General features: G+C 58.6%; 50 protein-coding genes, 5 tRNA genes and 1 pseudogene (2 of these 56 only partly in view). 30 read left to right on the top strand and 26 right to left on the bottom strand.

Features of this window, described 5'->3' with window-relative positions; all coding sequences use genetic code 11:
- Window positions 1-1,669 carry the 5' portion of a PepSY domain-containing protein gene (locus AC1RPZ_RS22725; RefSeq protein WP_493139593.1) on the bottom strand. The gene continues 557 nt to the left of window position 1, outside the view, so only the first 1,669 of its 2,226 coding nucleotides appear in the window; the start codon lies at window positions 1,667-1,669; its stop codon lies off the left edge, out of view.
- A 25-nt stretch (window positions 1,670-1,694) separates the two neighbouring features.
- The gene (locus AC1RPZ_RS22730; protein ID WP_493139595.1) at window positions 1,695-2,165 is read right to left on the bottom strand and encodes a DUF2271 domain-containing protein; all 471 of its coding nucleotides are present in this window, start codon (window positions 2,163-2,165) and stop codon (window positions 1,695-1,697) included.
- A gap of 133 nt (window positions 2,166-2,298) precedes the next feature.
- On the opposite strand from AC1RPZ_RS22730, the gene AC1RPZ_RS22735 reads away from it, so the two are divergent.
- The 4 genes from AC1RPZ_RS22735 (at window position 2,299) to AC1RPZ_RS22750 (ending at window position 6,368) form a co-directional block, all read left to right on the top strand.
- The gene (locus AC1RPZ_RS22735) at window positions 2,299-2,958 is read left to right on the top strand and encodes a response regulator (protein ID WP_493139597.1); all 660 of its coding nucleotides are present in this window, start codon (window positions 2,299-2,301) and stop codon (window positions 2,956-2,958) included.
- Window positions 2,955-4,286 (top strand): sensor histidine kinase, encoded by a 1,332-nt coding sequence (locus AC1RPZ_RS22740; protein WP_493139599.1) that lies wholly within the window; start codon window positions 2,955-2,957, stop codon window positions 4,284-4,286. Before AC1RPZ_RS22735 ends, AC1RPZ_RS22740 begins: the two co-directional genes overlap by 4 nt.
- A gap of 155 nt (window positions 4,287-4,441) precedes the next feature.
- Window positions 4,442-4,951, top strand: coding sequence for a DUF1993 domain-containing protein (locus tag AC1RPZ_RS22745; RefSeq protein ID WP_493139601.1), 510 nt, complete (start codon window positions 4,442-4,444; stop codon window positions 4,949-4,951).
- Between the two features lie 262 nt (window positions 4,952-5,213).
- A complete protein-coding gene (locus AC1RPZ_RS22750; RefSeq protein ID WP_493139603.1) occupies window positions 5,214-6,368 on the top strand; it encodes an MFS transporter in 1,155 nt (384 codons plus the stop codon).
- Between the two features lie 4 nt (window positions 6,369-6,372).
- Here AC1RPZ_RS22750 and nhaR read toward each other — a convergent pair whose 3' ends face one another.
- Complete coding sequence (gene nhaR / locus AC1RPZ_RS22755) at window positions 6,373-7,272, bottom strand: transcriptional activator NhaR (RefSeq protein WP_493139605.1); 900 nt, start codon at window positions 7,270-7,272, stop codon at window positions 6,373-6,375.
- A 132-nt stretch (window positions 7,273-7,404) separates the two neighbouring features.
- Here nhaR and AC1RPZ_RS22760 point away from each other — a divergent pair, with 132 nt between their 5' ends.
- Both AC1RPZ_RS22760 and AC1RPZ_RS22765 read left to right on the top strand, forming a co-directional pair.
- On the top strand, window positions 7,405-7,659 hold the full coding sequence (locus tag AC1RPZ_RS22760; protein WP_493139607.1) for a hypothetical protein: 255 nt from the start codon (window positions 7,405-7,407) through the stop codon (window positions 7,657-7,659).
- Window positions 7,660-7,688: 29 nt separating this feature from the next.
- Window positions 7,689-8,444 (top strand): TerC family protein, encoded by a 756-nt coding sequence (locus tag AC1RPZ_RS22765; protein ID WP_493139609.1) that lies wholly within the window; start codon window positions 7,689-7,691, stop codon window positions 8,442-8,444.
- 86 nt (window positions 8,445-8,530) lie between these two features.
- Here the strand turns inward: AC1RPZ_RS22765 and AC1RPZ_RS22770 are convergent, their stop codons facing one another.
- Window positions 8,531-8,701 (bottom strand): hypothetical protein, encoded by a 171-nt coding sequence (locus tag AC1RPZ_RS22770; protein ID WP_493139611.1) that lies wholly within the window; start codon window positions 8,699-8,701, stop codon window positions 8,531-8,533.
- A 212-nt stretch (window positions 8,702-8,913) separates the two neighbouring features.
- Here AC1RPZ_RS22770 and AC1RPZ_RS22775 point away from each other — a divergent pair, with 212 nt between their 5' ends.
- Window positions 8,914-9,588 (top strand): PA2778 family cysteine peptidase, encoded by a 675-nt coding sequence (locus AC1RPZ_RS22775; RefSeq protein WP_493139612.1) that lies wholly within the window; start codon window positions 8,914-8,916, stop codon window positions 9,586-9,588.
- 81 nt (window positions 9,589-9,669) lie between these two features.
- On the opposite strand, the gene pbpG is transcribed toward AC1RPZ_RS22775, so the two are convergent.
- Both pbpG and folD read right to left on the bottom strand, forming a co-directional pair.
- Window positions 9,670-10,611: a D-alanyl-D-alanine endopeptidase gene (pbpG, locus tag AC1RPZ_RS22780; protein WP_493139614.1), complete on the bottom strand. Its 942-nt coding sequence runs from the start codon at window positions 10,609-10,611 to the stop codon at window positions 9,670-9,672.
- Window positions 10,612-10,871: 260 nt separating this feature from the next.
- Complete coding sequence (folD, locus tag AC1RPZ_RS22785; RefSeq protein WP_493139616.1) at window positions 10,872-11,726, bottom strand: bifunctional methylenetetrahydrofolate dehydrogenase/methenyltetrahydrofolate cyclohydrolase FolD; 855 nt, start codon at window positions 11,724-11,726, stop codon at window positions 10,872-10,874.
- 275 nt (window positions 11,727-12,001) lie between these two features.
- On the opposite strand from folD, the gene AC1RPZ_RS22790 reads away from it, so the two are divergent.
- From AC1RPZ_RS22790 to AC1RPZ_RS22855, 14 genes and pseudogenes are all read left to right on the top strand, one after another.
- Window positions 12,002-12,078: transfer RNA gene (locus AC1RPZ_RS22790), tRNA-Arg, on the top strand.
- 32 nt (window positions 12,079-12,110) lie between these two features.
- A tRNA-His gene (locus AC1RPZ_RS22795) sits at window positions 12,111-12,186 on the top strand.
- Window positions 12,187-12,242: 56 nt separating this feature from the next.
- A tRNA-Leu gene (locus AC1RPZ_RS22800) sits at window positions 12,243-12,327 on the top strand.
- 77 nt (window positions 12,328-12,404) lie between these two features.
- Window positions 12,405-12,480, top strand: a tRNA-His gene (locus tag AC1RPZ_RS22805).
- Window positions 12,481-12,881: 401 nt separating this feature from the next.
- Complete coding sequence (gene tig / locus AC1RPZ_RS22810) at window positions 12,882-14,192, top strand: trigger factor (RefSeq protein ID WP_103316154.1); 1,311 nt, start codon at window positions 12,882-12,884, stop codon at window positions 14,190-14,192.
- A 92-nt stretch (window positions 14,193-14,284) separates the two neighbouring features.
- The gene (clpP, locus tag AC1RPZ_RS22815) at window positions 14,285-14,926 is read left to right on the top strand and encodes an ATP-dependent Clp endopeptidase proteolytic subunit ClpP (protein WP_019692758.1); all 642 of its coding nucleotides are present in this window, start codon (window positions 14,285-14,287) and stop codon (window positions 14,924-14,926) included.
- 106 nt (window positions 14,927-15,032) lie between these two features.
- Window positions 15,033-16,316 carry an ATP-dependent Clp protease ATP-binding subunit ClpX gene (gene clpX, locus AC1RPZ_RS22820; RefSeq protein WP_054596541.1) on the top strand — a complete coding sequence of 428 codons (1,284 nt, stop codon included), beginning with the start codon at window positions 15,033-15,035 and terminating at the stop codon, window positions 16,314-16,316.
- Between the two features lie 197 nt (window positions 16,317-16,513).
- A complete protein-coding gene (lon, locus tag AC1RPZ_RS22825; RefSeq protein WP_493139618.1) occupies window positions 16,514-18,910 on the top strand; it encodes an endopeptidase La in 2,397 nt (798 codons plus the stop codon).
- 147 nt (window positions 18,911-19,057) lie between these two features.
- Window positions 19,058-19,330, top strand: a complete 273-nt coding sequence (locus AC1RPZ_RS22830) for an HU family DNA-binding protein (RefSeq protein ID WP_002552737.1) — start codon at window positions 19,058-19,060, stop codon at window positions 19,328-19,330.
- A 53-nt stretch (window positions 19,331-19,383) separates the two neighbouring features.
- Window positions 19,384-19,460, top strand: a tRNA-Asp gene (locus AC1RPZ_RS22835).
- A gap of 101 nt (window positions 19,461-19,561) precedes the next feature.
- Window positions 19,562-21,421, top strand: a complete 1,860-nt coding sequence (locus AC1RPZ_RS22840; protein WP_493139619.1) for a SurA N-terminal domain-containing protein — start codon at window positions 19,562-19,564, stop codon at window positions 21,419-21,421.
- A 98-nt stretch (window positions 21,422-21,519) separates the two neighbouring features.
- Window positions 21,520-21,618 (top strand): annotated as a pseudogene (locus tag AC1RPZ_RS22845) (LysR family transcriptional regulator); the annotation flags it as partial.
- A gap of 91 nt (window positions 21,619-21,709) precedes the next feature.
- Window positions 21,710-22,585, top strand: coding sequence for a DUF2242 domain-containing protein (locus AC1RPZ_RS22850; RefSeq protein WP_493139621.1), 876 nt, complete (start codon window positions 21,710-21,712; stop codon window positions 22,583-22,585).
- Window positions 22,586-22,734: 149 nt separating this feature from the next.
- Window positions 22,735-22,971 (top strand): hypothetical protein, encoded by a 237-nt coding sequence (locus AC1RPZ_RS22855; protein WP_493139623.1) that lies wholly within the window; start codon window positions 22,735-22,737, stop codon window positions 22,969-22,971.
- A 24-nt stretch (window positions 22,972-22,995) separates the two neighbouring features.
- On the opposite strand, the gene AC1RPZ_RS22860 is transcribed toward AC1RPZ_RS22855, so the two are convergent.
- Together AC1RPZ_RS22860 and AC1RPZ_RS22865 are read right to left on the bottom strand one after the other, a co-directional pair.
- Complete coding sequence (locus AC1RPZ_RS22860) at window positions 22,996-24,036, bottom strand: AraC family transcriptional regulator (RefSeq protein WP_493139713.1); 1,041 nt, start codon at window positions 24,034-24,036, stop codon at window positions 22,996-22,998.
- A gap of 3 nt (window positions 24,037-24,039) precedes the next feature.
- Complete coding sequence (locus AC1RPZ_RS22865) at window positions 24,040-25,170, bottom strand: nitrilase-related carbon-nitrogen hydrolase (protein WP_493139625.1); 1,131 nt, start codon at window positions 25,168-25,170, stop codon at window positions 24,040-24,042.
- A 208-nt stretch (window positions 25,171-25,378) separates the two neighbouring features.
- Between AC1RPZ_RS22865 and AC1RPZ_RS22870 the strand changes: the two genes are divergently transcribed.
- Both AC1RPZ_RS22870 and AC1RPZ_RS22875 read left to right on the top strand, forming a co-directional pair.
- Window positions 25,379-27,418: an oxidoreductase gene (locus AC1RPZ_RS22870; RefSeq protein WP_493139627.1), complete on the top strand. Its 2,040-nt coding sequence runs from the start codon at window positions 25,379-25,381 to the stop codon at window positions 27,416-27,418.
- 174 nt (window positions 27,419-27,592) lie between these two features.
- Window positions 27,593-28,525 (top strand): 1-aminocyclopropane-1-carboxylate deaminase/D-cysteine desulfhydrase, encoded by a 933-nt coding sequence (locus tag AC1RPZ_RS22875; RefSeq protein ID WP_493139628.1) that lies wholly within the window; start codon window positions 27,593-27,595, stop codon window positions 28,523-28,525.
- On the opposite strand, the gene AC1RPZ_RS22880 is transcribed toward AC1RPZ_RS22875, so the two are convergent.
- The 3 genes from AC1RPZ_RS22880 to AC1RPZ_RS22890 all read right to left on the bottom strand — a co-directional run bounded on the left by AC1RPZ_RS22880 (window position 28,512) and on the right by AC1RPZ_RS22890 (window position 31,354).
- Window positions 28,512-29,069 (bottom strand): cytochrome b, encoded by a 558-nt coding sequence (locus tag AC1RPZ_RS22880; RefSeq protein WP_493139630.1) that lies wholly within the window; start codon window positions 29,067-29,069, stop codon window positions 28,512-28,514. The genes AC1RPZ_RS22875 and AC1RPZ_RS22880 overlap by 14 nt on opposite strands.
- Before the next feature lie 198 nt (window positions 29,070-29,267).
- On the bottom strand, window positions 29,268-30,095 hold the full coding sequence (gene phnX, locus AC1RPZ_RS22885) for a phosphonoacetaldehyde hydrolase (RefSeq protein WP_493139633.1): 828 nt from the start codon (window positions 30,093-30,095) through the stop codon (window positions 29,268-29,270).
- A gap of 149 nt (window positions 30,096-30,244) precedes the next feature.
- Complete coding sequence (locus tag AC1RPZ_RS22890) at window positions 30,245-31,354, bottom strand: 2-aminoethylphosphonate--pyruvate transaminase (protein ID WP_493139635.1); 1,110 nt, start codon at window positions 31,352-31,354, stop codon at window positions 30,245-30,247.
- Between the two features lie 111 nt (window positions 31,355-31,465).
- Here AC1RPZ_RS22890 and AC1RPZ_RS22895 point away from each other — a divergent pair, with 111 nt between their 5' ends.
- Complete coding sequence (locus AC1RPZ_RS22895; protein WP_493139637.1) at window positions 31,466-32,332, top strand: LysR substrate-binding domain-containing protein; 867 nt, start codon at window positions 31,466-31,468, stop codon at window positions 32,330-32,332.
- Between the two features lie 124 nt (window positions 32,333-32,456).
- On the opposite strand, the gene AC1RPZ_RS22900 is transcribed toward AC1RPZ_RS22895, so the two are convergent.
- Together AC1RPZ_RS22900 and AC1RPZ_RS22905 are read right to left on the bottom strand one after the other, a co-directional pair.
- Window positions 32,457-32,828 (bottom strand): DUF6124 family protein, encoded by a 372-nt coding sequence (locus AC1RPZ_RS22900; RefSeq protein ID WP_493139640.1) that lies wholly within the window; start codon window positions 32,826-32,828, stop codon window positions 32,457-32,459.
- 522 nt (window positions 32,829-33,350) lie between these two features.
- Window positions 33,351-35,234 (bottom strand): type VI secretion system Vgr family protein, encoded by a 1,884-nt coding sequence (locus AC1RPZ_RS22905; protein WP_493139642.1) that lies wholly within the window; start codon window positions 35,232-35,234, stop codon window positions 33,351-33,353.
- Between the two features lie 219 nt (window positions 35,235-35,453).
- On the opposite strand from AC1RPZ_RS22905, the gene AC1RPZ_RS22910 reads away from it, so the two are divergent.
- The gene (locus AC1RPZ_RS22910) at window positions 35,454-36,158 is read left to right on the top strand and encodes a YebC/PmpR family DNA-binding transcriptional regulator (RefSeq protein ID WP_493139644.1); all 705 of its coding nucleotides are present in this window, start codon (window positions 35,454-35,456) and stop codon (window positions 36,156-36,158) included.
- 64 nt (window positions 36,159-36,222) lie between these two features.
- On the opposite strand, the gene AC1RPZ_RS22915 is transcribed toward AC1RPZ_RS22910, so the two are convergent.
- From AC1RPZ_RS22915 to AC1RPZ_RS22930, 4 genes are all read right to left on the bottom strand, one after another.
- Window positions 36,223-37,536 (bottom strand): leucine-rich repeat-containing protein kinase family protein, encoded by a 1,314-nt coding sequence (locus tag AC1RPZ_RS22915; protein WP_493139646.1) that lies wholly within the window; start codon window positions 37,534-37,536, stop codon window positions 36,223-36,225.
- Between the two features lie 88 nt (window positions 37,537-37,624).
- The gene (gene zapE / locus AC1RPZ_RS22920) at window positions 37,625-38,761 is read right to left on the bottom strand and encodes a cell division protein ZapE (RefSeq protein WP_493139648.1); all 1,137 of its coding nucleotides are present in this window, start codon (window positions 38,759-38,761) and stop codon (window positions 37,625-37,627) included.
- Between the two features lie 185 nt (window positions 38,762-38,946).
- The gene (locus AC1RPZ_RS22925) at window positions 38,947-39,699 is read right to left on the bottom strand and encodes an anti-sigma factor family protein (RefSeq protein WP_493139650.1); all 753 of its coding nucleotides are present in this window, start codon (window positions 39,697-39,699) and stop codon (window positions 38,947-38,949) included.
- The gene (locus tag AC1RPZ_RS22930; protein ID WP_493139652.1) at window positions 39,696-40,202 is read right to left on the bottom strand and encodes an RNA polymerase sigma factor; all 507 of its coding nucleotides are present in this window, start codon (window positions 40,200-40,202) and stop codon (window positions 39,696-39,698) included. Before AC1RPZ_RS22930 ends, AC1RPZ_RS22925 begins: the two co-directional genes overlap by 4 nt.
- Before the next feature lie 157 nt (window positions 40,203-40,359).
- Here AC1RPZ_RS22930 and AC1RPZ_RS22935 point away from each other — a divergent pair, with 157 nt between their 5' ends.
- Together AC1RPZ_RS22935 and AC1RPZ_RS22940 are read left to right on the top strand one after the other, a co-directional pair.
- On the top strand, window positions 40,360-41,454 hold the full coding sequence (locus AC1RPZ_RS22935) for a catalase family peroxidase (protein ID WP_493139654.1): 1,095 nt from the start codon (window positions 40,360-40,362) through the stop codon (window positions 41,452-41,454).
- Entirely contained in the window at window positions 41,451-41,993 is a 543-nt protein-coding gene (locus AC1RPZ_RS22940; protein ID WP_493139656.1) for a cytochrome b, read from the top strand. The genes AC1RPZ_RS22935 and AC1RPZ_RS22940 overlap by 4 nt, the downstream gene beginning before the upstream one ends.
- A gap of 49 nt (window positions 41,994-42,042) precedes the next feature.
- On the opposite strand, the gene AC1RPZ_RS22945 is transcribed toward AC1RPZ_RS22940, so the two are convergent.
- Window positions 42,043-43,194, bottom strand: a complete 1,152-nt coding sequence (locus AC1RPZ_RS22945) for a M14 family metallopeptidase (protein ID WP_493139658.1) — start codon at window positions 43,192-43,194, stop codon at window positions 42,043-42,045.
- A 520-nt stretch (window positions 43,195-43,714) separates the two neighbouring features.
- A complete protein-coding gene (locus AC1RPZ_RS22950; protein WP_123426372.1) occupies window positions 43,715-44,056 on the bottom strand; it encodes a DUF6124 family protein in 342 nt (113 codons plus the stop codon).
- 129 nt (window positions 44,057-44,185) lie between these two features.
- Between AC1RPZ_RS22950 and AC1RPZ_RS22955 the strand changes: the two genes are divergently transcribed.
- The gene (locus tag AC1RPZ_RS22955) at window positions 44,186-44,851 is read left to right on the top strand and encodes a LexA family protein (RefSeq protein WP_493139660.1); all 666 of its coding nucleotides are present in this window, start codon (window positions 44,186-44,188) and stop codon (window positions 44,849-44,851) included.
- 42 nt (window positions 44,852-44,893) lie between these two features.
- Here AC1RPZ_RS22955 and AC1RPZ_RS22960 read toward each other — a convergent pair whose 3' ends face one another.
- Genes AC1RPZ_RS22960 through AC1RPZ_RS22975 form a run of 4 tightly spaced genes read right to left on the bottom strand, consistent with a single transcriptional unit; the run spans window position 44,894 to window position 50,454 of the window.
- Window positions 44,894-46,843, bottom strand: coding sequence for an acetyl/propionyl/methylcrotonyl-CoA carboxylase subunit alpha (locus AC1RPZ_RS22960; RefSeq protein ID WP_493139662.1), 1,950 nt, complete (start codon window positions 46,841-46,843; stop codon window positions 44,894-44,896).
- The gene (locus tag AC1RPZ_RS22965) at window positions 46,843-47,658 is read right to left on the bottom strand and encodes a gamma-carboxygeranoyl-CoA hydratase (RefSeq protein WP_493139664.1); all 816 of its coding nucleotides are present in this window, start codon (window positions 47,656-47,658) and stop codon (window positions 46,843-46,845) included. Before AC1RPZ_RS22965 ends, AC1RPZ_RS22960 begins: the two co-directional genes overlap by 1 nt.
- A gap of 13 nt (window positions 47,659-47,671) precedes the next feature.
- A complete protein-coding gene (locus AC1RPZ_RS22970; protein WP_493139666.1) occupies window positions 47,672-49,279 on the bottom strand; it encodes a carboxyl transferase domain-containing protein in 1,608 nt (535 codons plus the stop codon).
- A gap of 11 nt (window positions 49,280-49,290) precedes the next feature.
- Window positions 49,291-50,454: an isovaleryl-CoA dehydrogenase gene (locus tag AC1RPZ_RS22975; RefSeq protein WP_493139668.1), complete on the bottom strand. Its 1,164-nt coding sequence runs from the start codon at window positions 50,452-50,454 to the stop codon at window positions 49,291-49,293.
- 250 nt (window positions 50,455-50,704) lie between these two features.
- Between AC1RPZ_RS22975 and AC1RPZ_RS22980 the strand changes: the two genes are divergently transcribed.
- The gene (locus tag AC1RPZ_RS22980) at window positions 50,705-52,402 is read left to right on the top strand and encodes an AMP-binding protein (RefSeq protein ID WP_493139670.1); all 1,698 of its coding nucleotides are present in this window, start codon (window positions 50,705-50,707) and stop codon (window positions 52,400-52,402) included.
- A 668-nt stretch (window positions 52,403-53,070) separates the two neighbouring features.
- Here AC1RPZ_RS22980 and AC1RPZ_RS22985 read toward each other — a convergent pair.
- From AC1RPZ_RS22985 to AC1RPZ_RS22995, 3 genes are all read right to left on the bottom strand, one after another.
- Window positions 53,071-53,970, bottom strand: coding sequence for a hydroxymethylglutaryl-CoA lyase (locus AC1RPZ_RS22985; RefSeq protein WP_493139672.1), 900 nt, complete (start codon window positions 53,968-53,970; stop codon window positions 53,071-53,073).
- 31 nt (window positions 53,971-54,001) lie between these two features.
- Entirely contained in the window at window positions 54,002-54,400 is a 399-nt protein-coding gene (locus AC1RPZ_RS22990) for a MerR family transcriptional regulator (protein WP_429540243.1), read from the bottom strand.
- A gap of 223 nt (window positions 54,401-54,623) precedes the next feature.
- Window positions 54,624-55,553 carry a LysR family transcriptional regulator gene (locus AC1RPZ_RS22995; RefSeq protein ID WP_493139675.1) on the bottom strand — a complete coding sequence of 310 codons (930 nt, stop codon included), beginning with the start codon at window positions 55,551-55,553 and terminating at the stop codon, window positions 54,624-54,626.
- Window positions 55,554-55,730: 177 nt separating this feature from the next.
- Between AC1RPZ_RS22995 and AC1RPZ_RS23000 the strand changes: the two genes are divergently transcribed.
- Window positions 55,731-55,889: the 5' end (the start) of an acyl-CoA dehydrogenase gene (locus AC1RPZ_RS23000; RefSeq protein WP_493139677.1), read on the top strand. It continues 1,071 nt past the right edge of the window; 159 of the gene's 1,230 nt are visible here — the first part of the coding sequence; the start codon lies at window positions 55,731-55,733; its stop codon lies beyond the right edge, outside the window.

Consider the following 55,889-nt stretch of genomic DNA (forward strand, 5'->3'; position numbering starts at 1 on the left):
GTGAGTAGTAGCGTGGCACCCTGGACCCGGGCGGCAGCACCCCAACCAAATCTCCGGCGTGGAACCGGGGCAGGCCGTTGCCTTTGAGTCTGCGTTTGAGCCCGCCCGGCGAGTGGGGCGCTGCGACTGCGTTGAAACGTAGAATCTGGGTGGGCGCGTTCACGTGCTCGCCGTATTTTGTGCGATCGATCAACGCCATGGTCGTGGTGTCCGGCAGCCGCGGGGTGTGTACCAACGTCAGTTCATGGCCCAGCAACCGGCCAACGGCGGTACCCCAACGGGTGAACGCCTGAGGGGATTGGCGATTGATGGTTTCAAGTTCCAGCAGCTGCGACCAGCCTGAAGCAAGCAGAGCCGCCTGAGTGTCCTTGGCAAACTGACAAAATTTCGGGAACTGCCGATCACCAAATCCCAGTACAGCGAAAACCAGGTCAGGCCGGACGCGGGCGTTAGCCAGTCGTTTCAAGAACTGTGAGGCCGAGGCAGGCGCGTCACCGTCGCCGGTCGTGGCGGTCAGGATGAACAGCCGTTGGGCGCTGCGATACTCCGCCGCGAGCTGGTTCATGGTCGTGGTATGGACTCGGTGGCCGGTCTGGTGCAGAGCCTCATGCAAGGTGTTGGCAAACCCCCACGTGCTGTTGCTTTCGCTCCCGATCAGAATCACCGTGTCGGCGTTTTGCGCGCCACTGTTGTGACTGATTTTCGGCAGTGACTGGCGACGGCGCCACCACAGCAGTGCCCCGGTGACGCTCATCAACGGCACGCCGAGTGCGCAAACGCCGAGGAACAGGCCCAGCCACCAGAGGTTTTCGCCGGTATGTAGCTGGTAGATGAACTCGTAGGCATTACGCATGCGGTCGTGGGGCACGTAAGACAACAGCGCCCCACTGGCAGGATCGACATAACCGTCGCCCTGCGCGGTACGCAGCGAAAAGAAATCCTCAGGATGACCGACGCTGGGGTAGACCAGCTCGCGCAGGTCGTTCAGGTCAGTCGCCAGGAGCGCTGGCAAGGTTGCGATCGGTGCTGCGGGGCTGCCGCTGAGGGCGCTCGGAAATACCGGCTCGTGTTGCATCCCGTCCGAGATCAGGCTGAAGGTGGTAGCCGACATGTACATCCCGGTCAACGCCGACAACAGCAAGCCGAGAATCGCAAAACGACCGACTTCAGCGTGCCAGCGCTGATTGAAACTGCCGCGCAGTGGCCGCATCACGTGCCGCCAGCCGCCCAGGCGCTTTGCCAACAGCGCAGCCCCGGAAATCGACAGTATCAAGATGAACAGGGCGCCGATGCCTGATACCGCATGCCCCGGCATGCCTGCCAGCAATGACCTGTGCAGGTCTTTTACCCAGCGGGAGAACGCGGAGGGCGTATAGCTCGCTACACCTGCTCCAGTCAGCGGGTCGATGCGCTCGGCGCCGGCCTGACCGTCCTGGGTGAAATACACGATGACTGAACCCGAGGGGGTACGGCGGATTTTTTCGACTTCAGGGTAGTGGTTCGCCACTCGACCGGCCAACTCGGCAACGTTCACCTGACCGGATGCAGGTACTGTCGCGTTCAGCCTTTCCAGGGCCGGATTGATCGACAGGATCGCGCCGCTGATCGCCAGCAGCATGACCAGCAGGGCCGCGACAAGGCCGGGCAGTGAGTGAAACTGGCGTAGCATGATCAGCCTCCAAGGGGTGCTGGTGTCACATGTCGTAGGTAAAGGACTCGATGTAACCGCTGCCGGTCGAAGGTTTTCCCGCGCCTTGGCTGGTCAATGGCACGGCAATATCGGCGCGGGCTTCACGTTGGTTCTCGACAGCACTGTCGACGCGGATCTGATAGCCGGCATCCATCAGCGTGTCTGCCAGTTCAACGCTCACTTTCAGGGTGCGTCCGCTACCGACGCTGGCGCCGCTGACCCCGTCAAACTCGCTGGGATTCAAGCCACTGCCGCGCGCCCAGTCGGACAAATGTCTGTAGTACTTGGCCTTCTTGCCGGCCACCCACAGGGTTTTCTGGTACTTGCCGTTGGCGTCGGTCACGTAAAACGCCAGATAGGCATCATTGCCGTCGTAATTTTTCAGTTGGGTGGTCAGGGTGACTTCCCGCGCCTGGGCCAAACCCGGCAGCGCAATGGCGGTGGCGAGACAAACGGCAGCAGTCAGCTTTTTCATGGTGGATTTCCCGTTCAAGCGTTGTGGCTGGATCCTGCGCCTGTAAGCTGACAACAACCTGAAGGGGAATTCAGGCCTTTGTCAGGTTCGCCAGCCAATGTGTCGTACAGCGAACCATCACAGGAGGGTTGCAATGCGGGTTTTATTGGTTGAGGACGCTGTGGGGCTCGGCGAGGCAGTGCGTGAACAGCTCGCGGATGACGGCCACGCGGTGGACTGGGTGCAGCGCCTCGATCACGCTCAGACCAGTGTGCGAACGACGCGTTATGACCTGATCTTGCTCGACCTGATGCTGCCGGACGGACGAGGGCTGGATTTTTTGCGCAAGCAACGCGGGGCAGGGGACATCACGCCGGTGATTATTCTCACGGCTCGCGACCAGATATCCGATCGTATCGATGGCTTGAATGCAGGGGCTGACGACTATCTGGTCAAACCCTTTGATCTCTTCGAGTTGTCCGCCCGAGTCGCGGCTGTGGCGCGGCGATACAGTGGAAATCCCAATCCGCACATCAAAGTTGGCGAGTTGCAGATCGACATGACCGCTCGCACGGTTCTGCACGCCGGCATGACAGTGGACCTGACCGCTCGCGAGTGGGCATTGTTTGAAGCCTTCATCCAGCGCCCTGGCGCTTTGCTGTCCAAATCCCAGCTGGAAGATCGCCTGTATGCATTTGGGGCCGAAATTGAAAGCAACACCATCGAGGTCTATATCAGCCGTCTGCGCAAGAAGCTGGGTCGCGAGATGATTGAGACTGTCCGTGGGATGGGTTACCGGTTGATGCCGGTATGAAGCCGGCCTCGAGTCTGCAAAAGCGCCTGGGCCTGGGACTGACGCTGGGCATGACCCTGCTCTGGCTGGGGGCGACCGTAGGCGCCTGGGTTGTGGTGCAACACGAATTGAACGAGGCCTTCGACAGTGCACTGGAGGAGACGGCACAGCGAATTCTTCCGTTGGCCGTGCTCGAAATCAGCAACCGTGATGAGCCTCGCCAGGCACGCCATATTGCGCCGCTCAAAGTGCGCAAGGAATACCTGACGTACCTGGTCCGGGATGCCAGGGGCGAGATACTGATGCAATCTCATGATGCCGACCCTGACATTTTCAATCCGCTGCCGGTGGAGGGCTTCACGACCACTTCCAGGTACCGCTTGTACGGGACCAGCGCTCCGCCCGAAGGCGTTTTTATCGAGATGGCCGAGCCCTTGGCCCATCGACGCGAAGCCGCTCAGGAGGCCTTGCTCGCGTTGCTCCTGCCGTTGCTCGCACTGATTCCGATCAGCTTGTTGGGCACCTGGTTGTTCGTGCATGTCAGCCTACGCAGCGTTCGGGCGTACCGCCGGGCAATCGAGACGCGCGGGGTCGGTGATTTGTCTCCCATCAAGGTGGATCGATTGCCTGCCGAGATCGACCCGTTGGCCGAGGCGGTCAACCATCTGATGGAGCGACTGCGCAAGGCGTTGGAGGCGGAGCGCAGCTTTACGGCCAACAGTGCCCATGAGTTGCGCACCCCGTTGGCGGCGACGTTGGCACACATCCAGCGGTTACGCCGCGAGGCACCTGAGGGCCCGCTTCAAGTGCGTGCAGCCAAGATCGAGGCCTCTCTTCAAGCGCTGACACGACTCTCGGAAAAGCTGATGCAACTGGCCAAGGCGGAAGGTGGGGGGTTACTGTCCGAAGTGCCGCAAGACCTCATCCCCGTACTGGCGCATGTTGTGGATGAGTGCAATCACGCGGCCGGTCAGCGGGTTCATTTGGTCCTGCCCGCAGTGCGAAGCGTGCTGTCGGCAATTGATCCTGACGCTTTTGCCATTCTTGTGCGCAACCTGATCGAGAACGCGATGAAGCATGGCGCGCCGGATCAGCCTATCGAAGTGAGCCTTTCGAGTCAGGCACTTCTACGGGTGGTCAATGCCGGATCGGTGGTGCCTGAGCCGATATTGAAACGCCTGACCGAGCGCTTCGTGCGAGGTGAAAGCGGCGCTGATGGTTCGGGGCTTGGCTTGGCCATCGCGCTGACGATTGCCCAAGGCGTCAACGCGACGATGACGCTCGTGTCTCCCTCGACGGGCAAACAAGACGGCTTTGAAGTCATCGTGCAGTTTGTTCATGGGCGGTAATGAAACGTCCCTGGGGGGGACGAGGCCGTTACCGGGGGCGTACCGGATGCGCTTGCCGTGCGGGATCAAAGACACGCCGCACGGCGCTTCAAGCAGGGCTATAATCGCGCCACGTTTTACTCCGTTCACAGCCCCTGCCACTCAACGAGACTGCCATGACTATTTCTCTGTACGCTGCTTCCGTTCCGGTCTTCAAGCAAATGCTCAACGCGTTGAGCGATGTTCTGAACAAGGCCGAAGCCCACGCCACCGCAAAAAACATCGACCCGAATGCTTTCCTGCAAGCACGTCTGTACCCGGATATGTTCCCGTTGGTGCGCCAGGTGCAGATCGCCGTTGATTTCGCCAAAGGCGTTTCTGCCCGTCTGGCCGAAGTCGAACTGCCGAAGTACGACGATACCGAAGTGACCTTCGCCGAGCTGCAAGCACTGCTCACCAAGGTGCTGTCCTTCATCGACGGCATCCAGCCTGAACAAATCAACGGCAAGGAAGGTATCGAGATCGTTACCCGTCCAGGTACCCCGAAAGAAAAACGCTTCAGTGGCCAGGCTTACCTGCTGACCTACGGCCTGCCGCAGTTCTTCTTCCACGTCACCACCACCTACGCGATCCTGCGTCACAACGGTGTTGAAGTCGGCAAGCGCGATTTCATGGGCGCGTTCTAAACCCGCCGGACACGAAAAAGCCCGCCACGGTGTGAACCTTGGCGGGCTTTTGTTTTTGCATTGCTCTGTCTATTGCCAGGATCGCAGCCTGCGGCAGCTCCTTCAGGCCTGTAACGATCTGCCGCACGAGTGTTCAAGCGGATAGGTCAGGTTTGCGCCAGCGCTGTCGGACACACTCTGTTAAGCTTCGCCATCTTCTTTTTCATCTCCCCTCAGTGAGCCCTTGGGCTGTCGCTGGCGTTGTCGTTTTCTGGAGTTTCCCATGCTGTTGCCCATCCTGTTGTTGTCAGCCGCCGGTTTCACCGTGCTGACCACAGAATTCATCATTGTCGGTCTGTTGCCGTCGATTGCCTGTGACCTCGATGTCAGCGTTTCCCAGGCGGGATTGCTGGTGACGTTGTTCGCATTTACCGTCGCCGCCTTCGGACCGTTCCTGACCGCGTACTTCGCACGCTTTGAGCGTCGGCGTCTGTTTATCAGCGTGCTGATCATGTTCGGGTTGGCGAACACCTTGGCGGCCATGGCACCGAACATCGGTGTGATGGCAGTCGCGCGGTTGATACCGGCGCTGGGCTTGCCGGTGTTCTGGGCGCTGGCCAGTGAAACGGCGGTGGACATCGTCGGGCCGGACTACGCCGGGCGAGCGATTGCCAAAATCGGTTTCGGAATTGTCTGCGCGACCGTGTTCGGGATCCCCGTCGGTACGTTGATTTCCGATGCGTTCGGCTGGCGCACAGCTTTTGGCATTCTCGCGGTGATTGCCTTTGCCAAGGCATTGCTGCTGTTTATCTACTTGCCGAAAACCAACCTGCACAACCAGCAGGTGAGCTTCCGTTCGCAGTTCAAGATGCTGCGCAGCCCGCTGATGCAAGGGCATGTGTTGTTGTCGATTCTGGTCTTCAGCGGAATGTTTACCGCTTACACCTACCTGGCCGACATCCTTGAGCGACTGGCCGGCTTCAACGGCACTGTGGTCGGCTGGTGCCTGATGGGCTTTGGCGCGGTCGGGTTGATCGGCAACTCGCTGGGCGGGCGCATGGTCGACCGCCATCCGTTGATCGCGTCGATGGTGTTTTGTGGCTTTATGATCGGCGGCATGGTGGCGTTGGTACCGAGTATCCATTCGACGCTGGGATTGGCGGCGGCAATGGGCATCTGGGGCGTGACTCAGGCCGCGTTGTTCCTGGTCAGCCATGTGCGCCTGATGAAGGCCGCCCCGCAGGCGCCAGCCTTTGCGGCATCGCTGAACATCGCCGGGGCCAATCTGGGGATTGGCTTGGGGGCGATGGTCGGAGGGCACGTGATCGACACCCTGGGCCTTGGTAGCCTGGGGTTTGCGGCGGCCGGTTTTATCCTGGTGTCGATTGTGCTGGCGCTGTTGCTGATGAAGGTCAAAGCCCCGGCCGTTTGCGCCTGAGGCATTAAAGCGCGGTAAACAGCTCGCGTCGGGCACCTTCGGTAATCGCGACAATGCCGGGGTGCTTGACCTTGCGCTCCACCGAGATCGCGTAAAACGACTCGGTCACCGCATCGGTTTGCCCGATCAACTCGACGCCGCACTGGCGTCTCACCTCATCGGCAATCACGCTCGGGCCGATGAAAATCCCGCTGCCGGATTGGCCGAACGCCTGCATCAGGGCACTGTCATCAAACTCGCCGATGATGCGCGGCTGAATCTGCTGTTCGGCGAACCAGCGCTGCAAGCGGCTGCGCACCACGGTTTCCTGTCCTGGAATCAACAGGGGAGCACCGTGCAGGCTGCGTGGGAAGTCTTCGCCATAGCGTTGTGCCAATTCAGTCGTGGCAAAAAAACTGATGCCGCATTCACCGAGCTTCTGGCTGTAGACCTTGATGTCCAGGTGCGAAGGCATCGGGCTGTCGGAGATCACCAGGTCCAGCCGCTGAATGGCCAGGTCGGCCAGCAAGCGCTCCAGTTTGTCCTCGCGACAGGTAATGCGCAGCGGTTCACTCAACTCCATGGTCGGCGCGATCAGGCGATAGACGATGGATTTGGGCACCACGTCGGCGACGCCCACCCGAAACAGAATCTGCTGTTCATTGGGTTGTGCCCGGAGCATGGCCTCCAGTTCGCCGCCCAGCTGAAACATCTGCTCGGCGTAGGGCAGCGTCTGACGCCCGGCCTCGGTCAGTTCAAGTTGCCGACCGACCCGCTGAAACAACTCTATCCCGTAGGTTTGCTCCAGCAGGCTGATCTGCCCACTGATGGTCTGTGGGGTCAGGTTCAGTTGCTCGCAGGCGCGCACGATGCTGCCGGTTTTGGCCACGACCCAGAAGTAATGCAATTGCCGATAATTGAGCATGTGCGCTGACGATTCGTAAAAACCGAAGTATAGCCGCTAAAAATACGAATTTTCCTGAAGTGTTCGTCTCCTTAGAATGCCTCGCTATCGACGGGCCACTACCTTGGCCAAGTCTGTTCTATCGAGGAAAGCATGATGAAACTCAACGCCCTGACCGCCGCTTCGTTGCTGGCCCTCTCTGCGCTGGTGCTGAGCGGTTGTGACCAGGCCGAGAAAAGCGCTCGGCAATTGATGGGTAAAGCGGCGGAAACCGCCAGGCAAGCGATCGACGATACCCATAAGGCGGCGGAGCAAGCGCTGAGCGATGCCACCGGGAACCTCATCAATAAAAAGGAAAAACCAGCCGACGACAGCGACAAGAAAGAAATCTCGTCGCAGGAAATCTAATCCGTCTTACACCGAGTCAGGACTGACCCATGGACTATCTTTTACAACTTGCTGCAAGCCCCACCGCCTGGGTCGCCCTGGCTACCTTGATCGTGATGGAAATCGTGCTGGGCATCGATAACCTGATCTTCATCTCGATCCTGACCAACAAGCTGCCCGTGCAACACCGTGCCAAAGCACGTCGCATCGGTATCAGCATGGCCTTGGTGCTGCGTCTGGGCTTACTGAGCACCATTGCGTTCATCGTGCAACTGACTGAGCCGGTGATCGAACTGTTCGATCATGCGTTCTCGTGGAAAGACATGATCCTGATCGCGGGCGGTCTGTTCCTGTTGTGGAAGGCGACGACTGAAATCCATCACAGCATGGACCCGTCGCCGGAAGACCCGATGTCGCAAACGTCTGGCGTGACATTGGGTTTTGCTGCGGCAATCGGTCAGATCCTGATGCTCGATATGGTGTTTTCCATCGACAGCATCATTACTGCTGTCGGCATGACCGAGCATTTGCCGATCATGATCATCGCGGTGCTGGTGTCGGTGCTGGTGATGTTGTTGGCGGCTGAGCCTTTGGCCAGGTTCATCAACGACAACCCGACGGTGGTGATGCTGGCTCTGGGCTTCCTGATCATGATCGGCATGACCCTGATTGCCGAAGGTTTCGGCGCCCACGTACCGAAAGGCTACGTCTATGCGGCCATGGCGTTCTCGGCAACGATTGAAGGTCTGAACATGCTGTCGCGTCGGGCCCGGGAGAAGAGGGCCGCTGCGCAAGCTGAAGCGTAAGCGGTAAGGTAGAAACGCAACGGTCGTCTGCGCTCGAAGGTGTGCAGGCGGCCGTTTGGTTGTGTGGGGGATTTAAACCGAATCGATCAGTGCGCCGTCGCGTGGCGTTGCTCAGAGTTCTCGGTTTTGGTGGGGGCCGCAGGTTGAACAGGCGCATGATAGTGTCTGCGGGTAATACGCAATACCCCCCACAGCATGGCGGCGGCAACGGCCAGCCAGCCACCGATCAGCATCAGGATTATCATCGTCAGGCTCATCCGTGCCTCCTCTTTGCCCTGCTTCGAGCACACACTCTTTGTAAGGGGCAGTCTAGTCGTTGATGTGTTGCAGGCAATTGACCAATAGTCATGAGCCACCAACCCGTTCGCTCTATCAGCTGCACGCGACTGCCGTTAAAGGCTATACCGCTGCTATGATCATGGGCGAAGCCGGGAGACCGATTGCCTGGCGCCTGAACAAGTGAGTGATGATGTTGCCGGTATTTCCCCGATTCCGCTTCGCCTTGCTGGCCGCGGCCTGCGTCCTGAGCCTGGCCGGTTGTGCCGGCAGCGTGCAACCTGAAATCCAGCGTCTGCCAGAGCGCGTCGAGCTCAACGGCGTGCCGTTCTATCGTGGCGAAGCTTACCAAAGCGGGCCGCAAACCCTGGCGAGCATGCTTTCCCAGCAAGGCATCGTGATGACTCCGGGATTACTCGACAAGCCGCTGCACCTGCCGGGCGCCGAGGCGCAGTTGCAGCAGAACATGCAGAGCCTGGCGCGTGAATACGGGATGGTCGTGTATCCGCTGGACAGCAATCTGCCGGCGTTGTTGACTCAGGTCGCGGCGGGTTACCCGGTGTTACTGCGCTTCAGTGAGGGCTCGGCGTTCTGGAAAGAGCCGAGGTACGCGATTCTTGCCGGCTACAACCGTCACAAGCAGACGGTGCTGCTGCGTTCCGGAATGGACCGCCGCTTGCTGATGAACTTCAGTTCGTTTGAATCCGCCTTCCAAAACGCTGGCGGTTGGGCGGTGCTGATTCAGGGGCCGACCCAGATTCCGGCCAAGGTTGACCAGCAGCGTTGGCTCAAAGCCGCTGACGATCTGGCCCGGGCTGGACAGGAGCAGGCAGCAGCCAAGGCGACCAAAGCACTGGCTGCCCATTAATCGAGCCGAAAAAAAACGGCGCCCTGAGGCGCCGTCATCGATAAAGGCCCCGACTCACGTCGCGGGCCTTTTTTAGTGCGCTTATTTGCCGGTCTGCGCCATGCCATTGCCTTGATGGTGTTTCAGGTTTTTCTCGGCTTTGTATTGCAGGGCGACATTCGGCACAGAAGTGCTCCTGCCGGTTTCAACCCATTGGCGAATCCGTCCGGCGTCCGCGAAGTGGGTGTACTTGCCGAAGGCATCGAGAATCACCAGCGACACTGGACGATTGCCCATGGTGGTGACCAATACCAGGCAGTGGCCAGCCTGGTTGGTAAAGCCGGTCTTGGTCAGCTTGATGTCCCAGTTGGATTTGTTGATCAGGTGGTCAGTGTTGTGAAAACCCAAGGAGTAGCTGGGCCGGCGGAACGTCACGGTTTTTTCCTTGGTAGTGCTCAGTTGGCTCAGCATCGGGTACTTGCGTGCCGCCTGGAGCAATTTGCTCAGGTCGCGGGCCGTGGAAACGTTGTGGACTGACAGGCCGGTCGGCTCGACGTAATGGGTGCTGGTCATGCCCAGCGCCTTGGCCTTGGCGTTCATTGCGGCGATAAAGGCCGCGTAACCGCCTGGGTAGTGGTGAGCCAGGCTCGCGGCGGCTCGATTTTCCGAGGACATCAGCGCAATCTGCAGCATTTCCCTGCGCGACAGTTCGCTATTGAGTTTGACTCGGGAGAACACACCTTTCATTTCCGGGGTGTCGCTGATCGATACGGAAATGTACTCGTCCATATTCTGTTTGGCGTCCAGCACGATCAGCCCGGTCATCAATTTGGTCACCGAGGCGATTGGCACGATCACGTCCGGGTTGCTGGCGTAGATGACTTTGTCGGTTTGCAGATCGATCAGCATCGCGCTGCCGGAAGCGATGCGCAGATGTGAGGTGTCTCGGGGCGCTGCGGTGGTTTCACGAGCATCGACGCTCGACGTGATGACACTGCCTGAAATTGCAAACAATAGACTCAGGATAGAAAGACGGATTTTCACGCGAGTAGACTCGATAAATGTGGGTGTGCCGTTCTGCAACGGGCTTTTTCCAGAAAAGCGTTACATTTTATGAGCGTAGTTGAGGAACTGTCGAATGTTCTTCGAGGGGCAGATGAAACCCCTTGTTTTTTTCTAAAAACCGGGGGTTTACGACGAGCTGACGTCGTATAGCAGTTTGGGTGATGTTCGATGTGACGCCTTAAACAAGGAACCCCGCCAATGGGCGGGGTTCCTTGTTTGAGCTCAGGGGAAATCTGCACTTAGCTGTGCAGGGTTTCCGCTGCGTACAACGTGTTTTCCAGCAGGCAGGCGCGAGTCATCGGGCCTACACCGCCGGGTACTGGAGTAATCCAGCCGGCGCGGGGCAGGGCGGTCTCATAGATCACATCGCCCACCAGTTTGCCGTCTTCCTGGCGGTTGATACCGACGTCGATGACGATGGCGCCTTCCTTGATCCACTCACCCTTTACCAGGCCAGGTTTGCCGGCGGCGACTACGACCAGATCGGCGCGGCCGACGTGGCCGGCCAGATCCTTGGTGAAGCGGTGGGCGACAGTCACGGTGCAGCCGGCCAGCAGCAGTTCCATCGCCATTGGACGACCGACGATATTGGAAGCGCCGACGATCACTGCATCCATCCCGTAAAGATCGGCACCGGTGCTTTCCAGCAAGGTCATGATGCCTTTGGGGGTGCATGGGCGCAGCAAGGGGATGCGTTGTGCCAGACGGCCGACGTTATAAGGATGGAAACCATCGACGTCTTTATCCGGACGAATGCGCTCCAGCAGTTTGGAGGCGTCCAGGTGTTCGGGCAGAGGAAGCTGCAGCAGTACGCCATCGATGTTCGGGTCGTCATTAAGACGATCGATCAGCTCGGTCAGTGCTTGCTGGGTGGTATCGGAGGGCAGGTCATAGGCTTGGGAGAGGAAGCCGACCTCTTCACAGTCTTTACGCTTGTGCGAGACATAAACCTGAGAGGCGGGATCGCTGCCGACCAGGATCACCGCGAGGCCTGGCGTGCGCAGACCTTGCTGGCGACGCTCGGCAACACGTTTGGCGATCTGCTGGCGCAGGCTGGCGGCGATCGATTTGCCGTCGATTAGTTGTGCAGTCATTGCGCGTGATTAACCATCGAGAGGGGGAAGAAAAGAGAACGCATTCTCGCATGTCAGAGCGTGAGGGCAAAGGCGCTTGGTCTGCAAATTCCCCTAAGCCCTTTAATTAAATGAATTTTTCTCAAAAAGGATTTGACGGTCTCCGGGGGGCTCTATACTATTCGTCGCACTTGTCGGGCACAGCCTAGCACTGGTTAGGAAGGTCAAGCGGAATTACGGTTCTGCAAGGCTGGAAAGCACTTAGTTTGTAGTCCTTCAAGGGTACAGCTAACAAGGCGCCCGTAGCTCAGCTGGATAGAGCATCCGCCTTCTAAGCGGATGGTCGCAGGTTCGAGTCCTGCCGGGTGCGCCATTAGGCAGCTTTGGCACAAGTAACGCGATATGGTGGGCGTAGCTCAGTTGGTAGAGCACGGGATTGTGACTCCCGTTGTCGAGGGTTCGATCCCCTTCGTCCACCCCATATTTAGAAAGGCGCCAGATTAATAATCTGGCGCCTTTGCTTTAAAAGCTTGATACGCGGATGTGGTGGAATTGGTAGACACACTGGATTTAGGTTCCAGCGCCGCGAGGCGTAAGAGTTCGAGTCTCTTCATCCGCACCAATTAAAGCTTCAGTCAGGCCGTCGGCTAGGTTGGAGTTCGGCAAAGAAGTTGTTTGGCTTCTTTGTTGCGCAATATGGTGGGCGTAGCTCAGTTGGTAGAGCACGGGATTGTGACTCCCGTTGTCGTGGGTTCGATCCCCATCGTCCACCCCATATTTCGAAAGGCGCCAGATTTAACAGTCTGGCGCCTTTTTTATTTCAGCGGTTTGTGTGTTCAGTGACTGCAAGTTCCGGGTCGCAAGGGTAGGGCGTTTCGTCGTATTCATGTTGCTCGATGATGCCGCATTGCCCGCCGACCTTGCTCGCAAGATCGGCTGCCAGGGATGTGATGGGCACTCCTTCTATATATAGAAGGGTTGGCGCAGAGCCCTGGCGTGATTGACTGTATTAGCCTCCGGGGCGAGGTGCATTCGTGCATTCGCACCTATAAATTGCCTGCTGCGTTTTTACCCGTTTTCAGTAGGGTGACTTCTTGAGTTTGACCCACTAGAATGCATGCCCTTGATTCTGGGGTCGGAAACGGCCGGCTAACGTCTGTGCAACGAGGAATATCCATGCAAGTTTCTGTTGAAAATACTTCTGCTCTTGAGCGCCGCATGAGCATCACCGTGCCAGCTGAGCGCATTGAGACTCAAGTCAACAAGCGTCTGCAGCAGACTGCCCAAAAGGCCAAAATTGCAGGCTTCCGTCCTGGCAAAGTGCCAATGAGCGTGATCCGTCAGCGTTATGAAGCTGATGCGCGTCAGGAAGCTGTAGGCGATGTGATCCAGGCTTCTTTCTACGAAGCTATTGTCGAGCAAAAACTGAACCCGGCTGGCGCTCCTTCGGTAGAGCCTAAAGTCCTGGAGAAGGGCAAGGATCTGGAATTCGTTGCAACGTTCGAAGTGTTCCCTGAGTTCACCGTTGCCGGTTTCGAATCCATCGCTGTCGAGCGCCTGAGCGCTGACGTGGCGGACGCCGATCTGGACAAAATGCTGGAAATCCTGCGCAAGCAGAACGTTCGTTTTGAAATTGCCGATCGTGCTGCTCAGAACGAAGACCAACTGAACATCGATTTCGTTGGCAAGGTTGACGGTGAAGTGTTCGCCGGTGGTTCCGCCAAGGGCACTCAGCTGGTTCTGGGTTCTGGTCGCATGATCCCTGGCTTCGAAGAAGGCCTGGTTGGCGCTAAAGCGGGCGAAGAGCGCGTTCTGAACCTGACCTTCCCTGAGAACTATCAGAACCTGGACCTGGCTAACAAAGCCGCCGAGTTCACCGTGACGGTAAACACCGTTTCCGAGCCGAAATTGCCTGAATTGACCGAAGAATTCTTCGCTCAGTTCGGTATCAAAGAGTCTGGCATCGACGGTTTCCGCACCGAAGTTCGTAAGAACATGGAGCGCGAACTGCGTCAGGCGATCAAATCCAAGGTCAAGAATCAGGTAATGGACGGTCTGCTGGCCGCCAACCCGATCGAAGTGCCAAAGGCTCTGCTGTCCAACGAGGTTGATCGTCTGCGCGTTCAGGCGGTTCAGCAGTTCGGTGGCAATATCAAGCCTGATCAACTGCCTGCCGAGCTGTTCGAAGAACAAGCCAAGCGTCGCGTTGTGCTGGGTCTGGTGGTTGCTGAAGTGGTCAAGCAATACGACCTCAAGCCTGACGAAACCCGCGTTCGCGAGCTGATTCAGGAAATGGCTTCGGCTTATCAGGAGCCTGAGCAAGTCGTGTCCTGGTACTACAAGAACGACCAGCAACTGAACGAAGTCCGTTCGGTTGTGCTGGAAGAGCAAGTTGTGGATACTGTTCTGCAGAAAGCTAGCGTGACCGACAAATCGGTCTCTTACGAAGAAGCGGTCAAGCCGGTAGAAGCTCCACAAGCCGACTGATTGTTTTTGCGTTAGAAGCACACACCATAAGCCAGCTTTCGAGCTGGCTTATGCGTATTCAAGACATAACTATTTGGGAGTGACTGCGAGACATGTCCCGCAATTCTTATTATCAGCAGAGCTCTGACATCCAGGCCGCAGGTGGTCTGGTCCCGATGGTTATCGAGCAGTCCGCCCGTGGCGAACGTGCCTATGACATCTACTCGCGCCTCCTCAAAGAGCGAGTGATCTTCCTTGTCGGCCCGGTAGAAGACTACATGGCCAACCTGGTCGCCGCACAACTGCTGTTCCTTGAAGCGGAAAATCCGGACAAGGACATCCATCTTTACATCAACTCACCAGGCGGTTCGGTGACTGCGGGCATGTCGATCTACGACACCATGCAGTTCATCAAACCTGACGTTTCCACCACCTGTATCGGTCAGGCCTGCAGCATGGGTGCTTTCCTGCTTGCCGGTGGTGCTGCTGGCAAGCGTTACTGCCTGCCGAACTCGCGCATGATGATTCACCAGCCATTGGGCGGCTTCCAGGGTCAGGCGTCGGACATCGACATCCATGCCAAGGAAATCCTCCATATCCGTTCGCGTCTGAACTCGCTGTTGGCTCATCACACCGGTCAAAGCCTCGAAACCATTGAGCGCGACACCGAGCGTGACAACTTCATGAGCGCAGAGCGTGCGGCCGAATATGGCCTGATCGACTCCGTGATCGACAAGCGTAAAATGCCTGCCTAAGCAGCTCAAATGCAGGTGGTTGGTTTAACTGGCCACCAGCGGGCTTGAAAAAGCCCGCAATTGCCTTCATCTTGTGTTGCAAGCCTATCGGATTTGGATCGATCGAATGACTGACACCCGCAACGGCGAGGACAACGGCAAGCTGCTCTATTGCTCCTTCTGTGGCAAAAGCCAGCATGAAGTGCGCAAATTGATTGCCGGCCCCTCGGTCTTTATCTGCGACGAGTGCGTCGACCTGTGCAACGACATCATCCGCGAGGAGGTGCAGGAAGCACAGGCCGAAAGCAGCGCGCATAAATTGCCTTCGCCTAAAGAAATCAGCGGCATACTTGATCAGTACGTGATTGGTCAGGAGCGTGCGAAAAAGGTTTTGGCCGTAGCGGTGTATAACCACTACAAACGCCTTAACCAGCGTGACAAAAAGAATGACGATGTCGAACTCGGCAAAAGCAACATCTTGCTGATCGGCCCTACAGGCTCGGGTAAAACCCTGCTTGCTGAAACGCTGGCCCGTTTGCTGAATGTGCCTTTCACCATCGCTGACGCAACCACCCTCACCGAGGCGGGTTACGTAGGTGAAGACGTTGAAAACATCATTCAGAAACTGTTGCAGAAGTGCGATTACGATGTAGAAAAAGCTCAAATGGGCATCGTCTACATCGATGAAATCGACAAGATTTCGCGCAAGTCTGACAATCCGTCGATCACCCGGGACGTTTCCGGTGAAGGCGTGCAGCAGGCCCTGCTCAAGTTGATCGAAGGTACGGTCGCTTCCGTTCCACCTCAAGGTGGTCGCAAGCATCCGCAGCAGGAATTTCTTCAGGTCGACACCCGTAACATCCTGTTCATCTGCGGCGGTGCGTTCTCGGGTCTGGAAAAGGTTATTCAAAACCGTTCCACCCGTGGCGGCATTGGCTTCAACGCAGAAGTTCGCAGCAAGGAAGAAGGCAAGAAGGTGGGTGAGTCCCTGCGTGAAGTCGAGCCTGACGATCTGGTCAAGTTCGGTCTGATCCCGGAATTCGTCGGTCGTCTGCCGGTGCTTGCGACGCTGGACGAGCTCGATGAGGCTGCGCTGATGCAGATCCTCACCGAGCCGAAAAATGCTCTGACCAAACAGTATGCCAAGCTGTTCGAGATGGAAGGTGTTGACCTGGAGTTCCGGGCTGATGCACTCAAATCGGTCGCCAAGCGTGCACTGGAACGTAAAACCGGCGCTCGTGGATTGCGGTCGATCCTCGAAGGTGTACTGCTCGACACTATGTATGAAATCCCCTCGCAGTCCGAGGTGAGTAAAGTAGTGATCGATGAAAGCGTTATAGAAGGCAAGTCCAAGCCACTGTATATCTACGAAAACAGTGAGCCGGCTGCCAAGGCAGCGCCAGACGCGTAAGCGTCGCACTGCTGGATTAAAGAAGGGGCCTTTGGGCCCCTTTGCTTTTCTAGGAGCTGCCGCAGGTTCGGGCTGCGTTCGGACGATCTTTACCGCGGTCTTTTAATCAGCTTGTTTTTTTCGAAAGCAGCCCCCATCTTGGTTTCAAGCTTACTTCCATCTGTTTCCGGCCTTATGGCCGCCGTAGAGGCGAAATCATGAAGACAACCATCGAATTGCCTCTCCTGCCATTGCGTGATGTTGTGGTTTATCCGCACATGGTTATCCCGCTGTTCGTGGGGCGCGAGAAATCTATCGAAGCCCTCGAGGCCGCGATGATGGGCGACAAGCAGATCCTTCTGCTGGCTCAGAGAAACCCTGCTGACGACGATCCCGGTGAAGACGCACTTTATCGCGTAGGCACTATCGCGACGGTTCTGCAGCTGCTCAAGCTGCCTGATGGCACGGTCAAAGTGCTGGTTGAAGGCGAGCAGCGTGGCACGGTCGAGCGTTTCAGTGAAGTCGATGGCCATTGCCGTGCCGAGGTATCACTGATTGACGAAGTCGACGCTCCCGAACGCGAGTCGGAAGTGTTTGTCCGCAGTTTGCTGTCACAATTTGAACAGTACGTTCAGCTGGGCAAGAAGGTTCCGGCTGAAGTCCTGTCGTCGCTCAACAGCATCGATGAGCCAAGTCGCCTGGTCGATACCATGGCTGCGCACATGGCGCTGAAGATCGAGCAGAAGCAGGAAATCCTCGAAATCATCGATTTGTCGGCCCGGGTCGAGCACGTTCTGGCATTGCTGGACGCCGAAATCGATCTGCTGCAAGTCGAAAAACGCATTCGTGGCCGCGTCAAAAAGCAAATGGAGCGCAGCCAGCGCGAGTACTACCTGAATGAGCAGATGAAGGCCATTCAGAAAGAGTTGGGCGATAGCGAAGAAGGCCATAACGAAGTCGAAGAGCTGAAAAAGCGCATCGATGCCGCAGGCTTGCCAAAAGACGCGCTGATCAAGGCCCAGGCCGAGCTGAACAAGCTCAAGCAAATGTCGCCGATGTCTGCCGAAGCGACGGTTGTGCGCTCCTACCTCGACTGGCTGGTTCAGGTGCCGTGGAAGGCGCAAAGCAAGGTTCGTCTGGATCTTGCGCGCGCAGAAGACATTCTCGACGCCGACCACTATGGTCTGGAAGAAGTCAAAGAACGGATTCTCGAATACCTTGCCGTGCAAAAACGCGTGAAGAAAATTCGCGGCCCGGTGTTGTGCCTGGTCGGTCCTCCAGGGGTGGGTAAAACCTCCCTGGCGGAGTCGATTGCCCACGCCACAAACCGAAAATTCGTACGCATGGCCCTCGGCGGTGTACGCGATGAGGCGGAAATTCGTGGTCATCGCCGGACTTATATCGGTTCGATGCCAGGAAGATTGATTCAAAAGATGACAAAGGTTGGCGTGCGCAACCCACTTTTCTTGCTCGACGAAATCGACAAGATGGGCAGCGACATGCGTGGCGATCCGGCGTCGGCTTTGCTGGAAGTGCTCGATCCTGAGCAAAACCACAATTTCAACGATCACTATCTGGAAGTCGACTACGACCTGTCCGATGTGATGTTCCTTTGCACCTCGAACTCGATGAACATTCCGCCGGCGCTGCTCGACCGGATGGAAGTGATTCGTCTGCCGGGTTACACCGAAGACGAGAAGATCAACATTGCCGTCAAATACCTTTCGCCCAAGCAGATTCAGGCCAACGGCTTGAAAAAAGGCGAGCTGGAATTCGACGCCGAGGCGATCCGTGACATCATTCGTTACTACACCCGTGAAGCCGGTGTGCGTGGGCTTGAGCGCCAGATTGCCAAGGTTTGCCGCAAGACGGTCAAAGAGCATGCGATGGAAAAACGCTTCTCGGTGAAGGTGACTGCCGAGATGCTCGAGCACTTCCTTGGTGTGCGCAAATTCCGCTACGGCCTGGCCGAACAGCAGGATCAGGTAGGTCAAGTGACCGGTCTGGCCTGGACTCAGGTGGGCGGCGAGTTGCTGACCATCGAAGCCGCGGTGGTGCCGGGTAAAGGCCAACTGATCAAGACCGGTTCGCTGGGCGATGTCATGGTCGAATCGATCACGGCTGCGCTGACGGTTGTTCGCAGCCGCGCGAAAAGCCTGGGGATCCCGCTGGACTTCCACGAAAAGCGCGACACCCACATTCACATGCCGGAAGGGGCAACGCCTAAAGACGGTCCTAGTGCGGGTGTAGGGATGTGCACGGCACTGGTGTCAGCGTTGACCGGGATTCCTGTGCGCGCCGATGTTGCCATGACCGGCGAAATCACCTTGCGCGGGCAGGTTCTGGCGATTGGTGGTCTTAAGGAAAAACTGCTGGCGGCACACCGTGGCGGAATCAAGACGGTGATCATTCCCGAAGAGAACGTTCGCGACTTGAAGGAAATTCCTGACAATATCAAGCAAGATCTTCAGATTAAACCGGTTAAATGGATTGACGAAGTCCTGCAAATTGCGCTGCAATACGCGCCGGAGCCCTTGCCGGATGTGGCTCCCGAGATAGTTGCAAAGGATGAGAAACGCGAGTCTGACTCTAAGGAAAGAATTAGCACGCACTAGTACGTATTAGCCTGGGGGGCTTCCTTGACAGCTTTTTAGAGCCCTTGTTATAAAGCGGCTCTTAAGTGTCTGTAGGCCATTCAGCACTCGTTTTTGCTTTCACCAAAAAACTTAGAATCATCTCAAATAGATATAAGGGGACTTAGAGTGAACAAGTCGGAACTGATTGATGCTATCGCTGCATCCGCTGATATCCCGAAAGCCGCTGCTGGCCGCGCGCTGGACGCTGTAATCGAATCCGTCACTGGCGCTCTCAAGGCTGGCGACTCTGTTGTTCTGGTTGGTTTCGGTACTTTCTCCGTCACTGATCGTCCAGCTCGCATTGGTCGTAACCCACAGACCGGTAAGACGCTGGAAATCGCAGCAGCCAAAAAACCAGGTTTCAAAGCCGGTAAAGCACTGAAAGAAGCTGTTAACTAAGCCTCACTCGGTTTTTTGCCTATCCGGGTCGGGGTCATTCCTGACTTGGCAGCGGAGCGGTAGTTCAGTCGGTTAGAATACCGGCCTGTCACGCCGGGGGTCGCGGGTTCGAGCCCCGTCCGCTCCGCCAGTTACGAGAAGGCGCATCCTCGGATGCGCCTTTCTTCTATCCGGATTCTACCCACGCTCCACGGTTGCCTAAATTGAAGTTCAACCGTTTCTGGGGGACGCATGCTGCAGAATATCAGGGACAATTCACAAGGCTGGATTGCCAAGACCATTATTGGGGTCATCGTTGCACTGCTGGCTTTGACTGGTTTCGACGCCATCTTCAAGGCCACTACCCACCGCAATGATGCGGCCAAGGTCAATGGTGAAGAAATCAGCCAGAACGAGCTGAGTCAGGCGGTTGATATGCAACGCCGTCAGCTCATGCAACAGCTGGGCAAGGATTTCGATGCTTCCTTGCTTGATGAAAAAATGCTGCGCGAAGCCGCTCTGAAAGGGCTGATCGACCGCAAACTGTTGCTGCAAGGCGCAGAAAAATCGAAATTCGCTTTCTCCGAAGCAGCATTGGACCAAGTGATCCTGCAAACGCCTGAATTCCAGGTCGACGGCAAGTTCAGTTCTGAGCGTTTCGACCAGGTGATCCGTCAGTTGGGCTACAGCCGTATGCAGTTCCGCCAAATGCTGGCTCAGGAAATGCTGATCGGCCAACTGCGTGCCGGTCTGGCAGGTAGCGGTTTCGTCACTGATGCACAGGTTCAGGCTTTCGCCCGTTTGGAAAAACAGACCCGCGACTTCGCGACCCTGAGCGTCAAGGCAGATCCTGCGGCGGTGAAACTGACCGACGAAGAGGTCAAGGCTTACTACGACGAGCACGCCAAAGAGTTCATGACGCCGGATCAGGTGGTCATCGATTACCTCGAGTTGAAGAAGGCTTCCTTCTTTGATCAGGTCGCCGTCAAGGACGAAGACCTGCAAGCGCTGTATCAGAAAGAAACTGCGAATCTGGCCGAACAACGCCGGGCTGCGCACATTCTGATCGAAGTTAATGACAAGGTGAACGAAGCGCAAGCCAGGGCCAAGATTGAAGAGATTCAGGTGCGTCTGGCCAAAGGCGAAAGCTTCGAGGCCCTGGCCAAGGAGTTCTCGCAGGATCCAGGTTCGGCCGCCAATGGCGGTGACCTCGGTTACGCTGGTCAAGGCGTTTACGACCCAGTCTTTGAGAAAGCGCTGTATGCGTTGAACAAGGATCAGGTATCGGCGCCGGTACGCACCGGTTTCGGTTTCCACTTGATCAAGCTGTTGGGTGTTGAAGCACCTCAAGTGCCAAGCTTCGCCAGCCTGAAAGACAAGCTGACCAAGGAACTGAAAAGCCAGCAGGTCGAGCAGCGCTTTGTTGACGCGACCAAACAGTTGGAAGACTCCTCGTTCGAAGCCTCCGATCTGGCTCAACCGGCTCAGGACCTGAAACTGACCGTTCATACGTCCGCGCCGTTTGGCCGTGAAGGTGGCGAAGGTATCGCGGCCAACCGTGCCGTGGTCACTGCCGCATTCAGCCCGGAAGTACTGGATGAAGGTGCCAACAGCACCGGCATCGAGCTGGATCCGGAAACTGTCGTGGTGCTGCGTGCCAAAGAGCATCGCAAGCCTGAACAGCTGCCGCTGGAAAGCGTCGCTGCGAGCATCCGCGTGCAATTGACCAAGGAGCACGCCAGTGCTGCTGCCAAGACCAAGGCTGATGAGCTGATCGCCAGCCTGCGTGATGGCAAGACGCCGCTCGAAAGCCAAGGCTGGAAAGTCACCAAGGCGGCGACTCGTGCTCAGGAAGGGGTTGACCCAACCGTGCTGCAAGCGTTGTTCCGCATGCCAAAGCCTGCCGCCAAGGACAAGCCGACGTTCAGCAACGTGACCCTGACTGACGGTAGTCTGGTGATCGTACGTCTGAACGGTGTGAACGAAGCCGCTGCTCCTTCTGAAGAAGAGAAGGCTCAGTATCGTCGCTTCCTCGCGTCGCGCATTGGCCAGCAAGACTTTGCTGCCTATCGCAAACAGCTGGAAAGCCAGGCAGACATCAAGCGTTACTGATGCCTGAATGACTCCGTTGGTTGTAAACAACGTGCTTCTAAACAAAGACCCCGACCGAAAGGCCGGGGTCTTTTGTTTTGTGCGGCTCAAGGGCTGCCTGGGTTCTGTGGCCATCCAGTCGGCACGCGGCGGTTAAATTGCGGGTGTTCATCGATCATCTGTGCGTGCGACTTTTTCCGGTAAACGAAGGTCAGTAGACTTGTAACGCTTACAAGACACTAATCCATGCGCCGTTACGGGGTGATCTGTTGCACAATAGGCCCCGGATCGTTTTCTTCAGGATGTTCAATGTTCAAATCATTCCACGTGCGTGCCGCCGGGCTGGCGTTGGTACTGGCAGCCGCAGCCGGTTGTACCAAGGACCAGGCCATCTATGAGCATGAAAATTTCGATGATTCCGGGACGTTTTCACGCAAATACCCGGTTACCGATGTCGCTTCCTGCGAGGCCGCCCGTCGGGCATTGTTGAGCCAGGGCTACATCATCACCAGTACTGACCCGAAGCTGGTCAGTGGTCACAAGAGCTTTCAGCAGACCGGCGACACGCATATGGAGATCAGCTTCAACGTGGTCTGCGCCGAAGACAGCAAGCACCACGCGACCATGTTCGCCAATGCCTTGCAGGACCGCTATGCGTTGAAGAAAACCAACAACTCCGCCAGCCTCGGTGTCGGTGTGTTGGGCTCGGTGTCGATGCCGATTGGTTCTTCCGATGACTCGATGGTCAAGGTTGCCAGTGAAACCGTGTCGTCCGGGAAGTTCTACGAGCGGTTTTTCACGCTGGTCGAGCTGTTCCTGCCGCCGGATGCGAAGAAAGAGGCGCATATCGTCGAGAAGCCAAAGACCGATCTGGGTGTGCCTGAGCCTGCGGCAGCCCCCGCAACGCCTCCAGCTCCAGCTCCAGCGCCTGCAGTGACGCCAGCGCCAACCCCCGCGCCTGTCGTACCAGCGGCGGCCGAGCCGGTGACGGCTGCACCAGCACCAGCGGTGAGTTCGCCGATAGAGCCTATATCCTCCGCATCGGCGCCTGTGGCGTCGTCGACTGCACCTGCGAGCAATGTCGAGCCGACACCGGCCTCTGAAGTCATCACGCCACCGGCGAATCCGAGTTCGATGCCGGCACCGACCGAGCCGATTCCAGCACTGCCATCGTCCGGCAAGTAATCTGAAGTCGAGCACTGTGGGATCTAGGGTCTGTTGACGCTTGATGGCGTTCTCCGCCAAACGTCAACAGACTCTAAGGTCAATCCCACAACGTTTCTGCAGCATCGCCTGCGCCACCAAAGGCTGATTTCCGTCAGTTTTTATTCGAAATGTCCCGTGATAAATTCTTGAGTGCCTGCTACGTTTTATTAGCAGGATCTTCCGCATGCCCGCGTCATTTTTCTTTCATGCGGGCACTTTATGCTGATGGCGAAGGTCATTGGTACAGCGGTTTTAACTCGACTCAAAAGGACATCTCAATGGACGATTATCAAGAAGAGTTGCTCGAATATCAGGCGTTTGAACTGGACCCACTGGAGCCAGCCGAAGACGCTACGGAGTTGTAAGCACGCCGCTGCAGGCCTGCCGCGTCAGGCTGATTGCCTGTGACTGCGACGGAACTCGCCAGGTGTCTGGTTGTTCCAGCGCTTGAAGGCGCGCTGAAAGGCTTCGGCCGAGGCAAAACCCAGCAGGTAGGCGATCTCGCCAAAGGCCAGTTCCGTGTCACGGATATAGGTCATGGCCAGATCGCGGCGGGTGTCGTTGAGAATGGCGCGAAATTGCGTACCTTCTTCGGCGAGCTTGCGACGCAAGGTCCAGGTCGGTAGCTTCAGGCGTGTGGCCACTTCCTCCAGGTCGGGTTCACGACCACCATTGAGCAAAGGCCCCAGCAACTGAGTGATGCGTTCACGCAGGCTGCGGGTGCGGGTCAATTGCTCCAGTTCCCGCTCACATAGCTTGAGCATCAGACGCCAGGTACTCGGGCAATGCTCGGGGTTGCGCAGCGCCAGGCTAGCCTGACTCAGCCTGAGTTGATTGTGCTCGGCGCCGAACTGGATCGGGCAGTCGCCCAGCAGCACGTAACGCTCGCGGTAATCCGGCTCGGCGAATTCGATGTCGATGCGCTCAGCGCGCAGCGGCTCAGGGCTCAGGCTGGATAACTGCTGCAACCAGCCGGCGATGATCGAATCCACCACAAAGCGGTTATAGGCGTTGTACGGGCTGATGGAATAGAACCGCAGCCACGCGCCTTGGGCATCTTCATGGAAACTCGACTGGCCGCGGTAATTGGAACCGTACAAGGCTTCGAAGCGAATCAGGCAGCGCGCCGCTTCGCGCACCGTCGGCGCCTGAGCGGCAGTGATCCCGGCCAGCCCGACCTGGCTGAGGCGGCTGAGCTGGCCCATGCGCAGACCCAGCGCCGGGTCGCCGGTCAATTGAATCGCCGCGTGGCCCAGGCGCATGTAGCGCGGGATCGATAGCCGGGCGCCGGCTTCGGCTAACCGCGCCGAGTCGAGACCGTATTGTTCCAGCAGCGGTTGCGGGTCCAGACCGTGGCTGCGTACGGCGTCAGCCAGGCTATGGACGAAGCCGACCGACAAATCCCCGAGGCGCATCGGCTGTGGTTTCATCATTTACAACCAGATGTTCAGCAAGCGAGCACCGCGGGCTTCGCGGTCGGCGAAGTGCTGGCCGTTGCTGCTGAGAAAGCTCTGACCGGCGCTGCCCTGATCCCAGAATTGTCCGCGCAGGAATACGCTGACACCAGCGCTGGCCTGACTGGCCGGGCGCTGACTGGTCAGCGTCAGGCGATGCCACGCTTGGCCTTCGCTGAGCTCGCCGGGCTTGAGGTTGATTTCACTGGGCATCGCTGGCCCCTTGTCGCCGCGCCAGGGCTTGTCCCAGATCCCGCGGCCTTTGAGGAATGCAGGCACCGCTATCAACTGCGCGCCCTGATCGTTGAGTTTGCGATAGTTGTCTGGATACCAGCTGTCGCGGCCAATCAATATGCCCAAGCGTCCTGCCGGAGTGTCGATGACATTGATTGCCTGATCGGCGTTTGGCTGGATGAAGCCCTGTTCATCGAGGGCCGGATTCAGCTGACGTTGTGGCTGGCCGATCGGCAAGCCATCGCGGCCAAACACCAGACTGCTGTTGTACAGCGCACCACGACCGATGTTTAGCGCGCCGTCGCTGACACTCGGTTCGGGCAACACGATGCTGCCCGCCACCAGGGTGACGCCGAACTCTTTGGCCAACCCACCGAACAGCGCCTGGTACTGCCTGGCCATGCTTTTGGCTTTCATGCGCAGGTGTGCGTCATCCAGGCGGCTGTCGCCCTTGGCGCTGATCAACGCGCGCAAAAAGCTCAGGGGATTGCTCACTGCCAGCCAGTTCATGGCTTCGTCTAGCGTGCTGGCTTGATACAGCTCGTCTTTCTCGCCGCAGACCATTAGCCAGGTACCGATGTGTTCCGGCAGCACGACGATGGTTTTTTCGTTCAGCAGGCCCTGTTCGCGAGCTTGCTGCAAATAGGCCGCGAGCTTGCGGTGCAGGTGCTCGGTACTTTGGTAGTCGGTGGGAAACAGCTCGGGCTGAATGCCCAGCAGGTTGCCACGGTCGGCCGGAACGCCTTGGTCAACGGCGAGTTTGATGCGCAGGTCCGAGAGGTAATGGCCTTCCGGGCGATCAGCGGTCCACATCGCGTACGCGGCAATGACGGCGATCAACGCCATGGAAGCGGTCAGGTAAAGAAGTTTGCGCATGGGGAAACGCTAAGCAGCCGTGTGCAGGATTCGTCGACAAGGGTAGGCCCCATGCCGACGAATGCCAAGAGGTGCTGCGCGTTTGGATCAATAAGTTGTCAGTTACGGTCATTGAGCGATGACGGGCCTGCTCTTAGTCTGTGGCACATAACCGATGGGCGCCAAAGAGCGCCCGCACTTTTCGTGATTGTTCGTTGTGGAGCTACCGATGACCGCTGCTCATTACCCGCACCTGTTGGCCCCGCTGGATCTGGGTTTTACCACGCTGCGTAACCGTACCCTGATGGGCTCGATGCACACTGGCCTTGAGGAGAAGCCCGGCGGTTTTGAGCGCATGGCGGCGTACTTCGCCGAACGTGCTCGCGGTGGGGTTGGCCTGATGGTCACCGGCGGTATTGGGCCGAACGATGAGGGTGGGGTTTACTCCGGCGCCGCCAAGCTGACCACTGTCGATGAGGCGCTCAAGCATCAGATCGTCACCCGTGCGGTGCACGAGGCGGGTGGCAAGATTTGCATGCAGATACTCCACGCCGGGCGTTATGCCTACAGCCCGAAACAGGTCGCGCCGAGTGCGATCCAGGCACCGATCAACCCGTTCAAGCCTAAAGAGCTGGACGAGGAAGGCATCGAGAAGCAGATCAGCGACTTCGTCACCTGCTCGACGTTGGCGCAAACAGCCGAGTACGACGGCGTCGAGATCATGGGCTCTGAAGGTTATTTCATTAACCAGTTCCTCGCTGCCCACACCAACCATCGTACCGACCGTTGGGGCGGCAGCTACGAAAACCGTATGCGCCTGCCCGTGGAAATCGTTCGTCGCGTGCGCGAAGCGGTAGGTCCAAACTTCATCATCATCTTCCGTCTGTCGATGCTCGATCTGGTGGAAGGCGGCAGCACCTGGGAAGAAATCGTTCAGTTGGCCAAGGCCATCGAAAAAGCGGGCGCAACCATCATCAACACCGGGATCGGCTGGCACGAAGCACGGATTCCGACCATTGCCACCAAGGTTCCGCGTGCCGCGTTCAGCAAGGTCACGGCCAAGTTGCGTGGGGAAGTCGGTATTCCGCTGATTACCACCAACCGCATCAACACCCCGGAAGTCGCCGAGCAAATCCTCGCCGAAGGTGATGCCGACATGGTGTCGATGGCGCGGCCATTCCTCGCCGACCCGGAGTTCGTCAACAAGGCCGCAGCCGGTCGCGCTGATGAAATCAACACCTGCATCGGTTGCAACCAGGCCTGCCTGGACCACACCTTCGGTGGCAAGTTGACCTCGTGCCTGGTGAACCCGCGGGCCTGTCATGAAACCGAACTCAACTACCTGCCAGTGCAGCAGATCAAGAAAATCGCTGTGGTTGGCGCAGGTCCCGCGGGTTTGTCCGCGGCAACCGTGGCCGCCGAGCGTGGACATCAAGTGACGCTGTTCGATTCCGCCAGCGAAATCGGCGGCCAGTTCAACGTCGCCAAGCGTGTGCCGGGCAAGGAAGAGTTCTTCGAAACCTTGCGCTACTTCAAACGCAAGTTGCAGACCACGAATGTCGAGGTGTGCCTGAATACGCGGGTCGATGTCGCGCAACTGGTGGACGGCGGTTATGACGAGGTGATTCTGGCCACCGGTATTGCGCCGCGTGTGCCGGCGATTCCTGGCGTCGAGCATGCCAAGGTATTGAGCTACCTGGACGTGATCCTCGAGCGCAAACCGGTCGGCAAGCATGTTGCGGTGATTGGCGCCGGCGGTATCGGTTTTGATGTCTCGGAATTCCTCGTGCATCAAGGCGTCGCCACCAGTCAGGACCGTGAGGCATTCTGGAAAGAGTGGGGCATCGATACTCACCTTGAGGCCCGTGGTGGTGTCGCCGGGATCAAGGCCGAGCCTCACGCGCCGGCACGTCAGGTGTTCCTGTTGCAGCGCAAGAAATCCAAGGTCGGCGACGGTTTGGGCAAGACCACCGGCTGGATTCACCGCACAGGTCTGAAGAACAAACACGTACAGATGCTCAACAGCGTCGAGTACCTGAAGATCGATGATGAAGGCCTGCATATCCGCATCGGTGAAACCGGTGAACCGCAGGTGCTGCCGGTGGACAACATCGTGATCTGCGCTGGACAGGACCCGCTGCGCGAGTTGCACGATGGCCTGGTGGCGGCCGGGCAGAATGTGCATTTGATCGGTGGTGCGGACGTGGCGGCAGAGCTGGATGCCAAACGTGCGATCAATCAGGGTTCGCGACTGGCGGCTGAGCTCTGATATTGACCGCAGGTTAAGCGTGCCAATGGCCATCGCGAGCAAGCTCGCTCCCACAGGTTCTGTGTTGTTTACCGAATGGTGGTTCAACTCTGAACCCCTGTGGGAGCGGGCTTGCCCGCGAAGGCGTCCTATCTGCTGCTAAGATGCCGGCTCTTTCCCGAAGAGCCGGCATCAATGCTATCTCCGCCCAGCGACTGGCTGCCCCAGGCCCCCCTCGAACCCCTTCACCTGGACTGGCTCACTGCAGCCGGTGTCGAAGTCGCGATCCTGCGTCTGGACCAAATCGACCCGCTGATCTGCGGCAATAAATGGTTCAAGCTCATTGATCACCTAAGGGTGGCCCGCGAGGCGGGTGCCGAAGGTGTGATCAGTCTGGGCGGGGCCTGGTCCAATCATCTGCATGCGTTGGCGGCGGCGGGTAAGCGTTTTGGCTTTCCGACCGTCGGCCTGCTGCGCGGGCATCCGCAAGACACCCCGACCGTGCAGGATTTACAGGCCTTTGGCATGCAACTGCACTGGTTGGGTTACGGCGGTTATCGCGCGCGCCACGAACCGGGTTTCTGGCAGCCATGGCAGGCGCAGTACCCGCATTTGCATCCGGTCCCCGAAGGTGGTGGCGGTTTGCTCGGCGCGCGCGGTTGCGGGCAATTGCTGACGCAGGCCGGTGAACAGTTGAACACCTTGGGTTGGAACGACCATGACGGCTGGTGGCTGGCCTGCGGGACGGGCACTACGCTGGCCGGATTGGTTTTGGCCGAGGGGGGAAGGCATCCGGTGTATGGCGCGCTGGCCGTGCCCGATGATCATGGCGTGGCGCAGCAGGTCGAGGCGATTCTCGGTAAATGCGGCTTGCCGGACCGGGGATATGAGCTGTTCGACGGCAGTCGCGGTGGCTTTGCCAACGTCGACCCGCCGTTGCTGGAGTTTATCGAAAGTTGCGAGCAAGCCAGCGGTATACCGTTGGAGCCGCTGTACACCGGTAAAGCGCTATTGGCACTCAAGCAACAGGTCGATGCCGGACGTTTTTCCCGCGACACACGCTTGATCTTCGTGCACACCGGCGGCTTGCAGGGGCGCCGGGGTTTTGTGCCTCTCAGTCAGGGCTGACGCGCTTGGGCATCATTCGCAGCAGGGTGTTATCGCGGACCACGTAATGATGATACAGCCCGGCCACGGCATGCAGGCCGATCAACCAATAGCCGATGGTGCCTGCGAGTTGATGCCAACCCTGGATTTGCTTGGCCAGCGGCTTGTTTTCCCCAATCAGCAACGGCAGGTCGACGCCGTAGAACATCACTTGTTGACCTTTGGCGCTGGTGACCAACCAGCCAAGAATCGGCGTGGCAATCATGAACATATACAGCGCCCAGTGCATCAGCCGGGCGAGTACGGTTTGCCACTGTGGCGATGCCGGGAAGATTTTCGGAGCGCTGCCCAGACTGCGGGCGAACAGCCGCAACCAGACCAGTACGAACACCGTCAGGCCGAGCATGTAGTGCGCTTCCGTGATCAAGGTCCGCCCGCCACTGCCCTTGGGAAAGATCCCGCGCAGTTCGATACAGGCGTAGACCACCGCCAGCAGTACCAGCATCAACCAGTGCAGCGCGATTGATACGGTGCTGTAGCGTGATTCGGAATTCTTCCAGGGCATACGGTTTTCCTCGCTTTTCAGGTCTGAAGTCTTCGTTCTTATGCGACGGAGTGCCTTAACTGTAATCCTGTTTGCGTGGCTTTGCCCAAGACAGAACAGGCTTTTCTGCCTCATCGAGCGCTCTGCGACAGATGCTCGGGCAAAAAAAGGCGCCAACCCCGTTCAAGGGCTGGCGCTTTTTGCTGTGCGGCGCGGCAATCAACTGCTTTGCGGCATTTCACCCTTGGCCAGACGCTGGTTGATGTCAGCGATGACTTCCGGCAAGTCGGTGATGGTGTCGATCATGTAGTGCGGGCGCGAGCCTTCGAACAGGGCATGAATGCGTTTGCGTTCGCTGGCGAGTGTGTCGCTGCCCAGCGCGCGATAACCCTCGTAGGTCAGGCCGAGTGCGTTGCCCGAGCAGATAAGCGCGACGGTCCACATGCCGGCGCGGCGACCTTCGAGAATGCCCGGCACGGTGTCGTCGACTTTCACGCAGGCAGCGACGTCATCGATGCCCAGGGCGATCACGTTGGCCAGGGCCTGAGCCGGCCATGGGCGGCCATTCGGTACTTCGTCGGTGGCGACCACATGGTCAGCCACGTAGCCGTTGGCGGTGGCCAGTTCGACGACTTTGTCCATGACTTGCCTCGGGTAACCGGAGCACGAGCCGATCTTGATCCCTTGCTGGCGCAGGTTGGCGATGGTCTCCAGAGCACCCGGGATCAGCGCCGAGTGCTCGGCGATTTTTTCGATTTGCAGTGGCATGAAGCGTTTGTAGATGGCCGTCACGTCATCGTCGGTTGGCGTACGGCCGAAGACCTTGCGATAACGCTCGGCCACTTCGGGCTGATTGCAGAGGGTGCGAATGTGCTCCCACTTGCCCATGCCCATCGGCCCGCGGGCTTCTTCGATGGACACCTGGACGTCGAATTCGGCAAAGGCTTCGACGAAGATCCGGGTCGGTGCGAAAGAGCCGAAATCGACCACGGTGCCGGCCCAGTCGAGGATCGCGGCTTGCAGTTTGCTTGGGTTGTTGTAGTTCATGGTGATCAAGATCCTGTGGAAACTGGCTATTGGAGAGCGTTTTTTGTGGGAGCGAGCTTGCTCGCGATAGCGGACTGTCATTCAACATTGATGTCGACTGACACGGCCTCATCGCGAGCAAGCTCGCTCCCACAGGGGACTGTGGTGTTTCAGATATCGAGGACTCCCATTTCGCGCAGCACCTCGGCGACCGCGGCCACAGCCGCTCGCATCTCGGTCTGATTGACGTGGCCGATGCAGCCGACGCGGAAGGTTTCGACCTGGGTCAACTTGCCCGGATAGAGGATGAAGCCCTTGGCTTTCACCCGTTCGTAGAACGTTTTGAACTGGTAGCGCGGATCTTTCGGCGCATGGAAGGTGACGATGATCGGCGCCTGGATCGCGGCAGGCAGAAAGCTGCGCAAGCCGAGTTTGGCCATTTCATCGAGCAGCACCTGGCAATTGTTCGCATAACGCTGATGCCGCGCAGGCAAGCCACCTTCTTCGTTGTATTGCAGCAACGCTTCGTGCAGCGCCGCAACCACGTGGGTCGGCGGGGTGAAGCGCCATTGGCCGGTCTTCGCCATGTAGGTGTATTGGTCGAACAGGTCCATCGCCAGCGAGTGGGAATTGCCGGCGGCATTCGCCAGGGCGGCTTTGTTGGCGAAGACGAAACCCATGCCCGGTACGCCTTCCAGGCATTTGCCGGAGGCGGCGATCAGTGCGTCGAACGGCACTTTTTGAGCGTCGATCGGCAGCGCACCGAATGAGCTCATGGCGTCGATGATCAGACGTTTGCCGTGTTGGGCAATGACGTGGGCGATTTCCGGCAGCGGGTTAAGAATCCCGGTGCTGGTTTCGCAGTGGATCAGCACCACGTGGGTGATGCTGCTGTCGGCTTGTAGCAGGCGGTCGACGTCGGCGGCGGTGGAGGGTTCGTCTTCAGCGGTTTCGAAGGTGCTGAAAGAGCGACCAAGCACTTCGCAGATCTTCGCCAGGCGTTTGCCGTAAGCGCCGTTGATCAGCACCAGCACTTTGCCGTCGCGGGGCACCAGGGTGCCGATGGCCGCTTCGACGGCGAAGGTGCCGCTGCCCTGCAACGGCACGCAATGGTGGCTGTCGGCACCGTTGATGATTGCCAGTAGCTGTTCGCAGAGGCTGGCGGTCAGTTGGTTGAAACGGTCATCCCATGAACCCCAGTCCACCATCATCGCCTGACGGGTGCGCTGCGACGTAGTCAATGGGCCGGGGGTCAGCAGGATGGGTTCGGCGGTGCTCATTCGGATGTTCTCGCAATCGGTGGGATGAAGCTGCGGGAGATAAATTGCAATTTGCCGCTCCATCAATCAAATTGTTTATTGTTATGCCAATCATCAGTAAGGCCGATAGCTATGAACCTGTTCCAACTCCGCGCGTTTGATGCTGTGGCTCGTGAAGGCAGCTTCACCCGTGCCGCTGCCCGTTTGTTCATCAGCCAACCGGCGGTCACCGGGCATATCAAGGCGCTGGAGGAGCACTATCAGATCACCTTGCTGCGACGCACCGCGCGGCGGGTCGAGCTGACGGAGGAGGGCACCAGACTTGCGGCCATCACCCGGGCGATGTTCGGCCTGGTTGAAGAGGCGCAAGTGCTGCTTGAGGCCAATCGGCAGTTATTGACCGGTCGTTTGGAAGTGGCGGCGGATGGTCCGCACCTGGTCATGCCGATGCTCGCCAGCCTGCGTGCGCGGTATCCGGGGATCACCGTGAACCTGCGGCTGGGCAATGCCCAGGAAACCCTCGCGGCGTTGTTGTCCGAGCACGCCGATGTGGCGGTGCTGACCGAGGTCGAACCGCGCAAAGGCTTGCACCTGCAAGCCTTGAGCGAGTCACGGATCTGCGCGCTGGTGCCGCAGGGGCACCCATGGTCGGCGCTGCGCGAAGGGGTCGCACTCAAGCAACTGGATCAGGTGATCATGGTGTTGCGCGAGCCGAGTTCGATCACCCGTCGTACGTTCAATGAGGCCTGCGCTCAGGCCAGGGTCAATCCTCGGGTGCTGCTGGAGCTGGACAGCCGTGAGGCGGTGACCGAGGCGGTGGCGGCCGAGTTGGGGGTGGGCGTGGTGTCTTCAGTGGAAGTCAGCCACGACCCACGTGTGCGGGCGGTGCCGATTATTGGCGACGGACTGCTCAACCGGCACATGATCGGCTGCATGGAGCGGCGCCGGGATTTGCGCTTGATACAGGCGTTTTTCGATCTCGCACCAAATTCCGCGTAGGAGCTGCCGCAGGCTGCGATCTTTTGATCTTGAAAAACAACGTCAAAAGATCGCAGGCTGCGCCAGCTCCTACGGTGGATCAGGTGGATCAGGTGGATCAGGTGGATCAGGTGGATCAGGTGGATCAGGTGGATCGAGGGGTATCGAGGTGATCCAGTGCCCGATTCACCGCCAACTCGGCCAGGGAAATCATCTGCTGAATCGCCAGTGCGGTATTGCGCTTGGGGCCTTCGAGGTCGAACGCCAGATCGCTGGCCATGACATTGGCCGAGGCAAGGGTTTCGCAGGCGTGGGCCAGCAGGGTTTCACTGTCGACGTCGGGGGCAATGACGAAAATGCAGCCGGGACGCCGGTCGGCTAACAGTGCCTTGGTCTCAGGCAGTACCAGGTAATGATCGAGCGCACGGTGCGCGGCGGCGTGTAGCTCTTTTGAATCGAGAGATGCGTAGGGAGAGGTGCTTTCGGTTTCGGGGGGATTGGGAGTGGCTTTGAACATGGACTTAGCTCTCTTTGAGTGAGGCTGCAACCTGTTCGCGACTAAACGAATGGGTGGCGGCTGTACGCAGGTTAGTCGACCGACGAGCTAAGAAATCGGCGCGCCCGAGGGCGCCCTGCGCACAGCCACCATCAAGTGCAGGGATGGGATACCTGACTGATTGGCACTGATGCGACTTAGCTACGACGGGCGACTAAACCCGATCACTGATGGGCAGTGACACGGAAACAATAGAGGCGACGACCAAGGCGCACAAGCCGGCGGATTCTGGCGCAGGTGTAGGCCGTGACGCAAGGTGCTGTAGCCCGCGACGAAGGCTGAGTCGGCAAGTATAAACACCCGTAGCAGCTGCCGAGCCCGCGAGGCTGCGTCCGGCCGCGAAGCGGTCGTAAAATCATGCAACACGTTCTGTCAGGTAAACCGAGTACGCAGGATTGGCGAGGACTGCGTCCTCGAACGCAGCCTCGCGGGCTCGACAGCTGCTACGGGTGCGGCCCTGTAATCACCAAACGTCAATAGACCCTAGGGAGTAGCGTCCGGACGGTTCACCAGCCAATCGAACAGCAGACGGGTTTCACGAGGCTGGCACTGAGCGCTGGCGGTGTTGGCGCTGTTGATAAAGCTCAGGCGCTGCTCGCTGTTCCAGAATTGCTGGAAGTAATCGGCCAGCGCCACACATTGCCCCGGATACAGCAGGCAGAGTTGTTCGGGGGTACGGGCGAACTCGCTGGCCAGGCGCTGTTTCTGTTCGTTCGTCAGCGACAGGTTACCCAGTGCCCGGCTTTTACCGGTCATCACCACATCGTCACGGTTGAGGCTCCCCAGCTCCTTGAGCCCGGGGCGCGGCATGCGCACGATGTACCACGTGGTGTCGGCCAGGCGTTCGGTGGTGGCGGGAGGCCGTTCGAACAGGTAGATCTCGCCACTCCAGCAAGAAGCCGGTGGTGGCGCCTGTTCAGTGGTAACCAGCTGAGGCTCTGACGGGGGGATGCTTGCAGGATTCACGTTCAGGAAATCGCCATTGCCGCTGGGGCTCATGGGTTGATCATCGGCCCTTTGCAGCGGCTCGCCCGGTTGTACGCCAGCGAAACCTGTGCAGAGCACCGGCCGATCAGGATCACCATCGAGGAAACTCACGTGCACCTCGCTGCCAGCCAGTGGCAAGCTCGAGCGCCCCGTCCCGGCGTGTGCAATCGGCAACCAGATGCTTGAGGAGCCTTGCCCGCCGGATTGCGGCTCAGGCCACAGGCAGATGTTGATTCGCCCGTGTTCGTCGACGTGCGGCGGCTTACCGGCCGGACCGAGGACCTGAGCCATCTGGTAACCACTGATACACGGCCTGGAATGTTTGAGGGCCGGTCGGAACGCGGTTGACCAGGGAATGGCCTTGAACTGATTGCGATAACCCTCAGTTTCAGGCAACGCCGTGTCGACATCAGGCTGTTTGCCCTGATGCAGCACTTCACTTAATAACCATTGATCGTTGAACGCCGGGACGGGATGCGCGGTGACTTGCAGCAGCCGGCCGCTGAGCAGTTCGGGCAGCGTACTGTGGCCCTGGATCTGGCGATGCAGGCTGCGCAGCCGCTCGAGCTCGCGGCGACCGATCTGGTTGCGCCGGGCCTTTTGGGGAGTGATTCGGCCCGTTGGGTGCAGGCTGTCGAGGTCTGTCTGGTTTGCAGAGTCTCCAGGTTCGGTTGCCGCGAGGTGAGTTCTGGCGTGCTGCTGGAGTGTTGTTCGCGGCCCGGTGGTCAGCCGGCTATGGCATTGAAAGAGCTGGCTGATCCGCGGCGGTCCGGCATTCAGCGCGGCGGGGTGAAAAGTGCTATCGACCGGCCGCTGCGCAAAGCTGCCACTGTCATCGGCGAACACCAGCACATGCCCCTCGCGCTGGTGTTCGAAGTGATAGTGAATGCCTTCCTCTTCACACAGTCGTTGCAACAGGTGCAGATCGGTTTCATCGTACTGAATACAAAACGGGCGCTGCGGATACTCACCGTTGGGCAGCTCAAAACGGTAACTGTCGGGCGGCAGTCGATGCTCTGCCAGTAGCTGGCGCAGGATCTCTGGCACGCTCAGTTGCTGGAATACCCGTCGACCGCGCTGTTGCTCCAGCGCGAGCAGGTGGGGGGCGAGGTTCAGGCTGTAGCCGATCTGTTGCGCACCGCAGTACTGCAGGCCGGCGCTGTGGATGATGCCGTGGATACCGGTGGTGTGGCTCAGGTTGAGGAATGCCGGCTGATGCAGCAGCTGATCCAGACTCAGCGCCGGCTGTGGTCCGAGCATTTCGATGTCGAAACGATAGACCTGGTTGAGGGCTTCGCGACCGCTGAACTGTCGGACCTGAAAACTCAAGGCGAGCTCGGTGAGCGTCAGGATGAAGGGACTTTCCATGTCGTTGTGCATCAAACACTCTTTTGCCATGAAGTACGGGGCACAGAGATTACGAAACACTGGCGCTCAATAGTCACGCTAAACCGATATTTCAGAAAAGCCCTACAACAGGTTGTGACGATGTCGATCGCTCACAACACTTTTTGGTCGATTGCCAACTTTTTGCCGTATAAACTTGCGCAAAGCGTCGGCCAATAGATGTCTCGGCGCCACAGATCAAGAGAGTGAGTAATGGGCGCACAGTGGAAGGTTAAACACAAAGAAGCGGCAGCCAATGCCAAGGGCAAGATCTTCGGCAAACTGGTGAAAGAAATCACCATTGCTGCACGCAACGGTGCTGATATCAGCACCAACGCACACCTGCGACTGGTGGTCGAACAGGCCAAAAAAGCCTCGATGCCGCGTGAAACCCTGGAACGTGCCATCAAGAAAGGTTCGGGCCAGCTCGGCGACACCGTGCAGTACCACCGCGTGACCTACGAAGGCTTCGCCCCGCATCAGGTGCCGCTGATCGTTGAATGCGTGACCGACAACATCAACCGTACCGTGGCGGAAATCCGCGTAGCGTTCCGTAAAGGGCAGCTGGGTGCTTCCGGTTCGGTGGCCTGGGACTTCGACCATGTGGGCATGATCGAGGCGTCCCCGGACACTCCCGACGCCGATCCGGAAATGGCCGCTATCGAAGCCGGTGCACAGGATTTCGAGCCGGGCGAAGACGGCGCGACCCTGTTCATTACCGAGGCCACTGACCTCGACTCGGTACAGAAAGCCTTGCCTGAGCAGGGTTTCACGGTGTTGTCGGCGAAGCTCGGTTACAAGCCGAAGAACCCGGTCAGCGGTTTGACCGACGCGCAAATGGAAGAAGTCGAAGCCTTCCTCGAAGGCCTCGATAACCATGACGACGTGCAGGACATGTTTGTCGGGTTGGCGGGTTAAGCCGACAGCGACTGTCGCCTGACAGGCTGTCTTCGCGGGCATCATTGCGATGCCCGCGATCGTTTCAGGCCGCGCGCAACGCGGTTTCGACTTCCTCAAAACCTGGGCGCGCCAGCACATCCGGCTGACAGCAGCGGGTCTGCAAGTCCATCAAGCGCTCACGGCGTTCAATGCTCAAGCCTGAGTCGATCCGCTCCAGCAGCTCACCTAACAGAATCCCGAAGGCCCGCACTTCGATGCGTTGCAGCGCACGTGTCTCCAGCGTGTCTGAGGTGGCATGGAAGGACGCCGCGCCAAAGTCGCCCAACAGGCAATCGCCGTGCTCATTCCACAGCGTATTGTGGCCATACAGGTCGCCGTGGGTGATGCCTTGCTGATGCAGGTGCGCAGCGGCCGAGGCAATGCCGCTGGCGATCCGCAGCGCCACGGCTGCACTGAAACGCGTGTCGTCTGCGTACACATCACGGCTGCAAGAGGCCAGGCTCGGCAACGCCGCCAGATTGCGATAGCTCGGCTCGATCAACTGCATGACCAACCCGGCCTGCGCCTGCGGATGATCGACGATCCGTCCCTCGACCTTGATCAGATTGGGGTGAATGCCGGCGGTAATGCAGGCATTCATTTCATGCAGCGGTGAACCGTCGCTGGTCATGTGACCTTTATAGAGTTTCACCGCAACCTTGCGTTCAGGCTGTGACGGCTGTTCCCACAACGCCTGATGAATCACCCCGGAAGCGCCTTCACCCAGTTGTTGCTGCAGGTGCAGTTGCGACCAGGGAATGTTCGCTGTGGCTTCGAGGGCGGCGGCATCGGCCTCGGTTTCCAGCGGGTTACCGGCGTATGCCAGCCATGCGAGCCCCGGCAATGTCAGCAGCCACTGCGGTAACTCGGTCAGGCGGTTGGCGGCGATGCGGATCAGCTCCAGCTGATGACACTGGCTCAAGCTTGCGGGCAGGCTTTGCAGGTGGTTACCGGCCAGCATCAGTTTTTGCAGGTGCGGTCGTTCGCCCAATTCGCTCGGCAACTCGCTGATGCAGTTGTCGGTCAGGATCAGCCAGCGCAGCAGCGGCGGCAGCGCTGCGGCCGGGACTCGCTCCAGACGATTGGCCTTGAAACCGATCATCGTCAGTTGCGCGCATTGACCGAGGCAGGTCGGCAGCTCGCGGAACTGATTGTCCGAGCAAAACAGCACGCGCAGATGCGTCAGGCGATGCAGGTCATCCGGCAAGCTGCTCAAGGCATTGCCGCTGAGGTTGAGCACCTCCAGTGAGTCCGCCAGATCGAAGATTTCCTGGGGAAATTCAGTCAGTCCACACGACAGATCCAGACGTTTGAGCCCCGCAAGCGTGCCGGCTCGCAGTTGTGCAAGGGTATGCATGAACACATCCAACCAATGAGAAAAGAACGGCCTGTAGCCCACAAAAAACGCCGCCATGATAACGGCAAAACCCACTGCGCTGGACGCTTTATAGCGCCGGCCCGACGTCCACCAGCTGTCCCAGTCGACTGCGGGTGCGCGCCAAGTCGATGGCGTCACCGCCCAAGTGCTCGCGCAACGGTCGTTCGCCGAGCAGGATCAGGCGTTTGTCCTGGTCGTAAAGTACGTCGATCAGGTTGATGAAACGCTGTTGAGTGGCAATCGGACAGTCCGCCAGATCCGGCAGCGCGTCGATGATCCAGGTGTCGAAGCGTCGGCACAGTTCCAGGTAGTCCATCACGGCCGTGGGTTGTTCGCACAGGTCGTTGAAGGTGAAGGCGATGGTTCGGTCTTCACAATGCCTCGCCTGAAGCTGGCGAGTGCCAACCGGCAGGGCGATGTTGGAAGCATCCTGTTGCGGCAGCTTCAAGGCCTGACGTTGCGACGTCGTGGTTGGCCAGATGTATTGGCCCTGGGTGAATACCTGCTGCGAATGGGTTCGCACCTGGCTGCGGTAATCGTGAGGGCCACCGACCTCCATGACCTGCATGCGTGCATGGATCAGGTCGATGACCGGCTTGAATCGTGCGTGGTAGAGCGGGTTGGGCAACAAACCCTGGGGCGGATAGTTGGACGTGACCAGCAGCAGGGTGCCGCGCTGGAACAGTGCCTTGAACAACCGGGTGATGAGCATCGCGTCGCCGATGTCATGGACGTGAAATTCGTCGAAACACAGCACGCGGCAATCCTTGAGCAGTTCATTCAGCGTGCACGCCAGCGCATCGGTCTGCGCACGATGGCGGAACATGCCCTGATGCAGTTGCGCAAAAAAGTCATGAAAGTGCACACGTTGTTTTTTGGCAACCGGCAATGCCTGGAAAAAACCATCGAGCAACCAGCTTTTGCCTCGGCCGACCGCGCCGTGCAGGTAAAGGCTTCGAGTTGTCTGCGCAGGGGCGCGGCTGTCCAGCAGCGCATTCGCCAATTGCGCCATGCAGTCGATCACCCGTTGTTGACTGTGACTGAGGGTGTAGCCCTGACCGTGGGCTTTGTGGCGAAAGTACTCGTGAATCACCTGGCCGTTTGCGTCGTTGTGTGCAGGGGCCACGAGGGGCTTGCCGAGGAGCCTGCGCAGGGCCGGCCAACGTGGTTTGAGTCGTGAACGGTTGGGCGGGATAGCGGCCAAGTGTTGTCCCCCGTGGTCTTTTTGCCTGCTCCCCCTGAGCGACGGCGGTCCAATTCTAACCAGACGGTGAATTTTCCTTCCACCGGTGTCGATGAAAGTTTCGAGTTGTTCGACAAAAATAGGCGGTTGGTAGAGCTTTTTGCCTATGAAAGTCGCTGAGTTTTTAGCCGATTGCTCTGCAAGTCTTAAAACCTCTGCATCTGCTTGAGTATCTGCGTCGCCGGATCCCGAGCTTCACTGACCATCGCATAGTTGTACCCGGGCCCCGACCAGTACTCAGCCTGCAACTCGCCGTCGCTGCGACTGCCGCGTGGCAGCAGGTTGTTTTTCGGGCCCGGCGGACGGATGTAAAAACTGATTTTGCGGCCGCTCTGGTCCTCGTACATCACCATCGCTGCGGGCCCTTGTTCGGTGCTTAGCAACCGTCCACTGACCGGTTTGAACCCCGAGTTGGCGAGGTTCGGCAGGCGATTGGCCTGGGAGAAGTAATGGTCGAGCCAGCCCTGCATATCGCCGTCATCGGTGACCGTGTAATCGGCCGGCAGGATGCCTTGCTGGGCGAACATCCGGTATGCCTGCATCGCGTCGGTCATCGGCGGTGCCGCGCCTGCCATGGTCATTTCCCGTGCTTGCCAGCCGCTCAAACCGCCGACGCTGACCGCGATCAGCAACACGGCGGCGCTGGCCAAGTGGCGGCGGGACTGACGCTTCAGGCGCTGGCGAATCACACTGGGGTCGAGGTCCGGGTTGGCGGGTTGCTGCAAGGCGCCGCTCAAGGCTGCACGCAGTTGCTGGGCGTCCTGTTGCCAGGCCTGAACCTGCTCGGCAACGTGCGGATTGGCCGCCAGGTACGTTTCCACCAGGCGCCGATCCATGTCATTGAGTTGATGGTCGACGTAGGCGTGCAGGTCACTAATGCTTGGGGGCATGCTGATCATTTGAGTATCCGCAAAGAGGGGCTGGTGATTTCGCCGTCGCTGAGCTGGCGCAAGGCCTGGCGAGCGCGGGACAGACGAGACATCACCGTGCCGGTAGGAACGTCGAGAATCTCGGCGACCTCCTTGTAACTCAAGCCTTCCACCGAGACCCAGAGCAACAGCGCGCGTTGCTCGGTGGTCAGTTTATCGAAGGCTTGCAGCGTCGATTGCGCCAGCACCGTGCGCTCGACCGAGGGCTGGGCTTCGTCGCGACCGGTGAAGAACTCAAGCATTCGCGCGTAGCGCCTTGAGCGTCGATGGGCGTCGAGAAACTGTCGATACAGAATCGAAAACAGCCAGGCGCGCAAATCGCCGTCCGGGCGTTTCTCGCCCCATCCCGACAGCGCCCGCTCCAGGCACGACTGCACCAGATCGTCAGCGTTGCTGGGGTTGCGCGTCAGCGACACGGCAAATCGCCGCAGTCTGGGGATGAGTTCACGTAACGGTTCGTCGAGATCGTTCATGGAATGCTGGCTAGTCACTACGCAGGGACTAGGGAGACGCCCGGCATTGGAGGTTATTCCAGCGTTCGAAAAATAAATACCGGGTCATGGAATAAACCTCTGTGGGCTTCGTCTGATTGATCCTTTCCACCGGTGGCCCACGGCCCTGGAGATATTCATGGTTGATCGTTCAGCACCGCCGTCACGGCCCGACAGAAAGCCCCTGAGCGGCGCAAACCTGAGCTTGCGTCTGGCCGGAATCGGCGCGGTAGTCGCTGCACTGGCCGGGGCCTTTGCCTACGTCAATGGCACGTTTACCCCGCAGCGTCTGACGCCGAAAGCGCTGGTCGACGTGTTCGAGAAAAACAACGGCGTACACCCGGGGTTTCGGCGCAATCACGGTAAAGGCGTGTGCGTTGTCGGGTATTTTGAAAGTAGCAACGAGGCGCGCCCGTATTCAACCGCCCAGGTTTTCAGCGCGGCGCGAACGCCGGTCGTGGGGCGTTTTGCGCTGCCCAGTGGCAATCCCTACGCGCCGGACAGCAGCGTGCCGATCCGCAGCCTGGCGTTGCGCTTCAAGCAGGCCAACGGTCAGCAATGGCGCACGGGGATGAACAGCATGCCGGTGTTCCCGGTGGGCACACCCGAGGCGTTCTATCAGTTGCAACAGGCCCAGACACCCGATCCGGCTACCGGTAAACCCAATCCTGCCAGCGTGCCGGCGTTCTTTGCCGCTCACCCGGAAACCGCGCCTTTTCTGCAATGGGTCAAGACCGCCAAGCCGTCGGCGAGTTACGCGACCGAGACCTACAACGGCATCAATGCTTTTTATCTGGTCAACGCGGCAGGCCAGCGTCAGGCGGTGCGCTGGAGCGTGGTTCCCGTGGCGCAAGATGCGGCCGGTGCCAGCGCTCCTGAAGGTGCGGATTTCCTGGAAAAGGACCTGCTCCAGCGATTGAAGACTGAGCCGTTGCGTTGGCAGCTGACTATCACGCTGGCGGCTCCTGCTGACCCGACCAACGACGCCAGCAAGGCCTGGCTGGGTGAGCGCAAGGTCTTGAACGCCGGGACCCTGGTGCTGGAAAGCACCCAGGCGCAAAACGATGGCGAATGCCGCGATATCAACTACGACCCGTTGGTACTACCGAGCGGTATCGAGGGTTCCGATGACCCATTGCTGGCCGCACGTTCGGCGGCTTATGCCCGTTCTTACCTGCGTCGAACCGCTGAAGTCGGCCAGTTGCCCACCACCAAACAGGAGTCGCCACAATGAGCGCGCACCCTCATCATTTCGCTCCACTGGCGCGACTGCTGCATTGGCTGATGGCCGTGATGATCATCGCCATGCTGTTTATCGGTGCCGGCATGGTCGCGTCAGTGTCCGAACGCCATGAATGGTTGATCCATCTGCATAAGCCGTTGGGTGTGGCGATATTGCTGTTGGTGATCGTGCGGCTGTTCGTGCGCTTCTCGACTCGCCAACCGCCGTTACCGACAGACTTGCCGGGCTGGCAACTGCTGGCGGCCAAGGCGTCGCATGTGCTGCTTTACGCCTTGATGCTGATCCTGCCATTGCTGGGCTGGGCGATGATCTCGGCGGCGGGGGATCCGGTGATGCTCGGCAGTTCGTGGCAATTACCCTCGATTGTGCCGGCGAATGCGCTGCTGTTTGCCTTCCTGCGCAGCGCCCACGGTTATCTGGCGTACCTGCTGTTTCTGACTGTTCTGCTGCACCTGGCGGCGGCGTTGTTCCATGGCTGGGTGCGTCGTGATGGGGTGTTGGAGAGCATGCTGAATGGCAAGGATCACTGATCAACCTGCAATGGCTGCACGCCTATGGGCACACAGCCATTGAGAGGCATCAGCGCAGCATGCCGACCATCTCCGCTATGGTCGACAACACATCCTTACCCAACTGCATCGAGCGCTTGCCGGACCAGCCGGTGAGCGCATTCGGTGCGTCGTTGTTGTCTTTGAAGGGCATCTCCAGAGTCAACGACAGGCAATCGAACTTCTGCCCGACGCTGTTGCAGGCCAGGGTCATGTTGGCCTTGCCCGGCAGATCGCGGGTGTAGCCGTGGGTGGTCTGGAAGTCGCGGGTCAGGTGTTTCAGATGACTGTGGAAGTGTTCTTCGAGTTTCGCGATTCGCGGCGTGTAACCCGGGTTGCCTTCGCAACCGGCGGTGAACACGTAAGGGATTTCTTCATCGCCGTGGATATCGAGGAACAGGTCGACGCCGTACTTCTCCATCTGTTGTTGAACGAAGAATACTTCCGGGCTGATTTCCTGGCTCGCGCTCTGCCAGGCGCGGTTGAGGTCCTGGCCCATGGCGTTGGTGCGCAAGTGGCCATGGAAGGCGCCATCCGGGTTCATGTTCGGGACCAGGTACAGATCGGCGCTGGCCAGCAGTTTGTTCAACTCAGGGTCAATGTGCTGTTGCAGGCGCTCTATGACACCTTCCATGAACCATTCGGCCATGTGTTCGCCAGGATGCTGCTGGGCGATGATCCAGACCTTGCGCTGGCCTTCGGCGCCGCTACCTTTGCGCAGCAGTTGAATGTCGCGACCTTCGGCGCTTTTGCCGGTGGCCAGCAGTTCGGTGCCGGCCTTGCTCAGCGCTTGCTCGATCAGCCAGTCATGGCGTCCGCGGCTGTAGGGTTCAAAATAGGCGAACCAGGCGTGAGTCTCGGTGGCTTCCAGGCTGAAGCGCAGGCAGTCGCCTTCAAAGATCGTCGGTACGCGGAACCAGTTCACGTGGTCATACGACGCCACGGCCTGGTAACCGTCCCATGCCTTGTTGTAGGAGGATTTACTGGCGTTGTTCAGTCGAAACCAATGTTCCTGGCCAACGTGCAGACCACTGGCCTTGAAGTGAAACCACTGGAAATGCTGACTGCGGGTGTCTGGTTTGATGGCCAGCAAGGCCTGCAATGGATTGCTGAGGTCCAGCACCTCGATGTTGCCGCTGTCGAAGTTGGCAGTGATATCAAAGGAGCGGTGAGCCACGGTCATAATCTATTCCTGAGTATGATTTTTATGGCTGTTACTTTACACGCAAGGGTGGGGAAAACTGAGGGCAATTTACGCGGGATAAAATGGGGGGCGTCGTCCTTGACGCAGCAGCAGCTTAGAGTTTATGCGATTGGCTCTCAAGTGCTATTTTCTGCTGCTTATAGCCCGTGTTTGAGCGGTTTGTTGCAAAAAGATGCTCTTTTGATATCATCCGCGCCATCGAATTTAGCAGCACCCGTCTTCATTAGCCTGAAGCCATAGCCAGAATAATTGGCAAAAAAAGACCCGGCAAAAAGCCGGGTCAAAAACCGTGATTAGCCTGATGAGGAGATATTCCAGGAGTCCGACCTAAGGTCTCTTGGTCTATCGACTGATCTCGCGATCAGTTGCATGCAATAATAATCATTATCATTTGCAAGTCAAATGTTTTCATCAGCCTCATTGGAATTTTTTTCCTGTGGCTTTCCCAAACGTCTGCGACGTGACTCAAATCGCAGCGTTCATTTCGCTTTTTTCCTGTTCAATCTTTCTGGTCACCATCCAGGGATCTGTCGACCATGGCCTTGGCCATGTCGATCATGTGTACCACTGAAAACGCCAGATCGCGGCTTGCGCCATGCAGGTTGTCCGCCGACTCATAAGCAGTCGCTGCTGCGCAGCGCAGCAAGTCCGACGCATGGACCAGAGCTTCCTCACTGCTGATGTTACGGTTTACATCGAAGAATCGTTCCGCGACTTCGAATTCTGAAACAGTTGGTTTCAAGTAATAGTCGAGGGCGCGCTGGGCTGCGGCACAGCCTTTGAGTGAGGTGAAGTTCGCGTCGATTTCCGGTTCTGTCGTGTCTTTGCGGGTGATATCCATGCTGGGTATTGCTCCGTGAGTGGGGCGAATGAGTAATCTGAATCCTAGTACTAAATGTATTCATGACGAAAAATTAAATACTACAATGTGTGTGTTGAGGGTCCGACTGCGCGAAGTATTGTTCCGCCCATGGATAAATGGATTGAGTTGGTCAAGGCCAAGATGAGTGAACTCAAAATCACTCAGGAAAAGCTCGCAGAGCGCCTCGCAATGTCTCAGGGCGGCGTCGGCCATTGGCTGAACAAGCGTCGTGAGCCCAGCCTCGAGGACATGAACCGAGTGCTTCAGGCGTTGGGGCTGGGGTTTCTCGAAGTCGCCCTGGTGATCAGGGAGCCCGAGGTTGCGAAGGACGATGCTGAAGAGGGCGATTACGACGTGTCGCTGGCGCAAAAGTACAATCCGTACTTTCGTTACCCGGTCAATGATTGGCGCGGCATTGGTGAAGTGCGTGAGTCTGCGCCGGCCGCTTATGCCAAGAGCCGCTACGAGTTATCGGATTATCACGCCCAAGGTCCGGCGTTCTGGCTGGTCGTGGTCGGAGATGCGATGACTGCGCCGAGCGGCATCAGTATTGCGCAAGACATGCTGATTCTGGTCGACCCGGCGGTTGAAGCCGTGCCCGGAAAACTGGTGATTGCACAGTGGCCAGATAGCGCCGAAGCGACGTTCCGCAAGTTGATCGAAGAGGGCGGTCAGCGATATCTCGTGCCGCTGAATCCGACTTACCCGAAAGCCCTGTTTACCGACGAGTGCCAAATTATTGGTGTCGTAGTGCAGGCAACAGCCAAGTTCTAGTCAGACAGGTCCTACGGCGTAGGACCTGTCATCAGACCGCGACTATTCCAGCTCCACCAGCGCGCTGCCTTCGTTGACCATCTCGCCTTCCTGGCAATACAGGGCTTTGACCACGCCCGCATGGGGCGCACGAATGCTGTGCTCCATTTTCATGGCTTCCAGTACCACCAGTTGCGCACCTGCTTCGATCGTTTGCCCAGGCACTACCAATACACGGACGATGCTGCCATTCATTGGTGCGGTCAGGCCGCCCTGATGACTATGGCTGGCTTCGACAGCGGCGATAGGGTCGTAAGGCTTGATGCAGCGCAGCTCACCTTCCCATTGCAGGTAGAGGCTTTCGCCATGACGGATTGCCCGATGCTGACGGCGCAAGCCGTGATGCTCGACCAGCAATTGCTCGCCGTTGAGCTCGGCGTTGCGTGTGTCGGCCGGGGCCAGGGTGATGGCCCGGTCTTGCCCTTCGCAACTCAAATGCAGCGTGATTTCTGCCGGCAACCCGGCACGGAAACCGCTGCCAACGGCCCATGGCGAACTCGGGTCATCAGTGCGTACGGTGTGTGCCTGGCTTTGTGCGAAGGCTTGAGCGGCGGCTTGCCAGAATTCATCGCTGAGTTCGTTTGGCGCTGGCAGTAATTGTTCCTGATAGCGTGGGATGAATACGGTATCCAGTTCAGCTGCGGCGAAGGCTGGGTGACCGACGATTCTGCGCAGAAAGCTGATGTTGGTCTTCAAGCCGCCAATGGCGAACTCATCGAGCATGCTCAGCAGCCGCAGACGTGCTTGCTCGCGGTCCTCGCCCCAGGCGATGAGTTTTCCGAGCATCGGATCGTAGAACGGCGAAATGCTGTCGCCTTCCTCGACACCGCTATCGACGCGCCGGCCCGGGCCTGCGGCTGGCTCGCGATACAGATCGAGACGGCCAGTCGCCGGCAGGAAATCATTACTCGGGTCTTCGGCATACAAACGCACTTCAATCGCATGGCCGAGCAACGGCACCTGCGCCTGAGTCATCGGCAACGGCTCGCCTTGGGCGACGCGAATCTGCCAGGCCACCAGGTCAAGGCCGGTGATGGCTTCCGTGACCGGGTGCTCGACCTGCAAACGGGTGTTCATCTCCATGAAGAAGAACTCACCGCGCGAATCCAGCAGAAACTCCACAGTGCCTGCGCCGACGTAGCCGATCGCCTGCGCCGCACGGACTGCCGCGTCCCCCATGGCTTTGCGCAGTTCCGTGCTAAGGCCGGGCGCCGGCGCTTCTTCGACGACTTTCTGGTGGCGACGTTGAATCGAGCAGTCACGTTCGTTGAGGTACAGACAGTTGCCGTGTTGATCAGCGAAAACCTGGATTTCCACATGACGCGGTTTGAGCAGGTATTTCTCCACCAGCATCCGCGAATCGCCGAATGAAGACAGGGCTTCACGCTGGGCCGAGGCCAGGGCCTCGGCCAACTGGCTGACGTCCTCGACCACTTTCATGCCTTTACCGCCGCCGCCGGCAGTCGCCTTGAGCAGCACTGGATAGCCGATGCGTTCGGCGGCATCGCGGAAGGTTTCCAGGTCCTGAGCTTCGCCGTGATAACCCGGCACCAGCGGTACGCCAGCAGTCTCCATCAGGGCTTTGGCGGCGGATTTGCTGCCCATGGCGTCGATGGCCGAAGCGGGTGGGCCGAGGAAAATTAAACCGGCGGCTTCAATGGCGCGAGCGAAGCCGGCGTTCTCCGAGAGGAAGCCATAACCTGGGTGAATCGCCTGGGCACCACTGGCCTTGGCGGCGGCGAGCAGTTTGTCGATTTGCAGGTAGCTGTCAGCCGCTTTGCTGCCGCCCAGATCGACGCGGATGTCTGCCTCGCGACTGTGCCGCGCGTCACGATCGGTGGCGCTGTGCACGGCCACGGTGGTCAGCCCCAGCGCCTTTGCGGTGCGCATGACTCGGCAGGCGATTTCGCCACGGTTGGCCACCAGCAAGGTGGTGAGAACAGGGGCGCTCATCAACGCGGCTCCTTGGTGGTGGTTTCGGGCTGCCAGCTCGGCGGACGTTTTTGCAGGAACGCCCGTAGGCCTTCCTGGCCTTCAGGGCTGACGCGAATTCGGGCAATGGCGTTTTCGGTATAGCGCCGCAGCGCCGGGGTCAGCTCACCGTTGCCGACTTCGCGTAACAAGTCCTTGCTGGCGCGCATGGCGTTCGGGCTGTTGAGCAACAGATTGTTGATCCACTGTTCGACCTGCGGCTCCAGTTCGCTGGCCGGATAGCTTTCGCTGAGCAGGCCGATTTCTTGAGCGCGTTGGCCGCTGAAGCGTTCAGCGGTCAGCGCATAACGGCGTGCGGCACGTTCGCCGATGGCTTGCACAACGAACGGGCTGATCACCGCCGGCGCCAGACCGATGCGTACTTCCGACAGGCAGAATTGCGCATCATCGGCGCCAATCGCCATGTCGCAGCAACTGATCAAACCGAGTGCACCGCCATAGGCCGCACCTTGTACCACCGCGAGGGTCGGGATCTTCAGCTTGGCCAGGTTGTACATCAACTCAGCCAGCTCGCGGGCGTCGTCAAGGTTGGTGTGGTAATCGAGTTCGGCCGATTGCTGCATCCAGGCCAGGTCAGCGCCAGCGCTAAAATGTTTGCCACGCCCGCGTAACAGCAGAAAACGCAGGCTTGAGTTGCTCTGGACCTTATCGAGCGCGAGGATCAGTTCGCGGATCATTTCGGCGTTGAAGGCGTTGTTTTTCGCCTCGCGGCTCAACCACAGCGTGGCGAAACCACGCGGGTCGGTCAGCAGTTCCAGGGTATTGAAGTCGCTCATGGTTTTCTCCAGATCACATCCGGAACACGCCGAAGCGGCTCGGTTCGATAGGTGCATTCAACGATGCAGACAACGCCAGAGCCAGTACGTCGCGGGTTTGCGCTGGGTCAATGACACCGTCGTCCCACAGCCGGGCGCTGGAGTAGTAGGGGTGGCCCTGTTCTTCGTACTGGTCGAGGATCGGTTGCTTGATCTCGGCTTCCTGAGCGTCAGAGAAGGCATGGCCGCTACGTTCAGCCTGTTCGCGCTTGACCTGCACCAGCACGCCCGCAGCTTGCTCGGCGCCCATCACGCCGATTCGCGCGTTCGGCCACATCCACAGGAACCGCGGATCGTAGGCCCGTCCACACATGCCGTAGTTACCGGCGCCGAAGCTGCCGCCGATGATCACGGTGAATTTCGGCACCTTGGCGCAGGCCACGGCGGTGACCAGTTTTGCGCCATGCTTGGCGATGCCCCCGGCCTCGTATTTCTGGCCGACCATGAAGCCGGTGATGTTTTGCAGGAACAACAATGGGATCCCGCGCTGGCAGGCCAGTTCGATGAAGTGCGCGCCTTTTTGCGCAGCTTCGGCGAAGAGGATGCCGTTGTTGGCGAGAATCGCGATCGGGTAGCCGTGCAGGTGCGCAAAGCCACAGACCAGCGTCGTACCAAACAGCGCTTTGAACTCATCGAACACCGAACCGTCGACCAGGCGCGCAATGACTTCACGCACATCAAACGGCTGCTTGGCGTCGGCCGGCACCACGCCGTACAACTCATCGCTGGCAAACAGCGGGGCGATCGGCGTGCGTTGCTGCAACTCGCCGAGCTTGCGCCAGTTGAGGTTGGCCACGCTGCGCCGAGCCAGCGCCAGCGCGTGTTCGTCGCTGTCGGCATAGTGGTCGGCCACGCCAGAAATCTTGCAGTGCACATCGGCACCGCCAAGGTCTTCGGCGCTGACCACTTCACCGGTCGCGGCTTTCACCAGCGGCGGGCCGGCAAGGAAAATCGTCGCCTGTTGACGGACCATGATCGCTTCATCGGCCATGGCCGGTACATAAGCGCCACCGGCGGTGCAGGAGCCCATGACCACGGCGATCTGCGGGATGCCCATGGCGCTCATATTGGCCTGGTTGAAGAAAATCCGGCCGAAGTGTTCACGGTCCGGGAATACTTCATCCTGACGCGGCAGGTTGGCGCCGCCAGAGTCCACCAGGTAGATGCACGGCAGGCGGTTCTGTTGGGCGATGGTCTGGGCGCGCAGGTGTTTCTTCACGGTCAAAGGGTAGTACGAGCCGCCTTTCACCGTCGCGTCGTTGGCGACGATCATGCATTCGACACCTTCGACCCGGCCGATTCCGGCGATCACCCCGGCTGCCGGAACGTCTTCGCCATAGACTTCGTAAGCCGCCAGTTGGCTGATTTCCAGAAAGGGCGAACCTGGGTCGAGTAAGCGATTGATCCGCTCACGGGGCAGCAGTTTGCCGCGTGAGGTATGCCGTTCCTGGGCCTTGGCGCCGCCACCTTGCTGGACCTGGGCGAGCAGGGTGTGCAGGGCGTCGACCTGGGTAAGCATCGCCGCGCTGTTGCTGGCGAACTCCGCCGAACGGGGGTTGAGCTGGGTGTGCAGGATTGCCATGGACAGCTCCGTTAGCGGGTTTCGTTGAACAGTTCGCGACCGATCAGCATGCGACGGATCTCACTGGTGCCCGCGCCGATTTCATACAGCTTGGCGTCACGCAGCAGACGGCCTGCCGGGAATTCGTTGATGTAGCCGTTACCGCCCAGAATCTGGATTGCATCGAGGGCCATTTGTGTGGCGCGCTCGGCGCTGTAGAGGATCACGCCGGCAGCGTCCTTGCGGGTGGTTTCACCACGCTCGCAGGCCAGGGCCACCGCGTACAGATAGGCGCGGCTGGCATTGAGCTGGGTGTACATGTCGGCGACCTTGCCCTGGATCAGCTGGAATTCGCCGATGCTTTGCCCGAATTGTTTGCGGTCGTGGATGTACGGAACGATGAGGTCCATGCAGGCCTGCATGATCCCGGTTGGCCCGCCGGAGAGCACCACGCGCTCGTAGTCGAGGCCGCTCATCAGCACTTTCACGCCACCGTTGAGCACGCCGAGGATGTTTTCTTCGGGGACTTCAACGTCGTCGAAGAACAGCTCGCAGGTGTTCGAGCCGCGCATGCCGAGCTTGTCGAATTTGTTGCTGCGGCTGAAGCCTTTCGAGTCACGTTCGACGATGAAGGCGGTGATGCCGTGTGGGCCCTTTTCCAGGTCGGTCTTGGCGTAGATCACGTAGGTGTTGGCGTCCGGACCGTTGGTGATCCAGGTCTTGCTGCCGTTGAGCACGTAATGGTCGCCACGTTTGTCGGCGCGCAGTTTCATCGACACCACGTCGGAGCCGGCGTTCGGTTCGCTCATGGCCAGGGCACCGACGTGTTCGCCGCTGATCAGCTTCGGCAGGTACTTGGTTTTTTGTTCGTGATTGCCGTTGCGGTTGATCTGGTTAACGCAGAGGTTGGAGTGCGCGCCGTAGGAAAGGGCGACCGAGGCCGAGCCGCGGCTGATTTCTTCCATCGCTACCACGTGCGCCAGATAGCCGAGGCCGGCGCCGCCGTATTCTTCTGGAACGGTAATCCCCAGTAACCCCATGTCGCCGAATTTGCGCCACAAGTCAGCCGGGAACAGGTTGTCGATATCGATCTGTGCGGCGCGTGGGGCGATCTCTTTGCTGACGAAGGCACGGACCTGGTCACGCAGCATGTCGATGGTTTCGCCGAGGGCAAAATTCAGGGTCGGATAGCTCATGGGGCACCTTCAAACTTGTTTTTATAAATGGAGACTCGGCCTGCGAAGTGCGCCGAATCGACTGTCACCTTTACGTTAACGTAAGCCTGTGACGAATGGCTGTCAATCACCCTTTACGTTAACGTCAACTTGAGCGAGAGTAGAGGCAGTTTCGAGGTTGAAAATCGAACCGTTTGCGTAGGAGCAGCTAAGCCTGTCACCGGCAAAGGTTCAACCGTCTCACCCACTAAAAAAGACAATAGGGGTCGTCATGGATCAACACAGTGCTCACCCACAGCACAGCTATAGTCGTGGTTCGCAGGACAAAGCCTTGCTGGCGATGACCATTGGTCAGGCGTTCGATAACACCGTCGCGAAGTACCCGCAGGGCGAAGCATTGGTGGTGCGTCATCAGCAACTTCGCTTTAGCTGGACGCAATTGGCCGAAGCCGTCGATTTGCACGCCAGGGCCTTGCTGGCGCTGGGCTTGCAGACCGGTGACCGTCTCGGCATCTGGGCACCAAACTGTGCGCAGTGGTGCATCAGCCAGTTCGCCAGCGCGAAAATCGGGGTGATTCTGGTCAACATCAATCCGGCCTACCGCAGCTCCGAACTTGAGTACGTGCTGAAGCAGTCCGGTTGCCAATGGCTGGTGTGTGCCGGCTCGTTCAAGACGTCCGATTACCACGCGATGTTGCGAGGCCTGGTGCCGGAACTGGCCGAACAATCCATAGGTCGCTTGCAGTCCGAACGCCTGCCGGATTTGCGTGGTGTGATCAGCCTCGACGCGCAGCCGCCCTCAGGTTTCCTGCCGTGGTCGCAACTGACGGATCTCGGTGCCGGAGTGCCGGTCGAACAGCTCAAGGCACGCCAAAACAGCCTGCATTTCGACCAGGCGGTGAACATTCAATACACCTCCGGCACCACCGGTTTCCCCAAGGGCGCGACCCTCAGTCACTACAACATCCTCAACAACGGTTACATGGTCGGCGAAAGCCTTGGGCTGACCGCCAACGATCGTCTGGTGATTCCGGTGCCGCTGTATCACTGCTTCGGCATGGTCATGGGTAACTTGGGTTGCGTCACCCATGGCAGCACCATGATTTATCCCAACGATGCGTTCGACCCGTTGTTGACGCTGACCACCGTTGCACAAGAGAAAGCCACCGCGTTGTACGGTGTGCCGACCATGTTCATTTCGATGCTTGATCAACCGCGCCGTGCAGAGTTTGACCTGTCGACGCTGCGTACCGGGATCATGGCCGGGGCGACCTGCCCGATTGAAGTGATGCGTCGGGTCATCAGCGAAATGCACATGAGCGAAGTACAGATTGCCTACGGCATGACCGAAACCAGCCCGGTGTCGCTACAGACTGGTCCGTCAGATGACCTGGAACTGCGCGTCACCACCGTCGGCCGTACCCAGCCGCAGCTGGAAAGCAAAATCATCGATGAGGCGGGCAATCTGGTGCCCCGTGGGACCATCGGTGAGTTGTGCACCCGCGGTTACAGCGTGATGCTCGGTTACTGGAACAACCCGCAAGGCACGGCCGAGGCGATCGATCAGGCGGGCTGGATGCACACCGGCGATCTGGCGACCATGAACGAAGACGGCTACGTCTGCATCGCCGGACGTAACAAGGACATGATCATTCGCGGTGGCGAGAATATTTACCCGCGAGAGCTGGAAGAGTTCTTCTTCACTCACCCGGCAGTGGCGGATGTGCAGATCATCGGCATTCCCTGTGAGAAATACGGTGAGGAGGTCGTTGCCTGGATCAAGTTTCATCCGGGCCACAGCGCCACTGAGCAAGAGTTGCAAACCTGGTGCAAGGAGCGGATTGCACACTTCAAGACGCCGCGTTACTTCAAGTTCGTCGAGGAATTTCCGATGACCGTGACCGGCAAGATCCAGAAGTTCAAGATGCGTGAGATCAGTATCGAGGAGTTGAAAGCCAACAAAGGTTAACGACAATCCTGTGGGAGCGGGTTTGCTCCGGGCGGCGATCCGACGAAAGCGGTCTATCAGTCACATCAATGCTGGATGTGCTGCCCCCTTCGCGAGCAAGCCCGCTCCCACAGGATGAGCGGCCAAAACCCAAACGCCAGAAAGCACAAAGGGGAGCCGAAGCTCCCCTTTAATTTGTCGTTGCGTGCTCTTTTTTTATTATTGAGGGGCGGTCTGTTGTTGTTTTTGGCAACCGTGGCCCTTTACAGCTGTTTTGGGTGACCCCCATCCGGGGTCAAGAGCAAACGTATTTTTTTGAGCGCTGATCTGCCTTTTCGCCAAGCGATCCAACCAGTTCGGGAGCTACCTGAAGGTAGTTTTGTTGTTCTCTGCCCGGTTGCGGGTTACTGCAAGCAGCACCCTGAAAAGCACACCTTCTCCAAAAAAATCTGTTAGCTGCGTCTCTGCCGTGTTGTTTTTGTTATGTCAGAGTCGTTACGTCTTATTTTTATTAGGTTTGCTGCTTTTTATTCTTGTTATGCCATAGAGATAGCAGAAGCCATGCCAACTTTTTAAAGTCATTTAAAATCAATCACTTAACATTTTGTAGGACGATTCGTTCATAAAAATTCGGTCAGATTGTTTCCGTGTTACTCGTTTTGTTGCGGGGGCGGTAACACCCGGATACATCACTTGGCGCTACGGGCCTTGGCCACGCGTGAACCGGTCGGGCGGCCCAGGACATTACAGATCTGTTGGCCGGCCAGAATCAGTTTTTCCATGTCGACGCCGGTCTCGATGCCCAGGCCGTTGAGCAGGTACAGCACATCTTCGGTGGCGACGTTACCGCTGGCGCCCTTGGCGTACGGGCAGCCGCCGAGGCCGGCGATGGAACTGTCAAATACTGCGATCCCTTCCAGCAGACTGGCATAGATGTTGGCCATGGCCTGACCGTAGGTGTCGTGGAAATGCCCGGCCAGTTTGTCCCGTGGCACATCGACTGAAACCACCTCGAACATCTTGCGTGTTGCGCCAGCGGTGCCGGTGCCGATGGTGTCACCGAGGGACACCTCGTAGCAGCCCATGGCGTACAGCTCGCGCGCAACCATCGCGACTTGCGCAGGCGCCACGTCACCCTCGTAAGGGCAGCCGAGCACACAGGACACGTAACCGCGCACGCTGACGCCGTGTTGTCTGGCGGCGTCCATGATCGGCACGAAACGCTCCAGGCTTTCGCTGATCGAGCAATTGATATTGCGTTGCGAGAAGGCTTCGGACGCGGCCGCGAACACCGCGACCTCCTTGACCCCGGCAGCGATCGCGTCTTCGAACCCGCGCAGGTTCGGTGCCAGTGCGCCGTAGGTCACGCCGGGTTTGCGCTGGATCTGCGCGAAAACCTCTGCCGAGCCGGCCATTTGCGGCACCCATTTCGGCGATACGAAACTGCCGACTTCTATATAGCCAAGGCCAGCGGCACTGAGTGCATCGACCAACTGCACCTTGTCCGCGACGCTGATGGGTTGGGCTTCGTTCTGCAAACCATCGCGTGGGCCGACTTCGATCAGGCGTACGTGGGTGGGGAGGGACATAAGGAATTCACCTGTTGTTATGTGGGAACGATCAGACCGTCTGCTGGCTCTTGATCGTCTGTTCCAACGCCTGGACGCAGCGTTCTTCAGCGGTGTCGAGTTCCAGTTTCATCTGCTCGATGTCCAGCAGCTGCTGTTCAAGCTGTTCACGGCGTTCGGTGATTTTCGCCAGCATGCTGTGCAACTGTTTCTGATTGCCACTGGTGGGGTCGTAGAGTTCGATCAATTCGCGGCATTCGGCCAGAGAAAAGCCGATGCGCTTGCCGCGCAGGATCAGCTTCAGGCTGACCTTGTCGCGCGGCGAGTAGATGCGTTCCTGGCCACGGCGCTCCGGGCTGAGCAGGCCTTGCTCTTCGTAAAAGCGAATGGCGCGGGTGGTGATGTCGAGCTCGCGGGCGAGGTCGGAAATGCTGTAGGTCTGGCTACTCATGGGCGCGCTCGAAAAAGAGGTCATGGCGCTAAGCTAATGTCAGGTTGACGTAAACGTCAAGGGTGTTGATCTTCATTGTCATAACCGGCCTCTTCGCGAGCAAGCCCGCTCCTACACTAAACCGAGTTCGAGCATCAAATCCTATGTTCAACACCGATACAGTGTGGGAGCGGGCTTGCTCCGGGCGGCGATCCGACGAAGAACGATAACGCGGTCCAATGTCTTACGCTTTATCCAGCTTCTTCTCATGCGCCGTCACTTGCTGGCACAACTCGATCATCTGCTCGCGCATCCAGCGGTTGGCCGGGTCCTGGTCGGTGCTTTCGTGCCAGTAAAGGTGGGTTTCCACCGGCGGCACATCATTGACCGGCAGATGAAAGGCGTGCAGGTCATGACGGCGGGCGAAACGTTCCGGCACGGTCATCACCATGTCGGTCTGCTGCAACACCTGCGAGGCCATCAGATAATGCTGCGAACGCAGGGCGATCTTGCGCTGGATGCCCATTTTTCCCAAGGCCAGGTCGACGTAACCCAAGCCGCTACGACGGCTGGAAATGTGTACATGGGTCAGTGACAGGTAGTCGTCGAGGGTGAATTTTTCCTTACTCGCCAGGGGATGGCCCTTGCGCATGGCGCACACGTAACGGTCTTCCATCAGCTTGACGTGGCGCACTTGCGGGTCGGTGTTGAGCGGTGCGTCGACAGCAAAGTCCAGGCGGCCGGCGGCGAGCTCCTTGGTGGTCTCGCGGCGTTTGGACAGGAAACTCTCAATGATCACCGTCGGCGCCAGCCGCCGCAGACGCTGGAACAAAGGCGGCAGGATCACCGCTTCGGTGAGGTCGGTCATGCTGATGCGGTAGGTCTTGACCGCCTGCAGCGGGTTGAAAATCCGGCTTTCCTGCACCGAAACCCGCAGCAGCGACAAGGCGTTACGTACCGGGCCGATGATGTTCTGCGCCATGGGCGTAGGCACCATGCCCTGGGCGGTACGCACGAACAACGGGTCGTTGAAGGTCTCGCGCAGGCGGGCCAGAGCGTTCGACACCGCCGGCTGGGTAATGCCGACAATCTGCCCGGCGCGGGTCAGGTTGGCTTCGGTGTAGATCGCGTCAAAGACGATGAAAAGGTTGAGGTCGACCTTGCTTAGATTCATGGCGTTTCGCTCTTGGTTTTTGTTATAGGGGCAGGTGGGCTCGATCAGTCGATCATATATCGGTGATGAATGTTAATACACGCCGAGAATAGGCTAGGTAAATTATCAACGCTGATCTAGCATCGATTCATGACCTCAACAACGTCTTCAACACCTCGTCAAAAAAGGTAACTGCCCATGGATTTCGCCTATTCGCCCAAGGTTCAGGAACTGCGTGAACGCGTGACTGCGTTCATGGATGCTTATGTTTATCCAGCCGAAGCGGTGTTCGAACGCCAGGTCGCCGAAGGCGATCGCTGGCAGCCGACTGCAATCATGGAAGAGCTGAAAAACAAG

This window comes from Pseudomonas sp. GW822-FHT02D10 (assembly GCF_058802345.1).

Coding starts and splice junctions, on each gene's coding strand:
- AC1RPZ_RS22965 (WP_493139664.1), bottom strand. CDS start 47,658: ATGAGCGACTTCAATACCCTGGAACTGCTGACCGACCCGCGTGGTTTC.
- phnX (WP_493139633.1), bottom strand. CDS start 30,095: ATGAACTACAACAACCCAAGCAAACTGCAAGCCGCGATCCTCGACTGG.
- AC1RPZ_RS22770 (WP_493139611.1), bottom strand. CDS start 8,701: ATGAGCCTGACGATGATAATCCTGATGCTGATCGGTGGCTGGCTGGCC.
- AC1RPZ_RS22740 (WP_493139599.1), top strand. CDS start 2,955: ATGAAGCCGGCCTCGAGTCTGCAAAAGCGCCTGGGCCTGGGACTGACG.
- AC1RPZ_RS22855 (WP_493139623.1), top strand. CDS start 22,735: ATGTCCCGTGATAAATTCTTGAGTGCCTGCTACGTTTTATTAGCAGGA.
- AC1RPZ_RS22910 (WP_493139644.1), top strand. CDS start 35,454: ATGGGCGCACAGTGGAAGGTTAAACACAAAGAAGCGGCAGCCAATGCC.
- AC1RPZ_RS22735 (WP_493139597.1), top strand. CDS start 2,299: ATGCGGGTTTTATTGGTTGAGGACGCTGTGGGGCTCGGCGAGGCAGTG.
- folD (WP_493139616.1), bottom strand. CDS start 11,726: ATGACTGCACAACTAATCGACGGCAAATCGATCGCCGCCAGCCTGCGC.
- AC1RPZ_RS22925 (WP_493139650.1), bottom strand. CDS start 39,699: ATGATCAGCATGCCCCCAAGCATTAGTGACCTGCACGCCTACGTCGAC.
- lon (WP_493139618.1), top strand. CDS start 16,514: ATGAAGACAACCATCGAATTGCCTCTCCTGCCATTGCGTGATGTTGTG.
- AC1RPZ_RS22905 (WP_493139642.1), bottom strand. CDS start 35,234: ATGCACAACGACATGGAAAGTCCCTTCATCCTGACGCTCACCGAGCTC.
- AC1RPZ_RS22895 (WP_493139637.1), top strand. CDS start 31,466: ATGAACCTGTTCCAACTCCGCGCGTTTGATGCTGTGGCTCGTGAAGGC.
- AC1RPZ_RS22995 (WP_493139675.1), bottom strand. CDS start 55,553: ATGAATCTAAGCAAGGTCGACCTCAACCTTTTCATCGTCTTTGACGCG.
- AC1RPZ_RS22880 (WP_493139630.1), bottom strand. CDS start 29,069: ATGCCCTGGAAGAATTCCGAATCACGCTACAGCACCGTATCAATCGCG.
- AC1RPZ_RS22930 (WP_493139652.1), bottom strand. CDS start 40,202: ATGAACGATCTCGACGAACCGTTACGTGAACTCATCCCCAGACTGCGG.
- AC1RPZ_RS22870 (WP_493139627.1), top strand. CDS start 25,379: ATGACCGCTGCTCATTACCCGCACCTGTTGGCCCCGCTGGATCTGGGT.
- clpX (WP_054596541.1), top strand. CDS start 15,033: ATGACTGACACCCGCAACGGCGAGGACAACGGCAAGCTGCTCTATTGC.
- AC1RPZ_RS22915 (WP_493139646.1), bottom strand. CDS start 37,536: ATGCATACCCTTGCACAACTGCGAGCCGGCACGCTTGCGGGGCTCAAA.
- AC1RPZ_RS22840 (WP_493139619.1), top strand. CDS start 19,562: ATGCTGCAGAATATCAGGGACAATTCACAAGGCTGGATTGCCAAGACC.
- AC1RPZ_RS22875 (WP_493139628.1), top strand. CDS start 27,593: ATGCTATCTCCGCCCAGCGACTGGCTGCCCCAGGCCCCCCTCGAACCC.
- tig (WP_103316154.1), top strand. CDS start 12,882: ATGCAAGTTTCTGTTGAAAATACTTCTGCTCTTGAGCGCCGCATGAGC.
- AC1RPZ_RS22975 (WP_493139668.1), bottom strand. CDS start 50,454: ATGAGCTATCCGACCCTGAATTTTGCCCTCGGCGAAACCATCGACATG.
- AC1RPZ_RS22745 (WP_493139601.1), top strand. CDS start 4,442: ATGACTATTTCTCTGTACGCTGCTTCCGTTCCGGTCTTCAAGCAAATG.
- AC1RPZ_RS22970 (WP_493139666.1), bottom strand. CDS start 49,279: ATGGCAATCCTGCACACCCAGCTCAACCCCCGTTCGGCGGAGTTCGCC.
- AC1RPZ_RS22860 (WP_493139713.1), bottom strand. CDS start 24,036: ATGAAACCACAGCCGATGCGCCTCGGGGATTTGTCGGTCGGCTTCGTC.
- AC1RPZ_RS22850 (WP_493139621.1), top strand. CDS start 21,710: ATGTTCAAATCATTCCACGTGCGTGCCGCCGGGCTGGCGTTGGTACTG.
- AC1RPZ_RS22750 (WP_493139603.1), top strand. CDS start 5,214: ATGCTGTTGCCCATCCTGTTGTTGTCAGCCGCCGGTTTCACCGTGCTG.
- AC1RPZ_RS22890 (WP_493139635.1), bottom strand. CDS start 31,354: ATGAGCACCGCCGAACCCATCCTGCTGACCCCCGGCCCATTGACTACG.
- AC1RPZ_RS22900 (WP_493139640.1), bottom strand. CDS start 32,828: ATGTTCAAAGCCACTCCCAATCCCCCCGAAACCGAAAGCACCTCTCCC.
- nhaR (WP_493139605.1), bottom strand. CDS start 7,272: ATGCTCAATTATCGGCAATTGCATTACTTCTGGGTCGTGGCCAAAACC.
- AC1RPZ_RS22985 (WP_493139672.1), bottom strand. CDS start 53,970: ATGTCCCTCCCCACCCACGTACGCCTGATCGAAGTCGGCCCACGCGAT.
- AC1RPZ_RS22775 (WP_493139612.1), top strand. CDS start 8,914: ATGTTGCCGGTATTTCCCCGATTCCGCTTCGCCTTGCTGGCCGCGGCC.
- AC1RPZ_RS22765 (WP_493139609.1), top strand. CDS start 7,689: ATGGACTATCTTTTACAACTTGCTGCAAGCCCCACCGCCTGGGTCGCC.
- AC1RPZ_RS22760 (WP_493139607.1), top strand. CDS start 7,405: ATGATGAAACTCAACGCCCTGACCGCCGCTTCGTTGCTGGCCCTCTCT.
- AC1RPZ_RS22935 (WP_493139654.1), top strand. CDS start 40,360: ATGGTTGATCGTTCAGCACCGCCGTCACGGCCCGACAGAAAGCCCCTG.
- AC1RPZ_RS22960 (WP_493139662.1), bottom strand. CDS start 46,843: ATGAGCGCCCCTGTTCTCACCACCTTGCTGGTGGCCAACCGTGGCGAA.
- AC1RPZ_RS22945 (WP_493139658.1), bottom strand. CDS start 43,194: ATGACCGTGGCTCACCGCTCCTTTGATATCACTGCCAACTTCGACAGC.
- AC1RPZ_RS22980 (WP_493139670.1), top strand. CDS start 50,705: ATGGATCAACACAGTGCTCACCCACAGCACAGCTATAGTCGTGGTTCG.
- AC1RPZ_RS22955 (WP_493139660.1), top strand. CDS start 44,186: ATGGATAAATGGATTGAGTTGGTCAAGGCCAAGATGAGTGAACTCAAA.
- clpP (WP_019692758.1), top strand. CDS start 14,285: ATGTCCCGCAATTCTTATTATCAGCAGAGCTCTGACATCCAGGCCGCA.
- AC1RPZ_RS22865 (WP_493139625.1), bottom strand. CDS start 25,170: ATGCGCAAACTTCTTTACCTGACCGCTTCCATGGCGTTGATCGCCGTC.
- AC1RPZ_RS22990 (WP_429540243.1), bottom strand. CDS start 54,400: ATGAGTAGCCAGACCTACAGCATTTCCGACCTCGCCCGCGAGCTCGAC.
- AC1RPZ_RS22940 (WP_493139656.1), top strand. CDS start 41,451: ATGAGCGCGCACCCTCATCATTTCGCTCCACTGGCGCGACTGCTGCAT.
- AC1RPZ_RS22730 (WP_493139595.1), bottom strand. CDS start 2,165: ATGAAAAAGCTGACTGCTGCCGTTTGTCTCGCCACCGCCATTGCGCTG.
- AC1RPZ_RS22950 (WP_123426372.1), bottom strand. CDS start 44,056: ATGGATATCACCCGCAAAGACACGACAGAACCGGAAATCGACGCGAAC.